General features: G+C 34.4%; 56 protein-coding genes and 1 riboswitch (1 of these 57 only partly in view). Of the genes, 17 read left to right on the forward strand and 39 right to left on the reverse strand.

Annotation, left to right across the window (positions count from 1 at the left end):
• Nucleotides 1-247 precede the first annotated feature (247 nt).
• Together AKG34_RS16385 and AKG34_RS16390 are read left to right on the forward strand one after the other, a co-directional pair.
• Complete coding sequence (locus tag AKG34_RS16385) at nt 248-1,228, forward strand: nuclease-related domain-containing protein (RefSeq protein ID WP_053347062.1); 981 nt, start codon at nt 248-250, stop codon at nt 1,226-1,228.
• A gap of 389 nt (nt 1,229-1,617) precedes the next feature.
• On the forward strand, nt 1,618-2,889 hold the full coding sequence (locus AKG34_RS16390) for a replication-associated recombination protein A (RefSeq protein WP_053347063.1): 1,272 nt from the start codon (nt 1,618-1,620) through the stop codon (nt 2,887-2,889).
• 29 nt (nt 2,890-2,918) lie between these two features.
• On the opposite strand, the gene AKG34_RS16395 is transcribed toward AKG34_RS16390, so the two are convergent.
• The 7 genes from AKG34_RS16395 to AKG34_RS16420 all read right to left on the reverse strand — a co-directional run bounded on the left by AKG34_RS16395 (nt 2,919) and on the right by AKG34_RS16420 (nt 8,295).
• The gene (locus AKG34_RS16395; protein WP_053347064.1) at nt 2,919-3,566 is read right to left on the reverse strand and encodes a YwrJ family protein; all 648 of its coding nucleotides are present in this window, start codon (nt 3,564-3,566) and stop codon (nt 2,919-2,921) included.
• Nucleotides 3,567-4,024: 458 nt separating this feature from the next.
• Complete coding sequence (locus AKG34_RS16400) at nt 4,025-4,633, reverse strand: hypothetical protein (protein WP_053347065.1); 609 nt, start codon at nt 4,631-4,633, stop codon at nt 4,025-4,027.
• On the reverse strand, nt 4,605-5,447 hold the full coding sequence (locus AKG34_RS16405) for a hypothetical protein (protein ID WP_053347066.1): 843 nt from the start codon (nt 5,445-5,447) through the stop codon (nt 4,605-4,607). Before AKG34_RS16405 ends, AKG34_RS16400 begins: the two co-directional genes overlap by 29 nt.
• A 190-nt stretch (nt 5,448-5,637) precedes the next feature.
• Nucleotides 5,638-5,808, reverse strand: coding sequence for a hypothetical protein (locus AKG34_RS28035; RefSeq protein WP_161804945.1), 171 nt, complete (start codon nt 5,806-5,808; stop codon nt 5,638-5,640).
• A 628-nt stretch (nt 5,809-6,436) separates the two neighbouring features.
• Nucleotides 6,437-7,129 carry an ABC transporter ATP-binding protein gene (locus AKG34_RS16410; RefSeq protein ID WP_082527675.1) on the reverse strand — a complete coding sequence of 231 codons (693 nt, stop codon included), beginning with the start codon at nt 7,127-7,129 and terminating at the stop codon, nt 6,437-6,439.
• Nucleotides 7,126-7,503, reverse strand: coding sequence for a GntR family transcriptional regulator (locus AKG34_RS16415; protein ID WP_053347067.1), 378 nt, complete (start codon nt 7,501-7,503; stop codon nt 7,126-7,128). Before AKG34_RS16415 ends, AKG34_RS16410 begins: the two co-directional genes overlap by 4 nt.
• 3 nt (nt 7,504-7,506) lie before the next feature.
• Nucleotides 7,507-8,295 carry a hypothetical protein gene (locus AKG34_RS16420; RefSeq protein WP_053347068.1) on the reverse strand — a complete coding sequence of 263 codons (789 nt, stop codon included), beginning with the start codon at nt 8,293-8,295 and terminating at the stop codon, nt 7,507-7,509.
• A gap of 154 nt (nt 8,296-8,449) precedes the next feature.
• Here AKG34_RS16420 and tagU point away from each other — a divergent pair, with 154 nt between their 5' ends.
• Complete coding sequence (gene tagU / locus AKG34_RS16425) at nt 8,450-9,379, forward strand: polyisoprenyl-teichoic acid--peptidoglycan teichoic acid transferase TagU (protein ID WP_053347069.1); 930 nt, start codon at nt 8,450-8,452, stop codon at nt 9,377-9,379.
• Nucleotides 9,380-9,834: 455 nt separating this feature from the next.
• Here the strand turns inward: tagU and AKG34_RS16430 are convergent, their stop codons facing one another.
• The 6 genes from AKG34_RS16430 to AKG34_RS27125 form a co-directional block, all read right to left on the reverse strand.
• The gene (locus AKG34_RS16430; RefSeq protein ID WP_053347070.1) at nt 9,835-10,293 is read right to left on the reverse strand and encodes a hypothetical protein; all 459 of its coding nucleotides are present in this window, start codon (nt 10,291-10,293) and stop codon (nt 9,835-9,837) included.
• 160 nt (nt 10,294-10,453) lie between these two features.
• Complete coding sequence (locus AKG34_RS16435) at nt 10,454-10,945, reverse strand: VanZ family protein (protein WP_053347071.1); 492 nt, start codon at nt 10,943-10,945, stop codon at nt 10,454-10,456.
• A complete protein-coding gene (locus tag AKG34_RS29330; RefSeq protein ID WP_269083743.1) occupies nt 10,942-11,073 on the reverse strand; it encodes a YwzD family small protein in 132 nt (43 codons plus the stop codon). Before AKG34_RS29330 ends, AKG34_RS16435 begins: the two co-directional genes overlap by 4 nt.
• A gap of 264 nt (nt 11,074-11,337) precedes the next feature.
• On the reverse strand, nt 11,338-11,724 hold the full coding sequence (gene gloA2, locus AKG34_RS16440) for an SMU1112c/YaeR family gloxylase I-like metalloprotein (RefSeq protein WP_053347072.1): 387 nt from the start codon (nt 11,722-11,724) through the stop codon (nt 11,338-11,340).
• Nucleotides 11,725-12,129: 405 nt separating this feature from the next.
• A complete protein-coding gene (locus AKG34_RS28040; protein ID WP_157444530.1) occupies nt 12,130-12,267 on the reverse strand; it encodes a hypothetical protein in 138 nt (45 codons plus the stop codon).
• A 1,037-nt stretch (nt 12,268-13,304) separates the two neighbouring features.
• Nucleotides 13,305-13,421: an anti-repressor SinI family protein gene (locus AKG34_RS27125; RefSeq protein WP_083450819.1), complete on the reverse strand. Its 117-nt coding sequence runs from the start codon at nt 13,419-13,421 to the stop codon at nt 13,305-13,307.
• Nucleotides 13,422-13,441: 20 nt separating this feature from the next.
• Nucleotides 13,442-13,523, reverse strand: a riboswitch (cyclic di-GMP riboswitch).
• Between the two features lie 786 nt (nt 13,524-14,309).
• On the opposite strand from AKG34_RS27125, the gene AKG34_RS16445 reads away from it, so the two are divergent.
• The 10 genes from AKG34_RS16445 (at nt 14,310) to AKG34_RS16490 (ending at nt 24,781) form a co-directional block, all read left to right on the forward strand.
• The gene (locus AKG34_RS16445; protein ID WP_053347073.1) at nt 14,310-15,491 is read left to right on the forward strand and encodes an acyltransferase family protein; all 1,182 of its coding nucleotides are present in this window, start codon (nt 14,310-14,312) and stop codon (nt 15,489-15,491) included.
• A gap of 115 nt (nt 15,492-15,606) precedes the next feature.
• The gene (locus tag AKG34_RS16450) at nt 15,607-16,350 is read left to right on the forward strand and encodes a YveK family protein (RefSeq protein WP_053347074.1); all 744 of its coding nucleotides are present in this window, start codon (nt 15,607-15,609) and stop codon (nt 16,348-16,350) included.
• Complete coding sequence (locus tag AKG34_RS16455; RefSeq protein ID WP_236694962.1) at nt 16,337-16,966, forward strand: CpsD/CapB family tyrosine-protein kinase; 630 nt, start codon at nt 16,337-16,339, stop codon at nt 16,964-16,966. Before AKG34_RS16450 ends, AKG34_RS16455 begins: the two co-directional genes overlap by 14 nt.
• A gap of 17 nt (nt 16,967-16,983) precedes the next feature.
• On the forward strand, nt 16,984-17,622 hold the full coding sequence (locus tag AKG34_RS16460; RefSeq protein ID WP_053347075.1) for a sugar transferase: 639 nt from the start codon (nt 16,984-16,986) through the stop codon (nt 17,620-17,622).
• Between the two features lie 23 nt (nt 17,623-17,645).
• On the forward strand, nt 17,646-18,632 hold the full coding sequence (locus AKG34_RS16465; protein WP_053347076.1) for an SDR family NAD(P)-dependent oxidoreductase: 987 nt from the start codon (nt 17,646-17,648) through the stop codon (nt 18,630-18,632).
• A gap of 17 nt (nt 18,633-18,649) precedes the next feature.
• Nucleotides 18,650-20,101: a lipopolysaccharide biosynthesis protein gene (locus tag AKG34_RS16470; RefSeq protein WP_053347077.1), complete on the forward strand. Its 1,452-nt coding sequence runs from the start codon at nt 18,650-18,652 to the stop codon at nt 20,099-20,101.
• The gene (locus tag AKG34_RS16475; protein ID WP_053348142.1) at nt 20,091-21,302 is read left to right on the forward strand and encodes an O-antigen ligase family protein; all 1,212 of its coding nucleotides are present in this window, start codon (nt 20,091-20,093) and stop codon (nt 21,300-21,302) included. The genes AKG34_RS16470 and AKG34_RS16475 overlap by 11 nt, the downstream gene beginning before the upstream one ends.
• Nucleotides 21,280-22,083, forward strand: a complete 804-nt coding sequence (locus AKG34_RS16480) for a glycosyltransferase family 2 protein (RefSeq protein WP_152952299.1) — start codon at nt 21,280-21,282, stop codon at nt 22,081-22,083. Before AKG34_RS16475 ends, AKG34_RS16480 begins: the two co-directional genes overlap by 23 nt.
• Before the next feature lie 4 nt (nt 22,084-22,087).
• Nucleotides 22,088-23,134, forward strand: coding sequence for a glycosyltransferase family 4 protein (locus AKG34_RS16485; protein ID WP_053347079.1), 1,047 nt, complete (start codon nt 22,088-22,090; stop codon nt 23,132-23,134).
• 105 nt (nt 23,135-23,239) lie between these two features.
• On the forward strand, nt 23,240-24,781 hold the full coding sequence (locus AKG34_RS16490; RefSeq protein ID WP_053347080.1) for a glycoside hydrolase family protein: 1,542 nt from the start codon (nt 23,240-23,242) through the stop codon (nt 24,779-24,781).
• Nucleotides 24,782-24,971: 190 nt separating this feature from the next.
• Here AKG34_RS16490 and AKG34_RS16495 read toward each other — a convergent pair whose 3' ends face one another.
• The 19 genes from AKG34_RS16495 to AKG34_RS16585 form a co-directional block, all read right to left on the reverse strand.
• Nucleotides 24,972-25,895 carry a hypothetical protein gene (locus AKG34_RS16495; RefSeq protein WP_053347081.1) on the reverse strand — a complete coding sequence of 308 codons (924 nt, stop codon included), beginning with the start codon at nt 25,893-25,895 and terminating at the stop codon, nt 24,972-24,974.
• A 1,192-nt stretch (nt 25,896-27,087) separates the two neighbouring features.
• Complete coding sequence (locus AKG34_RS16500) at nt 27,088-28,428, reverse strand: UDP-glucose dehydrogenase family protein (RefSeq protein ID WP_053347082.1); 1,341 nt, start codon at nt 28,426-28,428, stop codon at nt 27,088-27,090.
• A 201-nt stretch (nt 28,429-28,629) separates the two neighbouring features.
• Nucleotides 28,630-29,649 carry a dTDP-glucose 4,6-dehydratase gene (rfbB, locus tag AKG34_RS16505; RefSeq protein ID WP_053347083.1) on the reverse strand — a complete coding sequence of 340 codons (1,020 nt, stop codon included), beginning with the start codon at nt 29,647-29,649 and terminating at the stop codon, nt 28,630-28,632.
• A 54-nt stretch (nt 29,650-29,703) separates the two neighbouring features.
• Nucleotides 29,704-30,597, reverse strand: coding sequence for a glucose-1-phosphate thymidylyltransferase RfbA (gene rfbA, locus AKG34_RS16510; protein WP_053347084.1), 894 nt, complete (start codon nt 30,595-30,597; stop codon nt 29,704-29,706).
• On the reverse strand, nt 30,594-31,766 hold the full coding sequence (locus tag AKG34_RS16515; protein ID WP_053347085.1) for a DegT/DnrJ/EryC1/StrS family aminotransferase: 1,173 nt from the start codon (nt 31,764-31,766) through the stop codon (nt 30,594-30,596). The genes rfbA and AKG34_RS16515 overlap by 4 nt, the downstream gene beginning before the upstream one ends.
• Nucleotides 31,767-31,830: 64 nt before the next feature.
• Nucleotides 31,831-32,487 carry an acetyltransferase gene (locus AKG34_RS16520; RefSeq protein WP_053347086.1) on the reverse strand — a complete coding sequence of 219 codons (657 nt, stop codon included), beginning with the start codon at nt 32,485-32,487 and terminating at the stop codon, nt 31,831-31,833.
• Between the two features lie 106 nt (nt 32,488-32,593).
• A complete protein-coding gene (locus tag AKG34_RS16525; RefSeq protein WP_053347087.1) occupies nt 32,594-34,060 on the reverse strand; it encodes an MOP flippase family protein in 1,467 nt (488 codons plus the stop codon).
• 10 nt (nt 34,061-34,070) lie between these two features.
• A complete protein-coding gene (locus tag AKG34_RS16530; protein ID WP_053347088.1) occupies nt 34,071-35,141 on the reverse strand; it encodes a TDP-N-acetylfucosamine:lipid II N-acetylfucosaminyltransferase family protein in 1,071 nt (356 codons plus the stop codon).
• 46 nt (nt 35,142-35,187) lie between these two features.
• Nucleotides 35,188-36,492 carry an O-antigen ligase family protein gene (locus tag AKG34_RS16535; protein ID WP_053347089.1) on the reverse strand — a complete coding sequence of 435 codons (1,305 nt, stop codon included), beginning with the start codon at nt 36,490-36,492 and terminating at the stop codon, nt 35,188-35,190.
• A 247-nt stretch (nt 36,493-36,739) separates the two neighbouring features.
• Nucleotides 36,740-37,660, reverse strand: a complete 921-nt coding sequence (locus AKG34_RS16540) for a glycosyltransferase family 2 protein (protein ID WP_053347090.1) — start codon at nt 37,658-37,660, stop codon at nt 36,740-36,742.
• A 124-nt stretch (nt 37,661-37,784) separates the two neighbouring features.
• Entirely contained in the window at nt 37,785-39,554 is a 1,770-nt protein-coding gene (locus tag AKG34_RS16545; protein WP_083450822.1) for an asparagine synthetase B family protein, read from the reverse strand.
• Nucleotides 39,555-39,595: 41 nt separating this feature from the next.
• Complete coding sequence (locus AKG34_RS16550; protein WP_053347092.1) at nt 39,596-40,654, reverse strand: glycosyltransferase family 4 protein; 1,059 nt, start codon at nt 40,652-40,654, stop codon at nt 39,596-39,598.
• Nucleotides 40,655-40,713: 59 nt separating this feature from the next.
• The gene (gene pssE, locus AKG34_RS16555) at nt 40,714-41,193 is read right to left on the reverse strand and encodes a PssE/Cps14G family polysaccharide biosynthesis glycosyltransferase (protein WP_053347093.1); all 480 of its coding nucleotides are present in this window, start codon (nt 41,191-41,193) and stop codon (nt 40,714-40,716) included.
• The gene (gene pssD, locus AKG34_RS16560; RefSeq protein ID WP_053347094.1) at nt 41,190-41,645 is read right to left on the reverse strand and encodes a PssD/Cps14F family polysaccharide biosynthesis glycosyltransferase; all 456 of its coding nucleotides are present in this window, start codon (nt 41,643-41,645) and stop codon (nt 41,190-41,192) included. Before pssD ends, pssE begins: the two co-directional genes overlap by 4 nt.
• 154 nt (nt 41,646-41,799) lie before the next feature.
• Complete coding sequence (locus AKG34_RS16565) at nt 41,800-42,480, reverse strand: sugar transferase (RefSeq protein ID WP_053347095.1); 681 nt, start codon at nt 42,478-42,480, stop codon at nt 41,800-41,802.
• A gap of 28 nt (nt 42,481-42,508) precedes the next feature.
• Complete coding sequence (gene galU / locus AKG34_RS16570) at nt 42,509-43,384, reverse strand: UTP--glucose-1-phosphate uridylyltransferase GalU (RefSeq protein ID WP_053347096.1); 876 nt, start codon at nt 43,382-43,384, stop codon at nt 42,509-42,511.
• Between the two features lie 109 nt (nt 43,385-43,493).
• Nucleotides 43,494-44,264 carry a tyrosine-protein phosphatase gene (locus tag AKG34_RS16575; protein ID WP_407946263.1) on the reverse strand — a complete coding sequence of 257 codons (771 nt, stop codon included), beginning with the start codon at nt 44,262-44,264 and terminating at the stop codon, nt 43,494-43,496.
• A 140-nt stretch (nt 44,265-44,404) separates the two neighbouring features.
• Entirely contained in the window at nt 44,405-45,079 is a 675-nt protein-coding gene (locus tag AKG34_RS16580) for a CpsD/CapB family tyrosine-protein kinase (RefSeq protein ID WP_330219152.1), read from the reverse strand.
• A gap of 38 nt (nt 45,080-45,117) precedes the next feature.
• The gene (locus AKG34_RS16585; protein ID WP_053347099.1) at nt 45,118-45,798 is read right to left on the reverse strand and encodes a YveK family protein; all 681 of its coding nucleotides are present in this window, start codon (nt 45,796-45,798) and stop codon (nt 45,118-45,120) included.
• 546 nt (nt 45,799-46,344) lie between these two features.
• On the opposite strand from AKG34_RS16585, the gene AKG34_RS16590 reads away from it, so the two are divergent.
• Nucleotides 46,345-46,656, forward strand: coding sequence for a helix-turn-helix domain-containing protein (locus tag AKG34_RS16590; RefSeq protein WP_053347100.1), 312 nt, complete (start codon nt 46,345-46,347; stop codon nt 46,654-46,656).
• A 235-nt stretch (nt 46,657-46,891) separates the two neighbouring features.
• Here AKG34_RS16590 and AKG34_RS16595 read toward each other — a convergent pair whose 3' ends face one another.
• Together AKG34_RS16595 and AKG34_RS16600 are read right to left on the reverse strand one after the other, a co-directional pair.
• The gene (locus AKG34_RS16595) at nt 46,892-47,731 is read right to left on the reverse strand and encodes an SGNH/GDSL hydrolase family protein (RefSeq protein WP_053347101.1); all 840 of its coding nucleotides are present in this window, start codon (nt 47,729-47,731) and stop codon (nt 46,892-46,894) included.
• Between the two features lie 280 nt (nt 47,732-48,011).
• Complete coding sequence (locus AKG34_RS16600; protein WP_053347102.1) at nt 48,012-48,236, reverse strand: hypothetical protein; 225 nt, start codon at nt 48,234-48,236, stop codon at nt 48,012-48,014.
• 653 nt (nt 48,237-48,889) lie between these two features.
• Between AKG34_RS16600 and AKG34_RS16605 the strand changes: the two genes are divergently transcribed.
• The 3 genes from AKG34_RS16605 (at nt 48,890) to AKG34_RS16620 (ending at nt 52,477) form a co-directional block, all read left to right on the forward strand.
• Nucleotides 48,890-50,065 carry an MFS transporter gene (locus AKG34_RS16605; protein ID WP_053347103.1) on the forward strand — a complete coding sequence of 392 codons (1,176 nt, stop codon included), beginning with the start codon at nt 48,890-48,892 and terminating at the stop codon, nt 50,063-50,065.
• A gap of 480 nt (nt 50,066-50,545) precedes the next feature.
• Nucleotides 50,546-50,737 carry a hypothetical protein gene (locus AKG34_RS16610; protein WP_053347104.1) on the forward strand — a complete coding sequence of 64 codons (192 nt, stop codon included), beginning with the start codon at nt 50,546-50,548 and terminating at the stop codon, nt 50,735-50,737.
• 1,029 nt (nt 50,738-51,766) lie between these two features.
• Nucleotides 51,767-52,477 carry a polysaccharide deacetylase family protein gene (locus AKG34_RS16620; protein ID WP_152952300.1) on the forward strand — a complete coding sequence of 237 codons (711 nt, stop codon included), beginning with the start codon at nt 51,767-51,769 and terminating at the stop codon, nt 52,475-52,477.
• Nucleotides 52,478-52,810: 333 nt separating this feature from the next.
• Here AKG34_RS16620 and AKG34_RS16625 read toward each other — a convergent pair whose 3' ends face one another.
• From AKG34_RS16625 to AKG34_RS16645, 5 genes are all read right to left on the reverse strand, one after another.
• The gene (locus AKG34_RS16625) at nt 52,811-54,685 is read right to left on the reverse strand and encodes a S8 family peptidase (RefSeq protein WP_053347106.1); all 1,875 of its coding nucleotides are present in this window, start codon (nt 54,683-54,685) and stop codon (nt 52,811-52,813) included.
• A 171-nt stretch (nt 54,686-54,856) separates the two neighbouring features.
• On the reverse strand, nt 54,857-55,564 hold the full coding sequence (locus tag AKG34_RS16630; protein WP_053347107.1) for an ABC transporter ATP-binding protein: 708 nt from the start codon (nt 55,562-55,564) through the stop codon (nt 54,857-54,859).
• Nucleotides 55,564-56,343 (reverse strand): ABC transporter ATP-binding protein, encoded by a 780-nt coding sequence (locus AKG34_RS16635; protein ID WP_053347108.1) that lies wholly within the window; start codon nt 56,341-56,343, stop codon nt 55,564-55,566. The genes AKG34_RS16630 and AKG34_RS16635 overlap by 1 nt, the downstream gene beginning before the upstream one ends.
• Nucleotides 56,318-57,280 (reverse strand): branched-chain amino acid ABC transporter permease, encoded by a 963-nt coding sequence (locus AKG34_RS16640; RefSeq protein ID WP_053347109.1) that lies wholly within the window; start codon nt 57,278-57,280, stop codon nt 56,318-56,320. The genes AKG34_RS16635 and AKG34_RS16640 overlap by 26 nt, the downstream gene beginning before the upstream one ends.
• A 13-nt stretch (nt 57,281-57,293) precedes the next feature.
• Nucleotides 57,294-57,671, reverse strand: partial view of a branched-chain amino acid ABC transporter permease gene (locus tag AKG34_RS16645; protein WP_053347110.1) — the 3' portion only. The gene runs 501 nt beyond the window's last position; 378 of the gene's 879 nt are visible here — the last part of the coding sequence; its start codon lies beyond the right edge, outside the window — the gene reads right to left on this strand; its stop codon occupies nt 57,294-57,296.

Raw genomic sequence — 57,671 nt, forward strand, 5'->3', positions numbered from 1 at the left:
GGACGATTGTGCCGCTGACGGACGAATTATCTTCTCTCAAGGACGAATTATTCCGCTGACGGACGAATTATCTTCTCTCAAGGACGAATTATCCCACATGTAAGACGAATTATCTTCTTTGTTAAACCAACGTACATTTTTTAAAACGAAAGTTCTGTTCTTTGACACATTTATTTTTACTAAAAATACAGGAAACCTATCATTAATAGAGAATATTTCTATTAAAATATCGATAAGGAGTGGTTACATGATTATAAAAGAATGCGAGAGACCTTTAAAAGTACATATGATAGAAGCTCTAATGAGGCGCTTACCACCTGATCATGCTAGGCAACCGATATTAAACTTAGATATCAAAAAAATCAAAGTTGGATATAGTGGAGAATATAGAGTCTTATCTACTCTAAATGCCCTTCCTGAAAAAGAGTATCTTCTCTTTCATGACCTCCGTTTAATCGGATCACCCTTCCCCTTCCAAATGGACATCCTTATTCTTACTTCTTATTTTCTATTAATTATTGAAGTGAAAAACATGGCTGGTGAAATCTATTTCGACAACACATTCAATCAACTTATCCGCACAAATACAGATGGAAAAACGGAAGCTTTTGATGATCCAATTCTGCAAGTGAACCGGCAGCGCCAACAGCTGTTAGAATGGTTAAAATCAAAAAAAATCATCAACATTCCAGTAGAAACATTAGTCGTCAGTGCCAATTCGTCAACTATAATACGAGCTGAGAATAGAGATATTAATAGAAAAGTGATACGTAAAGATAGTATTCTTATAAAAATTGGAGAATTCAAAGAAAAATATAAAAAGAAAATCCTTTCAACTAGAGATATGAAGAGAATATCTACTTTATTGCTCGACGAACATACACCTTATATTCCAAAGCTTTTAGAAAGTTATGGAATTCCTATTAACGCCCTTCAAACAGGAGTGTACTGCCATAAATGCTATGCATTTTCTATGGAGAGGCGATTAAGAAAGTGGATTTGCCGCATATGTTTGCATTCTTCCCATGATGCCCACATCTCTGCTCTTCAGGATTATGTATGCCTCGTTAAACCTACCATTACCAACAGTGAATTCCGGCAATTCCTCCAACTCAAATCTCCATCCAGCGCAAAAAAGTTATTAACTTCATTAAAGTTAAATCATTCTGGCCACACCAAAGGAAGAGTTTACTCTTTACGTTCGATTTTTGAGGATAGGACGAAATAATTGGTGTGAAGGACGGATTATTTTCTTGAAGGACGAATTAACTTCCTGAAGGTCGAATTAATTTGCTCACGGTCGAATTAACTTCCTGAAGGTCGAATTAGTTTGACCCACGGACGAATTCATTCACTGAAGGTCGATTTATTTGACCCACGGACGAATTGATTCACTGAAGGTCGATTTATTCCGACCCACGGACGAATTCATTCACTGAAGGTCGATTTATTCCGACCCACGGACGAATTCATTCACTGAAGGTCGATTTATTCCGATCCACGGACGAATTTTTTCCCTTAAGGTCGAATTTAAAACTAATTCAACTGCATTCACAGCATAATCAGAGCATTTTACCCTTTATTTGTGATACCTTATATAAAAAGGAGAGGTGCGCAATGAATATTAAACCGCTTGCTTTCCGGATGCGGCCTCGGTCGATTGATGAAATCATTGGGCAGGAGCATCTGGTCGGTGAAGGAAAGATTATCGCAAGGATGGTCAAAGCCAAGCAGTTATCTTCAATGATTCTGTATGGTCCGCCTGGAATTGGTAAGACATCGATTGCTAGTGCGATTGCCGGAAGCACGAAGTTTGCGTTCCGGACGCTGAACGCGGTAACCAATAACAAGAAAGATATGGAGATTGTCGCTGCTGAAGCGAAGATGTCTGGTAAAGTGATTTTGCTGCTTGACGAGGTCCATCGCCTTGATAAAGCGAAACAGGATTTCCTATTGCCTTATCTCGAAAACGGGATGATTACCTTAATTGGCGCGACGACTAGTAATCCTTATCATGCAATCAATCCGGCAATCCGCAGCCGGTGTCAGATTTTCGAGCTCAAATCATTGGAAATCAGCGATATCACAAAAGCCCTGGAACGTGCACTTCATGATGAAGAGCGCGGACTTGGTCAATATAAAACAGAGGTCGGCTTTGATGCCCTTACGCATTTTGCGACCGCTTCGAACGGAGATGTCCGCAGCGCTCTGAACGCCCTAGAGCTCGCTGTTATTTCCACCGAACCTGACGAGTCTGAAACGATTATTATAGATTTACAAATTGCCGAGGAATGCATGCAGAAAAAAAGCTTTTCACATGACAAGGATGGAGATGCTCACTATGACGTCCTGTCCGCCTTCCAAAAATCAATCCGTGGCAGCGATGTGAATGCTGCCCTTCATTATTTAGGGCGCTTGGTGGAAGCCGGCGACCTTGTCAGCATTGCCCGCCGTTTGGTCGTCATTGCTTACGAGGACATTGGTCTTGCTAATCCGCAGGCTGGCCCGCGAGCCCTAGCTGCAGTTGAAGCTGCTGAACGGCTTGGTTTTCCAGAAGCCCGGATTCCACTGGCCAACTCAGTTGTCGAGCTGTGCTTATCACCGAAATCAAACACAGCCTATATCGCGATTGACGCAGCCTTATCTGATATTCGCAGCGGCCATAGCGGTGACGTGCCTGACCATCTTAAGGATGCCCATTACAAAGGGGCAAAAGATCTCGGCCGAGGCATCGACTATCTATATCCGCATGACTACGAAAATGGCTGGGTGAAGCAGCAATACTTACCGAACAAACTGCGCAACAAAAAATATTATAAACCGAAAAAGAGCGGGAAATTTGAACAAGCCCTTGCCTCGGTCTATGAAAATATTGAGAAAAAGAAATAACTCCGGATCACACCAGACCCGGAGTTTTTTCATTGTGGAAAATGAAAGCTTTTCACATGTCTCATATTGACAAAAACCGTATCACCTTGAGCATTCACCATCTCAATGATGCTGTCTTGCAGATGATTGATTTTCCCAATATCCATCGGATGCCTACCTAAATTGAGCACGACCAGTTTATTAGTTAACTTTTTTAACTGTTCCTCTAATGTCCGTGCCCAGCTTAAAGTAGAAACCTGAAGAAGTTGTTCACTTTTGTTCAAGCCGTACGGCCCTTTTTCTTCATCACAAACTGTAAGCCACTTCAAATGATCCATCGAGATGAACATCGTTTTAAAAACAGGTGAATAAAAGACGAAGTAGTTATTCATAATGCCCACGATATAGCCATAGACCGGATTTGTTTTAGCAAGTAAAATTTCAACAAGCATGCCCTTCGCGTTCATCAACAATTTGCGGAACGACGTCTCACTGATTTCTGGATCTACCCCCTTCTCAATCTCCTCATCCGTTATTGGAAAGGAAAAATTTTCAATGTGCCTTAATGGAATGTAGCGGTACACTTTTCCCGTATACAGGACAATAATGTCCGAACTTGCTTCTATTAAAATCCCAACTACTTGAATATTTCCAGAGAGTTCTAGTTCAATATACTGACCAATATTTTTAGATAACAAGTTGTGACCACCTTTCTATTTTATTGTTTAAAAAACTCAAATCCCACCAATAAGCCATTTTGTCCAAATCATCCACAGGCAGGATGTAAAACTGTCAGTTAAACGCTAAGACTAAGCCTTTCTTATTTTGTAACCGGAACACTTAGCTAATTTACATTTGAATCGCCTTGCTTGGCCAATTTTTCCCGGAAATTAGTCCACACGATGTTAGGGTTTCATCAGTGAGAAACAACATTTCAATCTCTCAATTCTATCTCGATAACTTTTACATCATTTAAATTTAGACCATTGTGGACTGCTATCGACGCGCTTTAAGCCGCAGTAAAATCACTCCTCGTATCCAGTAAAAGGATTACACTTATAAGAGTAATAGAATACATTTTCCATTACGAGCACTAGCGGCATGTCCACTTTCAAAAGAAGGCACAACAACTTTGTTGGTTGCTGTACCTGTATGGTCAATCTTCTTCTTTATAGATACCCTTCGATGCTTTAATCATATTTTCAAGCCACATTTGCTTAAATATATTTACACGACGACGACGACCCTCAGGTCTGACATCCTCTTCACCCTCAGGATCGACACTCTCTTCACCCTCAGCTGGATTTTCATTTAAATTATTTTCTTCTGTGGAGAATTCAATTGTACCAAATCCCTCGATAAGGCATTCAGTTGAATTGCCTTCTTCTGATGAGCTTTCTGTTGAACTACTTTCATCTGATGAGCTTTCTGTTGAACTACTTTCATCCGATGAGCTTTCTGTTGTATTGCCTTCTTCCGATGAGCTTTCTGTTGAACTACTTTCATCTGATGAGCTTTCTGTTGTATTGCCTTCTTCTGATGAGCTTTCTGTTGTATTGACTTCTTCTGATGAGCTTTCTGTTGTACTGCCTTCTTCTGATGAGCTTTCTGTTGTACCACTTTCGTATGATGAGCTTTCAGCTGAACCACTTTCGTATGATGAGCTTTCAGCTGTACCACTTTCGTATGATGAGCTCTCTGTTGTATCACTTTCGTATGATGAGCTTTCAGTTGTATCACTTTGATGAGCTTTCAGCTGTACCACTTTCGTATGATGAGCTCTCTGTTGAATTATTGTTTTCTGATGAGCCCTTATTTGAATTACTGTCTTCTGATGAGCCCTTATTTGAATTATTGTTTTCTGATGAGTTCTGATTTGAATTACTGTTTTCTGATGATCCTGTATTTGAACTATTTTCATCCTCATCCTTTGCTAAGGACAAAACTTTGATTTGTTCGGTGGTAACATAAAATATTTCTTCATTTTTGACAACAATGACGTGCTCGTCAGCCACTTCAACCAGTACTCCCCCTACCTTTTCAGGTCCGCCGGTATTAATCGAAACCCAGTTGTGGATAAGCAAGGATAGGACGTCATTAAGTGTAATTGCACCCGAAAAGGTAACCTCAGATGAATCATCATTAGATTGGCTTTCCAAGATGGTTACATTTTTAACGTTTGAAAACGGGAATACGACAAGCCCGTCCTTCTCGGTGGATAACACTAAAAACTCCTCTTTTGCATCTAAAACCCGGCCAATTTTTGATTCCGGCCCTCCACCATTCACTTTAATGGAGCTAGCGACAAGTGTTTCCAATAATCCCAAATAAGTATTTGGAAAAACACGCGCTTCATCTACCGGTAATACATCAACACTGGCTTTTTTCGCTTGCCCGATTACCATTTTCAAATACTGACTGGCATAATAAACTAATTGATTATCTTCTGTTTGAAGAACAATATAATCGTCCTTCACTTCTAATAGCTTGCCTTCTCTAGAATCCGGCCCGCCTTTAAACACCTTCACAAATTTACCTTTCAAAGCTTCAAGGTACGGTAAATTAACAGTCTCTGCCATTTTTCCTTTAGCCTCCAATAGTTATTTATACTTTAATGATATCCGTACTGCATATATATGCGCCTTCTTTCTAATAGGGACTTTGCTAATCACCCATTTTAAAGTAAATCCTCGTTCCCCCATAAAAGATTCAAGGGCTTTTCTCCATGCAATCAAAAAAAACCTCGGAAACTTTTCCGAAGCTACATTATTATTTTTCCTTCATATATGAAATTAGCACACGGGCACTTTCCTTTTGCCCGGATTTTGTAACTGTCACATAGACCTTTCCTGATTTTTTACCGACTTGCTTAATGGAAGATGTCACTCTTTTCCCCTTTACCGTTAATTTAGCAAACACACTCCCTTTTGAGTTGTTCACCTTAACTACTCACTTTCACGGTATCGGTCTTTCCTTTATTATTCGATGCATTCTCTTGGTTTTTTTAAAGATGCTGATGTTTCCCCTTTATAGTAACCAATACGTTTTTTCACAATAAAAAAAACTCCAAATACTAATTTGGAGTCATACAATTTACCTATGATGTCCCTTCAGTCATCCGACCACCGATTTCCCACTACTTTCGCGGAGGTCCTCGACATTTTCCTTGGCGACGATCTGGCCATCCTTAATCAGAATGACTTCATCTAGAATTTTCTCGAGATCTCCTTAATCGGATGAGCTTTCAGTCGAACTACTCTCGTTTGATGAGCTTTCAGTCGAACTACTCTCGTTTGATGAGCTTTCAGTCGAACTACTCTCGTTTAATGTGTTTTCAGTTGAATTACTTTCATTTGAAATTGTCATTTTTCCTATAGCCTCCAATAGTTATTTATACTTTAATGATATCCGTACTGCATATATATGCGCCTTCTTTCTAATAGGGACTTTGTTTAACCGCCCATTTTAAAGTAATCTATTTTAATTAGATTCAAAGGCCTTCTCCTTGCAAACAAAAAAATAACCTCGGAAACTTTTCCGAAGCTACATTATTATTTTCCCTTCATATTTACCTATGATGTCCCTTCAGCCACCCGACCACCGATTTCCCACTACTTTCGCGGAGGTCCTCGACATTTTCCTTGGCCATGATCTGGCCATCCTTAATCAGAATGACTTCATCTAGAATTTTCTCGATTTCCTCAATTTCATGAGTCGTGATGATAACCGTTTGCTTTTCAAAATCGATATAAGACAGCAAACTACGTACAATCGACTCGCGGACCATAACATCCAACCCTGAAAATGGTTCATCTAATAACACGACCGGAGCATCCCGTGACAGAGCGAGCACTAATTTAAGCCGCCCCCGATTACCTTTCGACAGCGAGCGTACCTTCTTCCGGACATCCAACTTCATGAATGCCAGCATTTCGATTGCCTTATCCCGATTAAAATCAGCAAACTGCGATGCATGAAAATCAATATACTGACCCACCGTAAAATTAGGATAGAAAAAATCAATCTCAGTTAAATAAGAGACTGCCGAGGCAATCCTCCTGCTCACCGCCACTCCTTCGACCGTCACAACACCATGATCCGGTTTCGCCAGACCAGCAATCAGCTTGAGCAAGGTCGACTTACCGCTTCCATTCGCTCCTAACACCCCGTAAATCTTCCCCACTTCAAACGTGAGCGAAATATTATCCAGGGCAACGACGCTTCCATACTTTTTCGTTATTTCACGCAGTTCAATTATCATTCTGCTTCCCCCTGCTTCATCAAAAATTGCTGTACTGCTGCCAACATTTCTGTTCTGGACAAGCCGATTTCTTTCATGTTTTCAACGAACGTTTCAATAACTTCTGTTTGAATCCGGGTACGCAGTGAAGCAATCAACGCCGGATCATTTTTAACGAATGTACCTTGCCCCCTTCTCGTCTCCACAATTCCATCCCTCTCAATCTCTGCGTAGGTACGCTGAATCGTATTCGGATTGACCCCCATCTCAACAGCCATTTCGCGAACAGATGGCAGTTTTTCACCGCTCTTTATCTCTCCACGCACAATCGAATAACAAATTCGATCGGCTACTTGTAAATAAATTGGTTTTGATGCATGAAAATCCTCTGACATCAATCACACCTCAATCTTTCGGTCTAGCAACCAACATGCCGCGAGAAACAATAGCACTAATCCAATAACATCCAACCCGCTTGTTAAAAGTGAAATATTCCCCCCGCCTTCTAGATAAAGCTCCAACTTGAATTCAGACATATTCATTGAAGAACCACTCATCGCAGGTATTAACCATATTTCATCTAGCTTCTGATAAAATGCCGTATTTACAATCTCATTCCGGAGAATAATCATCCCTAAACATAGAACAGAAACAAACAGCCAACGAAGATGTTTAATAGAATGAACCCGGGCGAGTGCATGATACACCACCCATAAAAACAGTAAAAAAACGGCAATTAAAATACTAACCATTAACATAAACGCGTCTATCTTAAGCAAGCCCATTATTCCCAACTTATTTTCCACCTGAAAGTCTGCCTGAAAATAACTCACCGGTATCGTCGATGCCACAAAAATAAGACAGGAGGAAAAAATAATCGAAACCATTTGAAACAGAACACTCATCAATAATTTACTTCCAAGCAAAATCGCCGACGACTGAGGATTGTAAATCCATAACTGTGTCTTCCCGTCAGAATTCAAACATCCAAAAATCAGAGAGACCATAATAAACGGTTGCATAATCATGATCAACCATGTGCACATATAAAAAAGACCTGCAACTTCAAAATACCTGGATGCAAAAAAAGAAATGAACACTAAACCCCCTTGTACAACCAACAGCCAGAGCAGAGCATTTTTCCCAATCAGCCACTCCTTTTTCATCAATCCTTTAAACGAATTCAACTTCTCAACCCCTTCACCACTGTGTTAGTTACATAGTACACAATAACACCAAAAATTGTCAAAGGTATTATAAAATAACAAAATAAACTATTCTTTTAAACTGAAATTAAATATAATAGACTAAGTGATTACAAAACGAGGAAGGAAGTAAGATATGAGAAACGAAAAAAAGAAGAAAAAGAAACGGACATGGCTGAAAGTAGTCGGAATTGTCGTCCTTCTTATTATATTAGGCGGTGGAGCCTTTGCCTTCTCCGTATGGAATTCCCTAACAAAAACTGTAGACACGATGCATACGCCCATAGACCGTAACACGGATAAACGAACTAAGGACCTTGCCCTATCAGATCAGGAGCCCTTTTCTATACTCATGCTCGGTGTCGATGAACGAGATGGCGACAAAGGCCGTTCAGATACAATGATCGTCTTAACCGTTAATCCACAAAAGAAATCGGTTAAAATGCTGAGCATCCCGCGTGATACACGCACCGAGATTGTCGGACACGGTACACAGGATAAAATCAACCACGCGTTTGCATTTGGCGGCGCGGCAATGTCAATGGATACTGTCGAGAACTTCCTCGATATTCCGATTGACTACTATATGAAGATCAATATGGAAGGCTTTAAGGATATCGTTGACGCAGTCGGCGGTGTGACTGTGCAAAATAATTTGGACTTTACCTATGAAGGTGTCCATTTTGCCAAAGGAAGTATTAATTTAAATGGAGAAGAGGCGCTTAAATATTCACGGATGAGATACGATGATCCAAATGGAGATTATGGACGCCAATCCAGACAACGTTCCATCATCGAAGCTGTTATCACGGAAGGCGCAAGCATTTCATCGTTGACGAAATACGATAAAGTTTTCGATGCACTAAGTAGAAATATTCAGACAAATTTGACGTTTGATGACATGATGGACATCCAAAAGAACTACCGGGACGCAAGCAAAGACATTTCTCAATCAACTATTCAGGGCAATGGAAAGAAAATCGACGGAATCTACTACAATATTGTGTCGGAAGAAGAACAAGAAAAAGTTCAAACCGAATTAAAAGAACATTTATCCATAAAATAATAAAAAATGAAAAAGCTGTCTGGACCCGCATCCAGACAGCTTTTTCATTTTCTTCGTCCAATATTCTGACAAAAACCGGACATCAATTGTAGAGATTTGTTGGAATCTTTGTTGTTTATTAGGCGCAAAAAGACGGTATAATCTAGTATGAGTTGAATATTCCTTTCTTCCACTTGAGCCATTTTTATAACTAGACACTTTTATTCTTTGGACACGAAATTATGCTAAATATCCTTCATAATCTATAACATAAAAGGAGTGAATTGTATGAAAATCAAGGCAGGTAGTTGGACAATGCTAAGCAAACAGGACAAAATGTTTATTCTGAAAGCTATCAGTGATCGCTCTAAAATGAAATATGTTTCATGAGAAGGAAAACTGTTGATTTCCTAGGTATATACCCTCTCCATTTTCAATAATTAAAGGAATCTTAAACCTCGAAAAAGGAGAGGAATCTATTCAAAACGATAATCCCATAACAAACGCCATTCGCCTTTTTCCTTTACCACATAGCAATCCTGTTCTATTGTAAACACGCCAAAGCGAGAATCGAAGACCTGTGTTACAGGAATCATATAGGCAGTTTTATGCACTTTTCCATCCTTAGCCAGGCTCCAGTTCTTCACTTTCTTAGATCGCCCTACATCATACTGAAAGGTTTCCACTTCCATATGCGACATAAAAACATGGGCCCGATTTTGCACATAATCGCCTCGATTCGGAAACCGTAGCTTCATTTCAGAACTTAATAAATCCCATGACTTCCCGAACTCCGCCCCACTCTCATACTCATAAAAATCCTCCACCAAGCGTACAGGGCCACTCGGCCAAAGAAAAAAGATACAACCTCCTACAGCTAAAACTAGGAGCATACTTGCCAATATTCCTTTTGGACTCTTATTTTGTCTTTTCATCTTTCATCACCTTCACAAAGGTCATTGCTATAATATATATATGGAAAGAACGATAAAAAAGAAGCATGTCGTTAGACATACTTCTTAAGGTATAGTATCGGTACGGTTTCATGGGTGATTTCTTATTTATAAGGAGTAAAAGATAAGAGGGCAAATGGGTTCAATGGCGCTTTCGCCGTCGATTTATCATTAGAAAGCATAGAATGCCTAACAATCCACCAAATGTATCAAGCAAAATATCCTGCCACAAGGGGGTACGTCCACCTGTGAATTTTTGATGTAGTTCGTCCGCACTAGCATAAAAAAGGACACACAAAAGAGCGCCTGAAATCGTAATAATGCTTTTCTTTACAAAAGTACGCCAAACACAAATCGTCAAAAAACCGAATACAAAAAAGATAATAAGATGGGCACCCTTCCTAATAAAAAACTCTAGAAAGCCAGCTACTCCAGCTGTATGAACACTCACCTCAAGCCCACCATACATAAATGAAATACCACTGAGTTTTTCATACAAAAACGGCGTATTTAACTTTCCTAAAAATGGAGAAATCCTTTGCTCCTCATACGTCTGCGAGGAAAAAAAGAAGATTAACATAGCCCATAAAACGAACAAAACTGGGAATAACCACTTACAGAACTTACCGATCATATTCTATCATCTTCCTCAATGATACTGCTTAGTTTTTCCTTAAGATCTTCCACAAGTTCATTTACTGTAACACCCTGCTGAAACTCTCCTTTTGTATAAGTATCTATTAATATATCAATAAAAGTCATTAGAACATCCACTCCAATATGAATAGAGCCACTATGTTGCCTAAACCCATTTTTCTAAAATAAGGATTATAGCTCTTTTAATTGATAATTACAAATAAAATGGGTTCATTTTTATGTAAATGATTTTTGTAAATGAAAACCTTCTCCACAAATAAAAAGTATCTAAATGTAAATTTTCAGGGGAAGCCACTTAAATCAGAATTAATTTTATCAAAAGGATGTTGCTTGAAACAAATTTAATAACCAAGCTATTTTAGTTATATACTACTTTTCATATAGTTCTATAGGCAAATCATCTGGATCACTAAAAAAGGTAAACTTTTTCCTTGTTATGGTATCAATACGTATAGGCTCGACAGGAATATTTTTACCTTCTAATTCTTCCACAGCCTGATTAATATCTTCCACTTCAAAAGCAAGATGTCTAAGCCCTCTAGCTTCTGGATAACTTGGTCTGTAAGGGCTATCTGGAAATGAAAACAATTCTAGCTGATAGTTTCCTCCAACCATTAGATCTAATTTATAAGATTTTCTTTCTTCACGATATGTTTCCTGATTGATATCCAAACCTAAAATGTTTACATAGAAGTTTTTCGATTTTTCATAATCTGAACAGATTATAGCTACATGGTGTATTTTATTTAACTTCATTTTCTGCCTCCAACAAATACAAGTTAGTTTAAATTTAATTCTAACAGAGTCATAAAATAATAAAAATCAATACATGAGATAAAATCTTCACCTTTTCATCTTCCATATAAATGAAGATGGCATTTTCCTTCATCGGTGTATCTTAAAGTTCCGCGTTCTTTCTTCTTATTTTATGTAGTTTTTGGATTTCCTAACTACTTCCCTTCACCTACCCATTTCGCAAAAGGAGAATTCCCTGCATATTTTCTCATTCACTCTCTTAAAATAAAAAAAGAACAATTTAGAGTGTTTTCTTTAATAATTCACTTCAAGAAAATAGAAAGGAAGTAAATAATATAAGAAATATGAATAGCGACGAGCAATAAAAAAAGGACTGGTTTCTCAGCCCTATTAGATAAATGCCCGTTAAGATTGACCAAGAAAAAAAGTCAATAAAGAAATCAAGATTAAAATAATAGTAATATAAGACCCAATAAAAATTTTCTTGCTTCTTTCTTTCTTTTCATATGCTTCCTCGAACGTAATAAATTTGTTTTTTGTCATCAAATTCTCCTTGTATTTTGATGGCAGCTTGACATCGCCTTCGCGAAGCCCTTTTAGCTTTATCTTTATAGTATAGTATCGTCAAATACACAAAAATATTAACTGTTTTATTCACTATTTTTTTGTTGGGCATTTATATCTATTCGTCACTTTCTAGTCTACTATAAATCATACAAAATACATTAATTCAAAATATTCCAATATACCAATTACCCTATTAAACTGTCCAAGGTATCATTCACCCCTGCAAAGTTTTCTATCTCTATCTGTTGCTAAATAACTGTTTTTAGGGCTGCAATTTGTTTAAGCTAGAAACCTTTTACTGATGTTTGAATAGTGCATTTTTTATTCCGAGTCTTTAATTTCTTATCCTATAAAATTCATTATAATTTTGATCCAACCGAAAATTGACAACCACAACGGAAAGCTTAAAAACGTTCCCCACAATAGTCCCACAACAATATTGCTGGATTCATTCATAATAAAGCATCTCCCATTTATAGGATTTTTTCCAATTGTTTTTCTGTTGTTAAATTAAATACTATTCAACCATTATTTTAAAAATCAGGTATCACAATAAGAATTATCTTCTCTTTATTAATCAAAATAATGCAGCTTCTTTCTACTTACTATATTCTTCATATTAATCCAACAAGAAAACGCTTACAATAGTGCTATATACTGATAATCCTTACTTTTTATTAAATATTACTTTACTACTTATTGAAAATTTTTAGCGCCGGAACATTCTAGTCAGGAAATATATCTAATTCCGAATATTCTATAGAAATATTAGTACTTACAATTTCCGAACAATACTATAGGGAACTAACAATATATTGTTCTAATCTATAAGAAACTCTTAGGTATCAGCCCACGAAAATGAATAGTTTTGTTGATAAAAGATCGCATCATCCGCAAGCATTTGAGTTATAACAAATGAAAACAGTAGAATCCAGTTCATAAAAAAAAGGCTGAATAACAGCCCTCCAAAGTATATGTATCTTTTTGTTTTTCTAATTCCAATTCTTGTGTGGCTAATTATTCAAGTTCTGTTCATTCTTAATAAAATCTCGCACTTCTTGAATGGAAACCCCTAAACTTTTTGCTTCCAAAATTAAATGAACCCATTCTGCATCAGTTTTTTTCTGCATATCTTCTTTTTCACCCTATTTGTGGTAACAAAGCCGTCTTAGCATAGCCTTAGACCTGTAATTTTGCGTCCCTACTTTTCAATAGGTTTGCCCTTCTCAAGAGTATTGAATATTTTACAAGATCTTCGTACGATGGTGGTTAAAAACTTTAATGAAGACATTTCCACTTTCTGATTTAAAAAACTTAACCCCCATTAATTTTAATGGTGTCCAAATTTCTTTCATTTGAACTAAAGGTATAATTTTGCTTCATCCTTTTTGCAGTAACCCAGCTATCCTACCAAATGCCTTAGACCTGTGGTTATGCGCGCTTACTTTTAAATTACTATATTGAGATTAATTATACTTAATAAGTTAACAATTGTTAATAGATAACTATTAATTACTTTAATACATTTTTCGATAAAGTTTCAATTAGTAAGTAATTCAAATATCTTCTTAATAATCTTAAGGTCTATATTCTTTAGTCTAATGACAGGCTATAACTAATTCTCTTCCTTTATATACTAAACATAAAAAAACTACTATATATATAAACCTTTGACATAAACAGTTTTGTCCGTCCCCCATTTACTTGAAACTGACTTTGAATGAACAACTGTATATCCCTTATATAAAACCTCCCCTAAATGCCAACTGGCCTCTTCCTATCAAGTTTAATAATTCAAAATTTCAAGAAGAATGAAATGTACCAGCTTTCCGGAATTTACTTGTAGATTCAAATATAAACTTCCCCTAATAATTTGCCTATAGATTAGGATACCATGGTTCACCTTTTTACTTTTTTTGTCTATTTTTGTCTACCTTTGTCTGTTTTAGAGAACTAGCTATACTTTATAACGAACAAATGCTATATTATAAAAAAAACGGTTCTTATGGAGGGGGAATATGTCTAGTAGATATGAGGAATTAGACTCACTAAGAGGATTAGCTGCACTTATTGTATTAATTGGGCATTATATGATGATATACCCATCATATGCAAGTTATCGGTATGATTCAAGCAGTCCCTACATATTCTATTTATTCAAGGAAACTCCTCTAAGACTTTTTTTCAGTAGCGGCAATGAGTCTGTCATTCTATTCTTTGTATTAAGTGGTTTTGTTTTGTATTTATCTATTAATAATGCGAAATTCCATTATCCTACATACTTAATAAAACGAGTTTTTCGAATTTATTTACCATATCTAGTAGCAATAATTATAGCTATATTGGCTAAAATGCTTTTAAGCCATAATGATATGCCGTTTATTAGTAACTGGTTTAGCAAATCCTGGACCGTTTCAGACACACCGGCTCTATTATTACAACATCTTTTGTTTATTGGGAGTTACAATACTGACGCCTATAACAATGTAATATGGTCTCTTGTCCACGAAATGAGGATTTCAATCATTTTTCCATTTTTGATACTTTTATTTATTCGCAAAGAGCTTAAATACTCCTTATTTTGGTTTATGATTTTAAGTTTTTCATCAACTATGGTTTTATATTTGTTTGGTTCCAATTTGAACATAACTAGCAGTCTTTTGAGTTTCCACTACATAACTATTTTTTTATTGGGAGCAATATTAGCGAAGTATCGCCATGACCTATTTAACTATACTTCCAAAATGAAAAAAACTGTAAAAATTATAGTACTGATGATCGCATTTATTTGTTTTATGTACGAAGGAATAATTGGTGAAGTAGATTTATTAAACAATTATATTTTCAGGGACTATGTTGTATCGTGTGGTGTTTGTATCTTTATGATTATTAGCATATCTTCCTTAAAACTTTCATCATTATTACGGTCTAAAGCACTTACTTTTCTCGGTAAAATTTCTTATAGTCTGTATTTGTATCATCTCATCTCGTTATTCTCATTCATGTACCTATTTTATGATAAGTTGCCTACCGGCTTGATATTAATGTTTTCCTTCTTCTTTTCCTTTTTACTATCTTCATTGGCGTATGTATTCGTTGAAAAGCCATGCATGAACCTTGGATCGTATATTACGAGAAGAAAAGAACCAGTAACAGAAATATCCTTGAACCCTAAACCTGTAAAACGAAAAATAGGGTAAAAGCTTACCTATAAAGAGGGATTTTTCAAACAGATAGTGCGAAATGAAAGGTAAATATTTTTTGAATATGAATCTCAACAAATTTTTTACGATTCCTAAAAAAGTGGTGAAATAGATGAATGAAAAAGTAAAAATCAAAGATTTTATACGTATCTTAAAAAAGCGAATAGTAATCATTATACTTTCTACACTTTGTATTACTGGTTTCGTTATTTTTTCGTCCATGTACATTATGAAACCAACTTATCAGTACTCTACTCAAGTTCTGGCAGGATCTTTAAGTATGGGAGAAAAGGAAACTTCCATAAATAAAGTGCAAGAAAACAGACAGTTGGCTCTTTCGTACATGGATATCATTAAAAGCCCACAAATTATGACAGGAGTTAAAGATTCGTTAAACCTAAAGACTTCAAGTTATGAGTTACTCAAGCAAGTTTCCATTACCAATAGAGATAATTCGCAGATTATTATTATTACCGTCAAAGATTCTAATCCTGAATCAGCTAAAGCCATTGCACAGGCTGTCGCAATACAGTCCATAACTAAATTTAAAGAGTTTGCAAATGTAAAACAGATTAATATTCTTAATGATAACGAAATGGAACAAGCAGAACTTCTTTTTCCAAAACCAAAGTTTATTATAGCCATTTCCATCGTAATAGGCTTTTTTGCTGGAATAGGTTTAGCACTTCTTCGAGAACACTTTGATGATGCGGCTTACAGCGATCGTGAGCTTGAGCGTCTTGGACTTCCATTGTTAGGAAGAGTGAACTTAAATACAAAAATGAAAAACAAAAAACAGAAAACACCTTATCAGACATTATCCTCTACGGAACGAGGTGAACATGGTGGCTATTAAATTCACAAGGAAACAATCCTTTTATCTAAATGATGTCAACAATAAAGAACAATTTTATTCGATATGTAACAATATCGAATCCAATCTCAAAAAAGAAGATTCACTATTAATGGTTACATCACTTACACATTCACAAAATATAGCTAATGCAACCGCGTTCTTAGCCCTTGCCTTTTCTGAACAGCGTAAACGAGTGCTGGTAGTGGATGCTAATCTTCGCCAACCTTCTCTACATCATGTGTTTAATATCGATAATTCATTTGGCTTGACCAACTTGCTCTTAGGTGAGCACCCCAAAAATAGGGATCATGCTATACATATAAAGGATAGTCTTTTCTGTTTACCCACAAGTGAAGTCCTGTATGAGCCAACGACATTATTAACTTTAGAGACCCTTCCCTCCTTAATTGAGGAGTGGAAAGAGCATTTTGATATTATTCTATTTCATACTTCAGATAGTATAAACAAACCTGATGCACAAATCATAGCGAAACATTGTGATGGCATTATTGTAGCGATACAAGAAGGAAGAGATAAGTTAGAAAAGATTGTGAATGTGAAAACACAATTTGAAAGGGGCAAACATGAAATAACCGGTACAATGATCATTTCATGAATAAAGGAGGGTAACCATTGGATTCAAAGATTAGAGTTGATGGACAGGAAGAAATACTGATAAAACCAATACCGACATCATCATATTTTACTTTAAAGCGTTCAATAGATTTTATCATTTCATTTTTTATGTTACTTCTTTTAACACCGATTTTAGTTTTATTCTGTATTCTTATCCCTATTGACTCAACTGGTTCCCCTTTTTTTTGTCAACAACGACTGGGATTAAATGGGATATCTTTCAATATGATTAAATTACGTTCCATGAGTTTAGATGCTGAAAAAAATGGGCCACAATGGGCAAGTGAAAAAGATTCTAGAGTTACAAGAATAGGAGCATTTATACGAAAAACCCGCATTGATGAAATTCCTCAACTTATTAATGTTTTAAAAGGAGATATGTCACTCATTGGTCCAAGGCCTGAAAGAGAGTTTTTCTATAATGAATTTGATAAGTTTTTGCCTGGCTTTAAAAATCGTTTATTTGTTAAACCAGGCATAACTGGATGGGCCCAAGTAAATGGGGGTTATGATTTAACACCAAAAGAGAAGTTGAATTTCGACCTATATTATATTCAACACCGCTCACTTGCTATGGAAATCAAGATTTTGTTTCGAACAGTGGCCATTGTATTTACTGGTAATGGAGCTAGATAATCGATTAAAAGGGGTTTTGAAAAATGGATAAAGTGCTAGTAACCGGAGGATTTGGTTTTATTGGGTCTCATATTGTGGATACATTAATTCGTAATAATTATGAAGTGGCTGTTTATGATAACTTATCTACCGGATCTACCGAGAATGTCCATTCAAAAGTCATTCCCTTCTTTGGAGATGTAGAAGATGAAGGCTCACTTGAAAAGGCGATGGAAACATTTAGGCCTGACTATGTCGTTCATCAAGCCGCGCAAGTTAGTGTACAACAATCAATTTCAGATATTACGAATGATGCACAGATCAATATCATGGGAACCATAAATATTGCTAAGCTTTCTCACAAGTATGCCGTTAAAAAGATTGTATTTGCCTCATCAGCGGCTGTATATGGAAACTCTAATGTTATGCCAATTACCTTATCGCATGATACTCATCCCTTATCACCTTATGGTGCCTCAAAAAAAACGGCTGAAGATTATCTAGAGCTTGCAAAAGAATTATATGATTTAGACTATGTGAACCTCCGTTACAGTAATGTGTATGGTCCAAGACAAACAGCAAGTGGTGAAGGCGGTGTTATATCAATCTTCACAAATCTTGTCATTAACAATAAGCGGCCTGTTATTTATGGTGATGGTTACCAAACAAGGGATTTTGTTTATGTAAAAGATGTAGCAAATGCCAATCTAAAAGCGTTAGAATTTGATGGAAGTGGAACATTTAATGTTTCATCAACTACTAGTACAAGTATCAATCAATTATTCTCGATTATTCAATCATTTGGCACACATGATTTATCCCCTATTTATCAACCAGCCAAAAATGGAGACATCAAAGATAGTTTACTATGTAACAAAGTGAGTATCCAAAAATTGGGTTGGCATCCCGTTTATTCGCTTGAAAAGGGACTTGCGAATACATATGACTATTACCTTAAACAAAATCAGTCTACTATAACTACAGTTAAATCACCTGTACCACAACTCAATCCAACTACTATATCGTCATAAAATGGGGATAGAAACAAGTGAATAAGAAGAAAAATTCTATTTTCAAAAACATTATCCATTTATTTTACAGTACGATTCTATCTAATGTTTTAAACGCAATTACACTTATATTATTGGCCAATTATTTTAACTCAAAGTACTATGGAATTTTTAGTGTCGCTCTAGCTCTAGCTATGATTATGAACTTTTTTACAGACCTCGGAGTAAGTAACACTTTCCTACGAGAAGGATCGAAGAAAGGAAGCTTAAGTACTACATTTTCTTCTTATATTAAGGTCCGGGTTGTATGTTTGCTTTTAACGTTTATTGTATTTTCTGTCGGCATCCATGTCCTTTATCAAGAACAACAAATTCTTTATATGATATATAGCTTAATGATTCCCATGGTCATTGGTTTGGCGATACAAAGTATAGGAATTACCTATTTTCAATTAACTGAAAGGATGCAGTTTATCGCGTCCATTAAAATCTTCTCAGCCATTGCATTAATCATTTCAACCACGGTGAGTATGGGCTTAAAAGTGGATGTCCATCTAGCAGCGTTTTTATATGGATTTTCTTATTTAGTAGGCGGCCTTTACAGCCTATATTTACTTCTCAGTAAAGCGGAATTAAAATGGAAATCTCCTTTTGAAAAACAATTATTAATAAACCTTAGTCCGTTTTTAATCAGTGGGTTATTTATTATGTTAACCCCTCAATTAGGTCCCTTAGTGTTAGAAAAAACACTGCCTTTAACGCTTGTTGGTCTATTTGCGGTAGCTTATCGGATTCCTTCTGCTCTATATCAAATACCAGGAGTCATTGCAGGCGCATTTTTCCCCCTCTTATTTAAGCGATACAACCGAGGCGAGTTGGAGGAACATACTAGATTAAATATTCTACAAATGAAAATTATGTCTTATACCGGTCTGTGTATGACCCTATCCCTATTCTATTCGGCTGAATATCTCGTCACTATTTTATTCGGAGACGAATGGGGAGCAGCGGTGCTACCTTTAAAAATATTGTCCTTTATTATAGTCCTACAAGGCTTTAACATTGCTATTGCGGACGGTCTAACGACAAGAGGGTTACAGAACCGGCGTACTATCATACAGTTTATAACCATCGCTATTGGTTTGTTGTCCTTCTATTATCTTAGCGTTAGCTATGCAGTGGCTGGTTCAGCTTTTGCCGTTTTAATTATGGAGGTCGTATCATTCATTGGTTATGTCGCGGTTAATCCAGTAAAAAGAACGGTATTAGCAAAGGTTATTATTCCATATGGGTTCTTCTTTTCTATAAGTTTTATCCTTATACACTACTCATTATCACAATACCCTTTTATAGCCATGTTATCTACCATCATTTTAGTTTCTACTTTAATTTTACTATTAGATAAGCCAATCAAGGGCTTAATAGTAGGTTTGATAAAAAAGAAAAATCAAGATGGGAGACAAAAAGAGAATGGAAAGATTGCAAATTAATAAAAACACCTCTATGTGGCCAGTCTTTCTCTTGTTATTTTTTATTACACTTAGTAAATACAATTTGTCCATCGGTTTTTCATTAAAAATTTACATGATTTTTCTAGCCATTTTCTTGTGCATGTATTTTCGAGATTTTTACTTTCATACCCTATATCATTATGAAATTTTATTGCTGTTATTTTATTTTACCTATTGTCTGAGTGGCGCTTTTTCACAGTACCCGGAATCCAGCATTCGGGTCATTCTAGGTGTAATACTCGTACTTGGCTGTTATTTCATCATGAGATATATACTGGAGCTAACCTCGATAGGTGCCATTGAAAAATCCATTGCAAATGTCGGGATCATATTTAACATCATTAGCCTGTTATTGTACGTCATCGGCATAAAGGCGACGGGTAGATTCCCAACAGGTGTTGAGGTTACATCTTATGGATTATTATTAGACCGAGATTATCCGAGATTAATTGGATTGCTTGATGACCCAAACATCTTTATTTTTTTTAATACATTGTTTTTTTCCTTTTATTTAACAAATTTAAAAGGATTCAAGCATTCAATTGGATTCATCTTATGTGTGATCACCTCTCTTCTTACTTTTTCAAGAGGTGGAATTCTAGCTCTCATACTGGTGGTCATTTTGTACATGCTGTTAGCGAATTTTTCAAAAAAAATAAAAATGATGACTGTTTCTCTGTTATGTCTAGTTGGGATCTATGCTGCAGGTTCTTTCATTCAAATAGATTTCAATGAGATTATTGCTAGCCGTATTACCGACTTTTCTACTGATGGTGGTAGTGGCCGGTTTGAATTATGGAGTCAGGCGATTAACTATTTTATGTCAAATCCCCTTTTGGGTATTGGTGCCTTTAACTTTTCCGATTACTACGCATTTGAGCATAATGAAAAGCTATATGTTCACAATACGTATCTAGAAGTCCTAGTAGAGTCAGGAATCATTGGTTTTCTTTTTTACATTTCCTTTTTATTGATGCTCGTTATCACCTTATTCAAGGCTAAATTACATAAGGAAAAACCCTTCATTGTGCTTACACTCTTTGCTTTTTTAATACAGATGATGTCCCTTTCCCTCATGATTAATGAAGCATTTTTTTCCTTTTTAGCACTTACTTTAAGATATATTACCGTATATGAAAGAAAAGAGGTAGATGTTTATGATAAACAACAAAAAGGATAGCAGACCTTTAGTTTCCGTTATAACTCCCTCATATAACAGCTCGTCTTTTATTAAAGAGACTATTAAATCTGTCCAAGATCAATCCTATTCTAACTGGGAAATGATTATTGTTGATGACCAATCAAAGGATGACTCGATTCATGTCATTAAATCATATACAGAAAGCGATCCACGGATTAAACTTATAGCTTTAACTCAAAATGTTGGTGCTGCTAGAGCTCGAAATGTCGCTATAAAAGAAGCCAAAGGAAATTATATTGCGTTTCTTGATAGCGATGATCTATGGATGCCTACTAAATTGGAAGAACAAGTCACCTTTATGCAAAAGGGAAACCTTGTTTTTTCTTTTACCTCCTATTCTTTAATGGACGAAGAAGGAAATCCTCTAGATATTGAAGTAAAGGCACCAAAAACGGTAGATTATTATAATCTGATTGGAAATACTACGATTGGCTGTTTAACTGTGATGTTAGATAGGCTACAAATTAAGCAAATTGAAATGCCCGATATTCAGCCTGAGGATTCGGCATTATGGTTGTTACTGTTAAGACAGGGGTATCAAGCACATGGCTTACAAAGGGTTTTATCCAAGTATCGTATTGTTAGTAACTCTACTTCTAGGAATAAATTAAAGGCTGCTTACCGATATTGGAAACTGTTACGGAGCCAAGAAAAATTAAACTTTGTAAAAGCTAACTATTATTTTAGCAAATATGCCTATCATGCATACAATAAAAACAGAGGTTCGCGGCCTACCTCTATACAAAATGGGGGTAAATAAGGAAATGAACAATGTCCTACTACTAACCGATAAACTCATAACAGGCGGCGCTGAGATGTATTTTTGTAAATTAGAAAACCATCTTAAGGATGAAAACATGACGTTTTACTCAGCAGCTGCTACTGGTGAGTTGTACAATCAAATTCATAATAAACATCAATTTATTCCATTAAGCTTAAAAAATCACTTCGCTAATCTCAAGACACTGAGTAAAGAAGTTAACCAAAAAGAAATTGATGTTATCCATGCAAATAGTTTAAGAATGTTACTATATTCCATCGCAATAAAGAAAATCACGAAAAGAAAAATCAAGCTGGTGTATACCAAACATAATGTAACCATACTTGAAAAAAAGACACCCTTACTATTTAAAAAGGTGCTAAATCAGCATGTGGATCAAATTATTGCGGTTAGTAATTTCGAAAAGGAGAACTTACTTCAGTTTGGTGTAAGGAAGGAACTTATTCGGACCATTTACAACGGAGTGGATGTGGAACACTTTTCTTTTCAACAGCTACAACCTAAAGAAACGTTCAATGTCGGAATTCTAGCACGGTTATCAAAAGAAAAAAACCATGAACTCTTTTTAAAAATTGCTAATGAGTTAAAAGATGTACCGAACGTGATGTTTTATATTGCTGGAGATGGACCTGAGCGGGAATTTGTTAAAAAAATGATTAAGGACTTAAAGTTACACCATAAGGTGAAGCTTTTAGGTAATGCATCCAATCCATATGAATTTATTTGCAATATGGACTTGCTGCTCCTTACATCCTTAAGAGAGGTTTTTCCAATGGTAGTCCTTGAAGCAATGGCAACAGGTACACCAATTGTTTCTGTAGATGTAGGCGGCATTAAAGAAGCCGTTGTGGATCATGAAACAGGGGTTCTCATTTCCCATCATTCGGAAAAAGAATTTGCTGAAAAAATTAGAATACTTCACGATGATAAGGGTTTAAGACAACGCTTGGGTAGCAAAGCAAGACAAAAAGTAGAAAAATCATTTTCCCTTACAAATATGATTCATTTTACGCTGGAAACCTATCATTGATTTAAAACAAACGATGACTCGTTTGTTTTTTGTTTTTTATACCTATACTTTTTTTTTGGACAAACATATGCTGTATAACATCACTTTATAAGGAGTGTTATACAATTGACAGACTCACTAAACTTGTCTGAAGATTGCCAGAACAGAGATGTTCTTAATATTGATTGTTTTGGCGCTAATCCTAATTTGGTAGACAATTCCCCAGCCATTCAAGATACGATTAATTATTGTGTTGCCAATAATCACTCTAAAGTTGTCATCACAGGAAAGAAACAATATACCCTATCCTCCCCCATTGTCATTAAATCAAATGTACATCTTGAAATTGATCCTACTGTAACATTAATCATCAAAGGGAATTTCCGAGTTTTTGAACTTCAGAAGGATGCTTCCATCTCAGGTGGCACGATTGAAATCGTGGATAATAGCTTTAATTCATCCGTCATTTTTCTTTCTGGTGCCCAACAAATAGAAATTCATAATCATACAACTATATCCAATATTAATATTATAAACCGTACAACAACGTACCAGGGTATAGCCATTCATTTGTACTGTGAAAAAGCATGGGATTTCATCAGTTTCTTTAAGGCAAGCTCCCTCCAAATCACAAACTTCCATACGGCTATCTATTTAAAAACAGAAAAGCTTCTAAATATAAATACCCCGTGTTGGATTAATGCGAACTCCTTCCATTCTATTTTTATAGATGGCTGTCAGTATGGTATTGAGATTGTAGGAAACGGTGATTTACCATTCGAAATTTCAGGGAATATGTTTACCGGAATCCAAGTTCAATGCCGGAGCCAAACAAAGAAAGTCATCCGTTGTTCGGGTGCCTATAATATTTTTGAAGGAGTGATATGGGATACCTACCGTATGGATGCTCCTCCTCTGGTCATCGAATTCTCTTCTACTTCTCATCACAACTACCTCTTTTCGAACCAAGTAGCTACATCAATTCTAGACCGTGGCCAATACAATCGGTGCACATCGCCACATGAAGAATCCCTTCAAGTATATCCTCCTCTTGCCTTAAGTAAAGCCCATCTGGTTGGGAATCAAGACGATATCTTAGTGAACGCAAACGTCCGCTACGCCGTACGTCAGCTTTCTGGGAAAGCACCATATGGAGGAAATATTAATAATTGCTTTAACTTACTCGATGAACAAAGTGTGAATTACCTTGATGTTCCAAGTTCTCAACCTATTGTAATTGAATTAGATTTTTCTAACCAACCTATCAAAATGCTGAATTGCTTGGGTATATATTTTGGATGGAATGAAAGCCCAAGTCGTATTTTGATAGAATATCAACAGAGCTTAAATGGACCCTGGACAGTTGCAAAAAATGTTCCTTTTAATGCAGGAAACACTGTTATTTCAGAAGCAAGAGCCGATACGTTGTACAAAATTAAACTGACTCTAAGTGGATATACACAAGAGCACAAACGATTTCGGATTAATCGCATATTTGCAAGATCATCTTTACAGCATGGGTCCTCTTGGTTATCGACCACAGGTGGGACATTATATGGAGATTTAGAACTTCAAAAAGGGAAAGTTGTGACAATGGTTTCTCCAAACGGAACAAAGTGGAAAGTAAGTATCAATGATCAAGGACAAATTATCACATCGAAACTATGAAAATCTTAACCTTAAATGGTTAAAGCTCAAAAAAGCAGCTTTTTCTTATTTAAATAAATGAAGCCGCTTTTTTTCTTATAAATAATAACTTTTTAGTTATTATACTTTCCCTTTGCTCCATATTTTTAATGAGATTTGGCTATGAATACTACTATCTCAACTATAAATAATAGTGAAGGACTCCTACTTCTCATTGATTTACTATATTTGCTTGACCGGTGTCGGAAATTCTGCCCATAGGCAAAGAAGGAATGTCAATGGTGGTACCCATGCTCTTATCCGTAAGTTCAATAACAGCGTTTTGAAGAGTGATTTGGTCCAAATCCCAGAACATCCCCTCAAACTTATTATATTGCCCACTTACCTTCAAAATGCTCTTTGTTTTACTTGAAGGTTGTATCTGTAAGTTAGTAAATTGATTACCACTAGTCTCATTCGGTATGGTTAAAGAACTATCCATGTAAATCATGTTTACGCAATCCTCTAGAGATACATTCATAAACCGATTAGCATTGATCCAGGCCTTTCCAGAAGACGGCTTTTCAGCTATTAACTTTACTCCAGTCTCCATTCCTACCACCTTAACATTTTCAAAATTCACGAAAGAAATCTCATGTTCTTTACCGCCAGCATATAAAGATATTCCTGTACCCTTATTATTTTCAGACCAGTTTACAATATTTACATCCTTTACTTGTGTTTTGTTCCAGGTGTTATAATATTTATATTTACCATCTAAGTAAATGACCTCTGAATTAAATTTAGTATCATTAATTGCTACATATGCACCTTCAATGGAAGCATTCTGCTCAAGTTCAAGTACCCTAAAGTTACCCTCAACAATGAACTGCGTTCCGTATCCGAATAGCAACTTAACACCTTTCCTAACTATGATAGGGGATGTAATCGTATACTCCCTATCATCCAGCATTACCGTCTTTAACTTATTGGCCTTTGCATGATCAATGGCAGCTTGAATCTTCGCAGAATCATTAGCACCTTTAAAATCTTCAACGAATATCTTTTCTTTATGGGTAGATAGAGAATGTTTCTGCTGAAAAATGAAGAAAACAATCAGCAAAAAACATATGAAAAAACCAATCATTTTTTTCATGAAATTCCATCCCTTTTTCACTATTTTGGACTTATGCTCTATTTCTATCTGAAGGTATTATAAAGGCTTCAATTATTGACCCATATGTGTATGGCGAAAGTTAACGATTCAATATTTATTTTCATGTATCGACTGCACTTATTGACACCAATTGATTTGCAGCAATTTATTAAAATATCAGGAATAACTTTAGGATTATATAATTACAGTTTCCATCTTTTCCCTACTATAAAAAGTGTTAGATTGTATCAATAAATTACATAATTTTCTATCATGGGAACATTTTTTCAAGAAAGATTTAATATGATATTTTTAAAGGTAAAATTGATATTTAATAAGTTTGTTATATTGTATGTCATAGATAATATTATCATATACATATATTCAAATAGTTTCTAAATTTTCATTAAAATCAAAACAGAAGACTGCTGGTTGGAGCTCATTTTTAGTGTCGATGCTTTTTTCTCAAGGAGGAAGACGAAAAAGTTCTTTTTGATAATCCAACGGTATTCAACTTATTATTCATACTCTATATTAACTGGTTATGAGAGAATAGGAGTATTTTAAGATTCTAAAGGTGGCAGTTTGGCAGGGAAGGACAGTGGTGGCAGAATTTTATCAAATTGAAAGTACAAATGAGAATTAATTTAACAAAAGATACTAAAAAAGAAAGGTTCCATAACTTTACATTAATCAATTCAATTATTATAAAATGTCGTTAACTTATACCATAACTGATTTTTTTATTTCACTAAGTAAAGTTCTTACATTGATCTAAAGCATTTCCTTTTACACTAAAGTAAAACTTTATTTTCGGCTGTGCTCTCGAAGGACAGAGGACTTAATAGCATCTTTATCACGCATAAAGTCTCCAATTAATAAGTAACCATAACTTTTTCATAGCCAAATAGAAAGCTATTTTTATCCGTTTGCTCAAATTTATAAACCTTTCGCCAATCTATCTTGCCCTGCATATAATTAGAATCATGATATCTCCCTTTATTCGATATTTTAGAATCATTTAAATTTATACAGCATTATTTAACATATCCCCCCCCAACTTCACTCATCAAGAACATTTAATAGTCAAAACCCTGAAACTTATACCCCAAACAACATCTTTCATAAAAAGGTATAGGGAAATCAATCACTAATTATCGTGGTTGACCTCCCTATACATAAGAACTTTTATTTATTTTAAAGTGATCATTTTGAATCTGTCTAAAGAATCTATTTTACTTACTTTTTTTCTACCAATAGAATCATAAATAATTCCTGATTCTTCTGCATCTAATAGATTGTAACAATTCCTTCCATCAATAACTATCGGATGATTCATTAGTTCAAAATATTTTTTGATATCAAATTGTTTAACCTCAGGCCATTCTGTAAAGATTAAACATAAATCTGCGTTCATTATCGCTTCTTCTATTGTTTGACAATAGTTTACTTCATTTAGGAACTCTTTCTGGAAGTTTTCACTTCCGACAGGATCCCATACTCTAACGTTTGCCCCATCTTCTAATAAAATAGGAATATTTACAAGGGAGGGTGCTTCTCTTAAATCATCCGTTCCAGGTTTAAATGTCAGACCTAGCACCGCTACTTCAAGACCCTGAAAACTCTCATAATACTTTCTAGCTTTCTTAATTAGTTTGATTTTTTGGTTTTCATTTACTTCAATTGTGGCTTTAATTGTTTTTATTTCATAATCATTAAAATTGGCAAGCCAGTGAAGTGCTTTTGTATCCTTCGGGAAACATGATCCCCCATAACCAACACCTGCATTTAAAAAACGGTCTCCTATTCGTGGATCCATGCCCATTCCCTTGGTTACATCTTCAATATTCGCATCTACAATTTCGCATAAATTTGCGATTTCATTGATGTATGAAATCTTCAAGGCCAAGAAATCATTTGAAGCATATTTAATCATTTCAGCACTTCTTCTATCTGTTATTACATACGGTATATTAAAATTATCATATACCTCTTTCATTTTTTGCACAGCATATTCTGATTCTACACCTAGGATTATTCTTTGTGCATACAGTGTATCTTTAATTGCCGTTCCTTGAGCTAGAAATTCAGGATTAGAGACTACATCAACTCTTACATTATGTGATAAGTTTTCCCTAATTAGTTTTTCTATCTTATCATTTGTTCCAACTGGTACAGTGGATTTTATGACAATTACACAATCATTTTCAATTGTTTTTGCAATTTGTACTGCAACTTCATTTACATATCTTAAACTAGCGGAACCATCTTTTTTCTCCGGTGTCCCCACCCCGATAATAATAACATCTGCACTTTGATATGCCTCTCTATAGTCAGTCGTATAGACAAGTTTCCTTTTATTTTTAATCATAAGTTCTTCTAAATCCTGTTCATAAATAGGAGGTACCCCTTGTTTCATTAGATCAATTTTCACTTGATTTATATCAACACATGTCACCATGTGGCTTTTTTCTGCAAGACATACAGCAGTAACTAAACCTACATAACCAGTACCGGCTACAGCAATTTTCATTAGATGTCACATCCTAAGTAATATTTTTTAACCTTTAATAATCAGGATTTAAGAATTCACCTATAACAGTTTTCAAAATGCCACATTTGAATTTTTCGATTCAAATGTGGCAAGAGTATCTATTTAGAGTAGTGTTGAATAATCTCTCAAATTAAATAGAACTAGTATATCAAGCCTAATTTCTCTTAAATCCTACTATTTTTATAAACCATACTGTTGTTCAAAATATTTTTTATAATCTCCACTTATTATTTCTTCCCACCATTGTTCATTATTTAGGTACCATTGAACGGTTTGAAATATTCCTGTCTCAAACGTGTAAGTAGGTTTCCAACCTAATTTTTCTAGTTTTGTAGGATCGATGGCATAGCGTTTATCATGTCCTAGTCGATCTGTAACAAAGTCTATTAAATCCTCAGATTTCCCTAATAGATGAATAATCGTCTTAACAACCTCTATGTTAGTCCGTTCATTATGCCCTCCTACATTATATACTTCACCATTTAAACCTTCATGAAATACTAAATCAATTGCTGCACAATGATCGAACACATGTAACCAATCACGAATATTCTTACCATTACCGTAAACTGGTATCTTTTGATTGCTTAAAGCACGAGAGATTGTTAACGGAATCAGTTTTTCAGGAAAATGATATGGTCCGTAGTTATTTGAACAGCGAGTAATATTCACTGGCAATCCAAATGTTTCATGATAAGCTCGAACTAACAAGTCTGACGAAGCTTTACTTGCACTATAAGGACTATTTGGTTGTAATGGAGTTTTCTCTGTAAAGAATGTTGTTAAATCAAAGTCTAATTCTCCATATACCTCATCTGTCGAAACATGAACAAATTTTGTAATATTAATTTGTTTTGCTGCATCTAATAAAATTTGAGTGCCCAATACATTTGTTTTAACGAAAATTCCCGGTTCGGAAATTGAGCGGTCTACATGGCTTTCTGCTGCAAAATGAACAACATAATCAAATTTCTCTCTTTCAAAAAGAGCATTAATTTCAGCACGATCTGCAATATCTGCTTTGATAAAAAAGTAATTATTCTTTGCTTCAATATCTCGATGTTTGGTTAAGTCACCAGCATAAGTCAATAAATCTAAATTATAAATATCATACTCGGGATATTTATTAACAAAATATTGAACAAAATTCCCTCCAATAAAACCTGCACCACCAGTAACAAGTACTTTCTTACGTATCAACAAATTCACCCCAATATTTAAATCATTATTATCTAAATTAAGTATGTTTCATTTTTACAAGGTAGTTATTAATATATTTTCTGTCGAATTTGAAACTTCCACCAAATAACGACCATACGCTGTCTTCAGCAAAGGTTGAGCAAGCTCTAATAACTCGTTTTTTGTAATATAGCCCATTCTAAAAGCAATTTCTTCAATGCATGCAATGTATAATCCTTGACGCTTCTGAATAGCTTCAACAAAATTTGATGCTTCAAGTAGTGATTCATGTGTACCTGTATCTAGCCAAGCTAATCCACGACCAGTTAGTTCTACTTTTAACTCGTCTTTTAATAGGTAATGCTCAATAACTGAAGTAATTTCCACTTCTCCCCGCTCAGAAGGTTTTACTTTTTTTGCAATTCCAACAACTTTATTATCAAAGAAATATAATCCAGGGACCGCATAGGATGATTTCGGTTGATCCGGTTTTTCTTCAATTGAAATTGCATTCATATTTTCATCGACTTCTACTACACCATAAGCTCTCGGATCATTAACATAACAACCAAATATGATACCTCCACTAGTCAAAGATGCAGCTCTTTTTAATCGATTTCCAAAATCAGAACCATAGAAAATATTGTCTCCTAGAACTAGTGCAACAGTTGAATTACCAATAAACTCTTCACCAATTATAAAAGCATCTGCAAGACCATTAGGATTTTCTTGAACTGCATATTGAATATTCAAACCAAGTTTTACACCATCCCCCAATAGTTCTTTAAATCCTTCAACATCCCTTGGTGTAGAAATGATTAAGATTTCTCTTATTCCTGCAAGTAATAATACAGATAAGGGATAATAAATCATTGGTTTATCATAAACTGGTAGCATCTGCTTTGAGATTGCTTTAGTCAAAGGATATAGTCGAGTACCCGACCCACCTGCTAATATGATTCCTTTCATAAAATATCACCACCTAGTTGATATTCTGTCTCTTCTAGAAACCCTACATGAATTTCCTTAAGAATTGCACAAATTTTTTCTGCTGACTCCAACTCCAGTTCACCATAAAATGGAATTGAAAGAACTTGATTAACAGATTTTTGAGCTTTTGGCAGATTCTTGGGTTGGGCAGATTCAAGATGTTTATACCATTCAAAATCACTACATAATGGATAAAAATATTTTCTTGTAAACACATTGTATTTATTAAGCTCTTCGTGTACCCAATCTCTTGACCTACCATACTTTTCCCTATCAATTTCAATTACAAAGTACTGATAACTGCTACACTCGTTTTGCAAAGTTGTTAATACCCTAATACCAGGAATACCTGCTAGCTTTCTTTCATATGTTTGTTTAATCTTATCTCGCTTTAATCTTTCTTCGTCCACTAATTTTAATACTTCTAATCCTATACCCGCTTGAACTTCATTCATTTTCGCATTTAATCCAGATAATACTACATCCTCAGGACTCGCAAGACCAAAGTTCTTTAAGAGATTTAATTTTTGATGCAAATTTTTATCATTAACAGTAAGAGCCCCACCTTCTACTGTATTAAAAAGTTTGGTTGCATGGAAGCTGAACATGGTCATATCTCCAAAACTACCAATTGGTTTACCATCTACAGTTGTTCCAAAAACGTGTGCACCATCATAAATTACTTTCAAATTATATTTTTCAGCAATCTCATTTATTTTATAAACATCACACGGGTTTCCGAAAACATGCACTCCGAGAATAGCACTTGTATTTTCAGTAATCAGGGCCTCAATTTTATTAGCATCTATGTTTAGTGTATTCGAATCAATATCACAAAAAACAGGAGTTAATCCATTCCAGTCAAGAGCTTGAACTGTTGCTGGGAACGTAAAAGGAGTAGTAATAACTTCCCCCTTAAGATTTAATGCTTTCAAACCTAACAATAGTGCTAAAGTCCCATTATTAAAAAGTGAGATATGATCAACATTTAAATATTCCTGCAATTGTATTTCTAACTCTTTATGCTGTTGACCATTGTTAGTTACCCACTTACTTTTCCATATTTCATTAATCTTCTGATTAACTTTTTGAGCATCTGGTAAGAGTGGTCTAGTAACGTAAATAGGATCTTTAAAAGGGCTTAGCATATATTCTCCTCTTTTCAAATATTAATAATCTTTTTACCATACAAGTAGATATTTTTAAATTATACTAAAGATACTTTTCACCGATAGATCTTTTTCTAATTGTCTTTGCAGGTGTTCCATATGCTATTACAAAAGAGTCTATATCAGTAATTACAGTTGAACCTGCACCTACAACTGTATGATCTCCAATAATTCTTTTATGAGATACATTAGCACCTAATGATACAGTAGAGTAATTACCTACTTTAACAGTTCCCCCCATGGTCACTCCTGGTGCTATAGACGCAAAATCACCGATTTGACAATCATGATCTATAGAAGACTTTGTATTAATAATACAATGTTTGCCTATTGAACTCTCACTATTAATTACAGTCCCTGGCATAATAACAGTACCCACCCCTATTTTCACACCATTACCTATTACAGAGTTAGGGTGGATGGCAATAATAAAATTAAATTCAGGGCTTTTTTTAATGATTGCTGAAACGACTTCACTACGAACAAAATTATCACCAATAGCTACAATACCACCATGGATTTGATTTTCATACTCTATTAACTTTGATTCATCACCCAAGACCTTATACCCATGTACTATACTACCTTTTTTTCTATAACTGTCGATTAATCCAAGAATAGAATATTCATTAGACTTTTCAATTATATCAATTACCACTTTAGAGTGACCGCCAGATCCAAAAACAACAACTTTTTCCATATTAAAATTCCTTCTTTAATACTTTCTTATTAAAACTTCGTATTCTACTTTGTTATTTTTTCATAAGATTAGAATTGTAGTATTTCTTCTGTCTAAAATACGCTTTTTAGCTTTTTATTTTCTTAATTAAGGGTAACATTAAACCATATATAGTATTTAATTCTTTTATCTTGGCAAAACCACAAAGTAGAATATATATTCCAACTCCAATACAAATTTGAATTATTAATTTAGTAAGATTTCCTTCATTCATTTTCATTCCACAGAAGTATACAATTATTCCCATCACCATGGAAACTAGATATATAGGTAAAAGATCTTTCACTTGCTCTTTAGCGGAATAGGATATTTCTCTAGCAGAAAAATATGTGTTAATAAAAAGTGCTATATATGAATGTAAAACTGCTGCACTAATCAATCCGATAACCCCTAATTTTAACAAAATAGATATTACTATTAATACTGTTAAAATAAACTTCTTAATTATCTCTAACAGTAAAAATAAATCAGATCTTCCTTTTACTTGAAGAATATTTAAATTTATCGAATGAAGTGGATACAACATACCAGCAAAACAGAGTAACTGAAGATATATTACAGAACCCATCCACTTTTCTCCAAATAATATATTAATAAGGGACTCAGCCACTGCTGCTAAACCGACCATAATAGGAAAAATAATAAAAGATGATGTTTTAATAACTTTCCTGTATCCATTTTTTAGTCTATTTTCATCTTCCTGTATGTTACTTAGAATTGGATATGTAACACGCTGAACAGAAGTTGTAATAGACTGAGAAGCAATATCTCTCAATTTTATGGCGTTTGTATAATATCCTAATTGCGAAGCGGAAAAGAAACGCCCTATAATTACATAATAGATATTATTGTAAAAAGTATCAATTAGCCCTGAAACTAGTAGCTTAGAACCAAAGCCAAAATAACGTTTAAATGATTGGGGATTAAATACTAATGATGGTACCCATTTATTAAGTATCCATAACAATAAAGTTTGAATTATTTGCATAGATACTGTTTTAATAACAAGCGCCCAAACCCCAAAGCCGATTACGGCAAAAAAAACAGCTAAAATGCCAGATGTAATACCTGCAATCATATTGATTTTTGTTTGGGTTCTAAAATCAACATTTTTTATTAGGAACACTCTTTGAATAATTCCAAACGAGTTAATAATTAGTACTAAGGATAGCACCCTAAGTATTGTGATAAGTTGCGGTTCCCCAAAAAATATGCTAATTGGATCAGCAATAATAAATAGTATTCCGTACATTACCAAACCCATTACTAAATTAAAGTAAAAGACTGTAGAATAATCCTCTTGGCTAACATTTTTCTGTCGAATTAATGCTTGAGAAAATCCACTGTCAATAATAGAATTAGAAATAGCAATAAACACCAAAATCATACCGACCAGGCCGAAATGTTCAGGTAATAATAATCTAGCAAGGATAATTTGTATAATAAATTGAATACCTTGATTTGCTATCAAATCCGCAAAGCTCCAAATTAAACCAGATATTGTTTTTCGTTTTAGTGAACTTTGTTGTGTCATAGAACTTCTCCTAATTCAACGAGCGATTACTGGAGTTAAAAATATCATCCCAAATCTTCTTTATTGCATTATTATCAAATCTCGATTCAAGGCTTTTCCTATTTAATTCTTTTAACTCTCCATCCAACTTTATAAAATCATTAAATTTTTCAGTTTTTATATTATTTATATCAAATAATTTTAAATCGCCATTGAACTCCTGCCACATAGTTGTATTATTTCTCATATAAACTTTTTTACCTAAATATAAAAGAGGCAATATATTCCCAAGCGCCTGTTGTCTATCATTATTAAAAATTCCAATATCCACCTTTTCCATAATACTCATATATTCATTCATCTTCATAAAATGTTCTAATGGTATAAATTTTTTACCGAAGACCTTTTTACCAAAATCTATTACATCCTTAGCATATTCCATATCTCCATAAGAAAGGGGGCAATATATTTTTATGTTCTCATTATCATATTTTTTTAATAATTCAATGACTTCTTTATGATGGTTACTAGGATCTGCAGAATTTCCGATCTGAATTGAAATTGAACTTTTTGATTCGCATTTTCTATTATAAATCTGATCCATATATTCATTTTGCTCATTATTCATATATACTGCATTATAATATGTCGCGTTAGTGAGATACCATTTTTTCGCCAATTCGAAATCTCCCTTTACAAGGGTAGATATTTCACCAATATGTTTAATTACTATACTCCTTAAAAATTCATATAGTTTACTTTTTAAACTTCGCTTTCTCTTTTTATATGAATATAAATCTCCGCCCCACACTATCCAATTACTCTTTTTTAGTAGCCATGGTTGTATGAAAAGTAACAAAACTAGTTGTTTAATAAATATACTGTGCAATAAAATCTTTTCACTTTTATACATTTTCTTTATAAGAAAATATATACTTTTAATACTTCTATTTAGTTTAATGACATTTTCCCGGGGAGTAATTTTTTCATTTATTCCTCCAATAATCAAAAACAAATGATCATTGGGATTGTAATTTTTGTTTATAAATTCAATATAAGGCTCTGTGAATTTCTCATTCTGAAATAAGTGTAAATGTTTCATCTTTTTCTTCCTCAATTAGATTTTAATATTTATATAGGCAAGCAATTCAAACTACTTTTTTATTAATATTTTCAAAATACTTTTCTTTACAACAAATGAAATACAGAAATGCAAAGGTAATATATACTTGTTGTGAATGAAGTAGTTGAGATGTCATAAAGGTTGTTATAATTATAAAAGGAACATAAGCAATTAATATTATAAAAGTAAGCACATTTTTTTTAATTAACGCTTCTTTTATGTATTTAAATAACCCAATCATTACTATTAGAATGAAAAGACATAACCCAATTAATCCAAATTTAACTAAGATATATATAAATAAATTATCTATCCACGTGTCAATACTAATTAATTGAGAATTAGACCCTAAAAAATACATCTCCTTTCCCAATCCATCACCAATTATGTTATTTTCTATCATTCCAATATTATATTGGTTAGTATACATCCTTGAATCTAAAGAACCACCATTGGATTCAAACATTCTACTTTTCACACTATCAATTAATAAAGTATCTGTATTAAAAACAATGAAACCTATTATAAATGCAAATGGTATTGTAAAGCTCGCGATACTAAATATTAAATACGTTCTAGAATTGAGATTTGATAAAGCACTTTTAATGATAAATGATACAAAAAGTACGAGTAAAATAAGAAGATATAATATAATAATACTTCTTGTCTGTGAAATTAAAATTGATGTACTTCCTAGAATAATATTTACAAAATTTAGCACTATTCTTTTTTGGGTATAAATCATATAGATACTAAATAAGTTAATAATCAAAAGTACCGTTGTATTTTTAAAACCGACTCTTCCAGATGAATTCCAAATGTCGCCATAAAAACTACCATAAATATCATTTAATATATTTTGACCAAAAAAATAAAGTAGTATAGTGAAAATCGAATAGCACAAGGAACTTAGTACGAAACCATGAATTAGTATACTCATACCAATCTTAAATGTTTTTATCCATCCGATAAATGCACAAATTTTAATAATTAAAAGTGGATATAATTGAATTTCATAATTGAGAAATCTATTATCATTAACAATACCAATTGCAACTGATATTAAAAATATCAGGAATGCGACAGAATAAAATAATAGTTGGGGGATATTTATTGAAAAAAAATTTTTTTTATTCATTATAATAATTACTAACATAAAAATGGCCATAATATCTCTTACATCAAAATAGATATCCACTCCCATTTTATTTTCTATGTAGCTATTGCTCGGAATGGCTATAATGGAAATAATATATAATAAATAGACATAATCGTATTTTTTCCACATGCAAAATATAATAAATGACAGCATAGCTAATACAAAATACATTTGAAGACCTCACAATCAACTTATTATTTCCAGAGTCTTCATTAACGACATACTCTTTCCTAGGATAAAAACTGTTTACAGAATACGTTTAATTACCAATTAATTTATTAAAGCTACCATACTAATAATTTGATAATATATAGTTAATTTCCAACCCAAAGGGTTCCAGTTATTATTCTAATTTAAAACACGCAAGTTCCACAAAATTTCCTGATTAAGAATAAAAGATATAATAAAATTATAACAACTATATTTTTTTTAACAAAAGTTTGATTTTACCATGAATTTTATAAGGCAAAAATACTTTAGTTAATTTCTTTAATAATGTCATGAAACTAATACTTCGATGGAAAAATGCAGTGAAAATGATTTTCATTGCGGCTGTTCTTTCTCTTCTGTCAATAAGATAATCAACTATTATCATTTTAAAAGCCCACTGAGATTTCAAAGATAGCTCATTTTTTTTGCTATTTAACCAATCAAGTGATATTTCCTGTTTTTTATAACTATTACTTATTCTGTCATTTCTTTCTTTATCAACATTCCACACAGTTAAACATTCAGGTAAGTAAAAGAATGTAGCGTTATTATTCCTTAATCTTAAACAAAAATCCCAGTCCTGATGTTTTTTTAAACCAGGATCAAATAATGTTTTTTTCGCAATGGCATTTGATATCATAAATGTGCTTGTTTGTACCACATTATTTCCAACTAAAATATAATCCATTATATCTTCATTTTTATTTAAAGGTTTATTCTTCCTGTATATTTCCAATTTTTCATCTTTTATTATTACTCTGGTAAAACATATTATGTTAGTATTGATTTCCCCAAAACTTAAAATGAATTTAAGTTGTTTTTCAAGCTTAGTCGGAAGCCATTCATCATCAGAATCAAGAAAAGCAATATACTCTCCATTACTTACATTTATACCCACATTTCTTGGTTTTGTACCCTTAGTGTTTTCTTGTAATTTTATATATTTAATTCTTTTATCTTTTATACTTTTTACTATACTTTCTGTATTATCATTCGATGCGTCATCTATAATTATTATTTCAAAGTGGTCATATGTTTGCTGTAAAACCGAATTGATTGTTTTTTTTATAACATATCCCCTATTATAAGTAGGAATAATAACACTGATTAAAGGTTTTGAGTAAGTCACACAGATTCTTTCCTCTACATTTATTTTTTAAATATTTATTAAGTAAATTTCTTTCCTTATAAGATACTAGTGCCATCTATCTCTTTTAAATTCATATTTCAAAATTAAACTCTTTCTCATAATATTAAATAATATATTGTTTCATTAATTTTATAAAACCTAATAGTGTAATTACTTGATCTTTTTCAAGAGTACTACCATGGTTAAATAAGAATTCACAGTCATTCTTCAAATTAATGTCATCTACTAAATTTATATTTTGATTATAAAGACTTTCATAAAATTCTCTTAATTGACTATTATTTTGAAACCAATAATCCAATGGGTGCATATGATTTTTTGTACTTAATTTTAAACCTAATTTATTTTTTATCAATTTAACAGCTGCACTTGGAACACTAGTCCATGGCACCGGGACCCCTTTAATGGTAATCAATTTGCGGTTTATTTTCCCTTTAACCTTTTCGTATATGAAATCAGCCGCTTCTGGATAATATTGATTAATCCATTTAATATAAATATTATGGCCTCTACGAAATTCTAATGGCATAGTAAGGCAAAAGTCCATAAAATCAATATCTAAAAAAGGCGACATTGTTTCTGTATATTGATACATAGGCTTCAAACCGGTATTAACACCAGTAAAACCACGATTATAAAATTTAAATAACTCTTGATCTTCCTGATTGAAAGTTTTTTCTTGAGTGTACTCTACCTTATCTATTAATTTATTTGAATAAGCCCCATCCCCGCGTGTAAACCCCACACGTTTTCCATTATTATAAAATGTTCCTATAACTACATCACCAAGTTGACCAGTATGAACAAGACCATAGTGATTTAAATTAATATTACTTATCATACTCATAGTGTGAGCAATTGTGCTAGACTGGCTTCGCGCACCCGATATTTTTACGGAATCATAGAAATATTTATAGAGATAGGTTCCATTATCCAAAGCTTTAAACATCCATTCTGTTTTCAACTTACTAGTAATTTGTTTTGGAACCGTTTCATCTAAATAATCTGTTTGCGAAAAAGTATAATTCAGCATATTCGTGTAACCCATATCATACGCAATCCAGGCTGTCATTCGGGAATCTAAGCCACCGCTTAACGCAACCAAGTGCTTGTAACCATACTCTAAATCCTTATCAAATGCCCTTTTAATTGCTTGCCTAAAGAGGCTATCGATTTTCTTTAAAGCTTCTTCCTCTGTTATATTGACTGATTTATTATTTAAAATGTAATAGGTTTTTTTTTCACATCTATTAGTTGAAAAGTCAATATAATGCCCAGGAGTCAATCTATACACATCATTAAACAGAGTTTCGTTACATAGAACATGTGAATGGGTCAGCAAACAATTCGCAGCATTAGTATTAAGCTCAAACCTTTTACTTGTATGCATTTGTACCATCTTTATAAGAACTTCAAAATCGGTTGCAAAATATAGTTTATGATCCTTTGTAAAATGGTAAAAGACTTCTTTGTCTCCAATATGGTTTGTATATAAAACCATACCATCCTTATTTAAATAAAGTCCCGCAAAAGTTCCTCTAAACTCTTTATAGAATGTTTCAGGATTTATAGCTACCATTTTATTAAGCAAATCAGTAATATTATGCTCTTTCATTTCATATTTTTTGTACAATTCATGTTTGTTTAAAATTACCCCGTCTAGAATCAAATAGTTATCATTTTTACAAAAAAACACTTTATCACCTTGGAACTTGTTAACAGTATTCCTGAAAAATTTCCCATAAAAATTAGGTGTTGTTACAATTGTCTCTTCATTGATTAATGTATTTTTTTTCTCAATCAAATCATAAATATCTAATTCTTTTTCTAAGATATCTTTTTCCCTTGAAATATAGCCAAAAAAGCCTGGCATCAATATTCAGCTCCTTTTATTGGACGCTTTCTCCCCAATTTCTAGCCTTTTAACAGTTCTTTATACAACTCAACAATTTTTTCTACTGAAACATAAATATTATATTCTAACCTTATTTTTTCGCTATTATTTCTTTCAAACTTCTCAATACTAAATTGGTCATTTAATAGATTAATTAAGCAGTTGGTTAAGGTTTCTACATCACCAGGTTTAATGACAAAGCCATTCTCTTCTTTAACAACAGAAGAAATTGAACCAACATCTGTAGAAACTACCGGTAAACCATAGCTCATGGCTTCCAAAATCGACATGGGCATTCCTTCATTATAAGAAGGCAAAACATAAATGACACTCTTCCTATAGATTTCATCAATCACCTTTTGATCAGAAATCCAACCGGGTATGACAAACATATCTTCTACGTTTAATTCTTTTATTCTCTTTTTAACTTTATCAATTTCACCATCACCGGCAATTAAAAATTTATATTTAGAATTAATTTTTCCTTTTATTTGCGAAGCTGTCTCAATAAGATCGTAAGTTCCCTTTCTTTGAGAGAGAACGCCCATTGTTGTTATATAGATTTTTTCTTCAGAGCTTTTTAAAATTTCTTTAGGAAAAACAGCATTATCTAAAGAAACAACCTTGGTTTTACTAATTGATTGATAGTATTCCTTCCATTGCTCTCCCAGTGCAAGGATAAGAGAAACTTTATTGAGTGTATCCTTAATCTGTTTTTGCTGACCATTTGAACTTTCATTATAAAAGTCCTTAAATTGAGAACCATGCATATGTAGTACAATCGGTATGTTTTTGCTATTTAATAGATGAATAATATACCTTTTACGAACATAGCTTCCTCGATAGGACATATGAATATGTGCCACATCGTATTGTTTATTCAATAGATTTAAGTTAATGAAAAGTTTGAAATACTGAATAACAAAATAAAGTATATTAATAAAATGATTGCTTCCATAATAAGTAGGAAAGTATTCGAGATTTACCTTCTTTTGCATTCCGGATTCCAAGTAATTTTTCACAACTCTGGTAATTCCACCGTTCACACGTAGATGAGAGCCTATCATTATTACTTTCATTGATTCACCTTTTTCTTCTTCGTTGTAATCGATAAACTGGTCTTAATATTATTTAAAAGTTATTTTATTAAGAAGTTCTCTAATATTTTAATAACATTGTTTGTATTAGATTGGTATACTCTAAAGTCCATATTTTTTACTTGTTCTATTGCAAATTCAATTTCTTTAGTATCTGAAACCGCATAGATTATATTGGAATTAGCAAACTGTTCTATTATTTCGATCTGATGGTTATCAACATGCTCTCCAAACTCTTTCATTCTTGGAACGCCAATTACCTTCTTTTCCATTTTAACACCGTTAATTATTGAACCAGTTCCTCCATGTGTAATAATAATAGCGCTCTTCTCCATCACTTCTAAAAATTCCTCTTTATTTAAAAACTGCTTAAAAGAATATAGTTTGGGCTCATATGTTGAGTAACCAATTTGAGCATAAATTTCATCAGATTTAAGAAAATTTTTCCCTACTAAATGGTCTATTTCTTCTAATAATCTATTAAACTGAAATTTTTGAGAACCCACTGTAACAAATATCAATATATTCCGCCTCCGTAGATTGCATTAGGATAAAACTTTTTTAATTCTTCCCATTGAATTAAAAATAAATCTGCAATCCTATACATTATCCTTCCAGTAATTGTTGGAGAACTAATTTTTGAGAAGGATTCAATAAAAATTAGTTTTTTTCTAAACAACTTTGCTAATAAACAGATAGGTACTGTAGCTAAAGCACCAGTAGAAATTACAACATCGGGTTTTTCTTTAAAGAAAATAACAAATGATTCTATTATTAATATAAATAACTTAATGATAAACGTTTTTTCTCGTCTATTTATTTGAGTGACATCGTAAGCTTTTAAATTCTTTGAATTAAAGTTATATTGAGTTCTTTCTGTCAATATAAAACTGTCGTGTTTGTTCATTAATGGAAAAAGCATCATAAGTTGTTCTAAATGTCCACCCGAAGATGCTGCAAAACAGATTTTCAAAATTTATCCCTCTTTCACTTCTTCAATTAAACAAATTGTATAAATGGTACTCTTTTATTTAATTATTTCCATTGCTAAAGCTAAAAAACTTGAAAAAAATACCAAATTGATAATTTTGAAAAGTATAATTAATTTATACAAACACAAACTACTATTAAAAGGCAGCTTTAGATCCAAATAAAACAACAACTGTTTTTAGGACAATTTTTATATCAAAATAAATTGTTCTTTTTCGAATATACTGAATATCTAATTCGACCATTTCTTTAAATCCAACATTGTTTCTTGCAGTTACCTGCCATAAACCAGTACATCCAGGAGTAACTAGTAATCGTTGTTTATCGTATGATGAATATTCTTCCACTTCTCTTTCTAGAGGAGGCCGGGGGCCAACTAAGCTCATATCACCCTTTAATACGTTCCAAAGTTGTGGTAACTCATCAATACTTGTTTTACGAATAAATTTTCCGATTTTTGTAATCCGAGGGTCATTTTTTATTTTAAACATAGCCCCTGAGACTTCGTTTAAAGTTAGCAAATCTTTTAATCTCTCTTCTGCATCGGTGACCATTGATCTGAATTTATACATTTGAAATTCAGTTTCGTCTTTCCCGACTCGAACCTGCTTGAAAAAAACAGGTCCTTTTGGGTCTTCAATTTTTATTAAAATAGCTACAATCAAAAAAATGGGTAATAGAAGAATAAGTCCTAAAAGTGATCCTATAATATCTATTAATCTTTTCATTCTTAAATAACCCAAATTAGCATTTAATTGATCTGCTGTTAATAAGTGGTCAGATGATGCCGCTCTCTGCTCTACTGCTACAGCTTTCAAATTGGCTCCTCCCTTACTCTTATTATTCTTATATCTTTTGTTTTTCTAGTAGGTTCTCTATAAACTCTAAAACATCATCTTTTAGAGTTATATCATTCAAAGCAAACTCAATCGTCGTTTGGATAAAACCTAATTTCTCCCCTACATCGTATCGTTTACCTTCAAAGTCATAGGCAAAAACTCGTTGAATTTCATTTAATTTTTGTATAGCATCTGTCAGCTGAATTTCTCCACCTGCACCTTTTTCATGTTTTTCCAAAAACATAAATATTTCCGGAGTAAATATGTATCGGCCCATAATCGCTAAGTTGGAAGGTGCTGTTCCTTTTGCTGGCTTTTCGACGAAGTTATCTACTTCATAACGTCGACCGTTTTGGTTACTTGGATCGACAATTCCATAGCGGTGAGTTTCGCCTTCAGGAACTGTTTGTACACCGATGACAGAAGCTAAGGTTTTATCATATTCATTCATTAACTGTTTTAAGCAAGGTGTTTCTGCTTGGACGATATCATCACCTAACAATACAGCAAATGGTTCATTACCAATGAATTTTCTTGCACACCAAACTGCATGGCCTAATCCCTTTGGCTCTTTTTGTCTGATATAGTGAATATCCACTTTAGAAGGTGCTTGGACTTTCTCTAACAATTCAAATTTATTTTTCTCCATTAAATTATTTTCCAGTTCAAACGCGTTATCAAAGTGATCTTCAATTGCTCGTTTTCCTTTTCCAGTTACAATAATAATATCTTCAATCCCTGAAGCAACCGCTTCTTCAATAATGTATTGAATCGTAGGTTTATCCACTATAGGCAGCATTTCCTTTGGCATTGCTTTAGTCGCTGGCAAGAATCGTGTTCCTAAACCTGCTGCCGGTATAATCGCTTTACGTACTTTTTTCATTAAATATCAGACCCTCCAATTTTTTTTTGCCGAAAACCCCTGTAAAATAGTTTAATATAATCGAAATGTATAATATACTAATGTAAGCGTTTCCTGAATGGGGAAATTACTAAAAAAAGCTCAATAACTTCTTTTTAAATGGTACTGGTTTTACAATAGAGGGAACTTGCCCCTGAATAAGATGTTTAGCATTTTCTTTGAAATAAAATGTACGTTCGATTCCATATGTTTTTGTGATTGTTTCATAAGCCTCATGTAAAGTGAATCCCCTAGGGCCTATATTATGGGCATCAGTTGCAATAAATTGGGCTAAATTATGTTCTATAATTTTTTTTGAAAAAGACTTAACATTTTTCCCAAAGAGACCGATAATACTAGCAGAGGTAAGTTGTGTTAAGGCACCTTCTTGAACCAATTTAAATAATAGATTATGATTCTCTATCAATTCCTTGTTTCTTTCCGGATGTACAATTATGGGTGTTATCCCTTTTAACAACAGCTCATAGATCAGTTCTTGTGTGTATGTAGGCACATGTCCTGACGGGAGTTCTAGCAACAGATACTTACCGCTATTGTCAAGTGTTAGTACTTCTCCCTTTTCAAGTGAAACAAATAATTCTCTATGTATTCTCAATTCTTGTCCAGGATGAACAGCAAGAGGAATATTCTCTTGCTGCAAGCACTCATTTAACTCAAATACACGATCAATAATGTTATCCTTCACATTTACATATCTCTCATTTAAGTGATGTGGTGTGGCAAATAAATCGGTTATCCCTACTTCTACCGCTTTCTTTGCCATGGCCAAGCTTTCCTGCATATCCGGGGATCCATCATCAACTCCAGGGAGAATGTGGCAATGCAAGTCAATCAAATTCACACACTTCCTTTTTATAAATGGGATAATAGGCTTAATCACTTAGAATTCAGATAGGAATTAATACCCTGTTTAATGGTAGCATAAATAAATGCTATAAAATAGGGTATTAACTTGTCTTAATTTGTCGAAAAATATCTTATTTAGGATTGATAGTAATAATTGCTGGTATTTGATTCCATTCCATTCAAAACTACCCCAAGTAATGCCGTATTAGCCTTTTCTAAAAGTTCTTTTGCTTTTACTGCACTTTGTTTGTTTGTCTTGCCGCTTGCCACTACCATGATCACGCCATCACATTTATTAGCTACAATTTGAGAGTCAGTGACTAAAAGAACTGGCGGTGTATCAAAAATAATAAAATCATAGATATCTTTTAGTTCATTAATAGCTGTTTCCATCGCTTTGGAATTTAATAACTCTGAAGGATTAGGTGGTATCGGTCCACTTGTTAAAATATCTAAATTCGGAACATTTGAATTCAAGATATTTTTTCTTAAATCCATTTTCTTTGTCAATACGCTAGTAAGTCCATGTATATTACTAAGGTTAAACGCATAATGAATGGATGGTTTCCTTAAGTCCGCATCCACAAGTAATACTTTTTTCTCTTCTTGAGCTAAGACAATCGCTAAGTTGGCAGCTGTAGTCGATTTCCCATCATTAGGCTCCGCGGAAGTAACCACAATGGTTTTGATTTCTTTATCCACTGAAGAGAATTGTATGTTTGTCCTAATTATTCGATATTGTTCAGTAATAGGCGATTTAGGATTAGTTTGCGCAATTAAATTCACTTGTTTTTCATCTTTACTTCTCAAAAATCCCACTTCCTTTTCTTATGTTATTGAATGGTTCTTTATTTATGTTGCGATATTTTTTGAATGGATCCAAGTAATGGCAAATCAAGGAGTGTCTCAATATCCTTCTCGTCTCTAATCGTATTATCCATGTACTCTAGTAGGAATGCCAAGCCTATTCCAGCCATTAACCCAACTACCACCGCAATAGCGATATTCAATAATGGAGATGGTTTTACAGGTGTAGGATTTTCCTTTACTTCTGCCTTCGCAAATACGCTAACATTGTCGACATTCATTATATCTTTGATTTCCTTTTCGAATGTTCCAGACACTGCGTTTGCAATTTCGGCTGCTTTGGATGGATTACTATCTTGTACCGTTAAAGAAAAGACTTGAGAATTTTCTTGGCTGTTAATCGTAATTTTTTGACTAAGTTGATCCACGTTTTGTTCTAGTTCAAGATCATCAATGACCTTGTCTAAAATAGCAGGGCTTTTTATGATCACACTGTATGTATTGATTATGTCAATATTAGATCGTATTTGAGTAGAGTCAAGTTGGTTCTTCGATTGTTTCTGATTAACTAAAATCAGTGTGGATGATTCGTAAACAGGTGTTAATAAAAAATAAGATATTGCACCACTAATCAACGCGGCGATTAGTGTCAGTAGCGTTATTAACTTCCAACGTTTCTTTAATGTTTGAAAAATATCTTTAATACTAATAGTTTCTTCCATATTATCCTCCCAAAATGTTAAAAATGACCTATTGCATTATACCATGGTATTACCTATATTTATGTTTTTTCTAGAAAATTTACATGAAATTTACATTGAATGACTACTTTTTCAATAAAAAAATGCTTTCAATAATTATTAATAGTATTCCAAACGAAACATTTACAATTATTTGTGTCAATTTAGCATTTTCATATAAAACCCCGCCTAAAAACTCATTCAACGAATGGTTTTTTAGGCGGGCATTAAGTAAATATTAGTATACACTACAGCAACCTTGAGAACTAGTAATATTAGAAATAATTATGTAATATTAGTAATAATTATACAAAGCAAGAACTAACTAAATGCCTATAGAAACAAGAAAATCTGTTTATACATGTGATTGGGTCAATTATTTTAGTGCCTATTTATCATTAAAAATGAGGAAAAACTGTGTAAACTTAAAGTGGTGATAGTTAACAATATTGCTTAGTAACTATTAAAATATTCTTTTGAAAATATTAAATATTTAATAATACATATCAATGGTTAGGTGTGGTATATATGATAGGTTACCGTGTTAAAACGCTTAGAGAAGAAAAAAAGATGTCAATTAGTGAACTCTCAGCAAAATCTGGAGTGGCAAAATCTTATATAAGCTCACTGGAAAGAAACCTTCAAACAAACCCTACTATTTTAGTTTTGGAAAAAATCGCAAGTATCCTTTGTATAACTGTTGATGCCCTACTCTATGAACAAGTAGACCACAGCATGGATGATGAGTGGAAGGAAATCATGAAAGATATTATGGGTTCAGGAATTTCGAAAGAGGAAATGCGCGAATTTATCGAACATAGGAAATGTACTATTCGTTAAGCATGGAGAAATTATGCTAAGTTTTCTCTTTTTGTCTTTTTTGCTTATTAACATCGAAAAGCCCCACTAAGTATTCATGCTTCAAACTATTTCCAGAGAGGAAAAGTCGTTATATCCACTTTTCCCCTCATTATACCCTATTAGATAGACTACTAATGGAAGCATTCAACACAGAAGTAAAAACGTATAATCTGTATTTCTTATTTTTATAATTTAGATACAAATATTTGTGACATTACTTCAGCTTAAAATATTCATCCAACACCTCGAACCATATGTTATGCCCTTGATCATTGGGATGGACATTATCATTTGTTAATATATCAGCCAATCTCATATTCTCTTCTTTTAGTTTTTTTTCAATCCCTTCCATGCTATTCATATAAGTCCATTTATTTTTTTTAATAGCCCTCTCAGAAACTTTAATATAATCCACATAACTCAACTCTAAGCTATTCTCTGTTTTACTATTGGCCACTGGATTCGGTGAAATGATTAGAATCTTTGCATTCGGTAGCTCTTTTTGAAATTTTGACATGATGTTTTTTAAATCTTTTTCCGTCTGTTCCAAACTAATCGATTGATATTGATTGTTAATCAGGGGGTTTTCAAAAATAACCAGATCAGGATTATCATGAATGACCGCATCAATTTTTTTACCTTCTAACAAATCCTTTGTTGAATACCCCTCTTGGCCATGATTGATAAAACCTAATGTTTCTAATTCATCCCTATCAGAACGTAAACTCTTCTCTAAGCGTCCTGCCCAACTATTAGAAGAATTACTTGCACCGGTTCCTGAAGTACCATTACTGCCCATGAGGGATATAATAACCTTATCTTGTGTAAGCGACTTGTAATGCAGGTAATCTATTAGTGACTGCTGTTTATTTTTTTCTGGTTTTAAACTTTGTATCAAAGCTTCCCTATCTTCTTTTTCCTTTTCTATTATTTTTTCCTCAGCTTTTTTACCCTCTATCCCCGCTGCCTGACTCATGTTTTTCCAATGAAGATGACCATAAACCAATACTACTAAACAAATTCCAGCCATAAATAATAAACCATATTTCTTCATCTTTACCTCCAAATTTTTGAACGTTACGGACTGACATGGAAGTCTTAGCATTAGAATTCTTTCTATGAGCACTCTTAACAAGCAGTATTATTCTTTAGCGGCTTGTGATTTTCTATTTTTATCTGTTTTTCTCTTATTAATTATACCTATCATACTAACAGCAATAAAGGATGATTTTCCAAATAATTCCGACATCACTCGACTTTAATAATCAATAAATTATACCTATATTTTATATTAAAAAAAATCCAGCATTTCTGCTGGATACTCTAAAGTACAATCACTTAACCAAATTCAATACTTCTAGAACTCTACCATCTGAATTATAGTTAAAAGTGACCGTCTTATCATCATGAATGTGATAGGTTAAACCAAAAAACTCTCCGGTCTCTGGAAATCTTTGAATAAAATCATCAAGTTGTTCAGAATTTAGTCTAACTACCATAGGCTTCTTTCTACTATTTAGAGAATCTTCTTCCCTCTCCATTAATATCTCTGTACCCATAATTAACTCCTTTAATCTCTATCATTTTCCCATCATAATATACCTTATTAACTGGTAAATAAAAGGTCCTTAATTAAAATTTCACATTAATGATACGAACTCTTAACAACCACCCCGAATATCTGACAAAGTTACCATACTTTCCAAGGAGAATAATTGGTTTCCATTGGAGCTGCACGATAAAGATAACACTTTCAACATTTCATTTCTTATTTCCAAAGAGACCATTTCTATGAAGAGGCATGGCAATAATAATCTAAATTCCTTCTCAAACAGCGAGCTTCGCCATGGCTATGCTCTCGATTACGTGCTCTTGCTCCATCATCATCATCGAAGAAAAAGGTAAAATACGGTAGTGAATATCAATCATCATTTAAACCTCTTCTCCTCTTCGTAAGTCTATTCTCTTATTTATTTACCTAAATATAACACTTTTATTAATTTTTACAAATTTAATTAAGTATATTCTGAATATAAAGTGACCTCCATCCTAATTTTTTGTTTCTATAATAATTTTACGGACTAACTATTAGTCAATATTACTTAGATTCATAGTGATCACTTATTTTGTATTTCTAATTTTTATAGATTGTTCTCTATAACTTTAGTAAAATGAGAATGATAATTACTATCAATTAAGGAGAATAACTATTATGGGTGTACCCTTGTTAAAAGAAGAACTTCCGGTTTCTAATAAAATCTGGACGCGTGATTTTATTATGATTTTCTTAGCTAACTTCTTTGTTTTTTTATCCTTTCAAATGACTTCCCCGACCCTCCCGCTTTTTGTAAAAGAGCTTGGTGGAAATGAACGGTATATTGGGTTGGTTGCTGGGATGTTTCTATTTTCTGCTCTGATTGTCCGCCCCTTTGCTGGACAGGACTTGGAAACAAAAGGAAGACGTTTTGTTTTCCTGTTCGGTCTAGCCTTTTTGGCTGTAGCGATTGGGTCGTTTGGATTTATGATAAGTATTTTCCTGCTTTGTGCAATGAGGGTTGTCCAAGGGATTGGCTGGGGATATACGACCACCGCATCAGGTACAATTGCTACCGATCTTATTCCAGCAAAGCGCCGTGGTGAGGGAATGGGATACTTCACTTTATCGGGAAATTTGGCGATGGCTTTTGGACCTTCATTTGGACTTTTCTTAGCGGATGTGTTAACGTTTCAACAGTTGTTTCTGTTTTGCGGTGCATTAAGTCTAGCCGCTTGGATCATGGCTTCGACTATTTCCTATAAGAAAGTAGAACACCCTTCTGTTCCCGCTAAAACTAAAAGGTTTGACATATATGAAAAAAGCGCTGTTGCGCCGTCCATTCTTGTTTTTTTCATTACGGTATCTTTTGGTGGGATTGCCACCTTCTTACCACTTTATACAATGGAAAAAGGCCTGACTGGTATTCAAGTTTACTTTTTTCTTTACGCATTAGCTCTTATTTTCACACGAATGTTCGCTGGTAAAATCTATGATCGAAAAGGACATCAAGCCGTCTTCATTCCAGCTACCCTTTTTATCGTAGCGGCAATGCTACTTCTTGCCTGGATGCCAAGTAACATGATTCTGTATATTGCAGCCATTTTTTACGGCATTGGATTTGGTGCTGTCCAACCAGCTCTTCAAGCTTGGTCTCTTGAACAAGCAGCTCGTAATCGAAAAGGAATGGCTAATGCCACTTTCTATTCCTTCTTTGATCTTGGAATCGGTTTCGGTGCCATCCTCTTTGGACAAATCGGCTATCTGTTTGGCTATAAAAGTATTTACATAATGGCAGCAATCTCAGTTCTGATCTCCATTTTGGCTTACCTAGTGATTTTGAAAAAAAAATGAAGTAATTCTATGGATCATTTCTAAAATCTAAAAATCTTTCCACATTAACCGATAATATTTGTAGGGTACAATTTGGGGGGAATTCACATGAAAAAGTTTTGGCATACATTTAATATACGCTATTATGAAATCCTTTTTAGGGATTGTTTAAATGATAAAATGAAATGTGAATTTCAAAGAAAAATAGCTTATCATAAATATAAACTGGGTGAATTAAATTATGAATGCAGAAAAACATCCTGATAGATTAAGGAAGTTTAGGCCGTTCCATTTGGGCGGCTTTTTTCATGCAATGAAGAGATAGTGCATCTACCCCTACCTACTTCCTAATACACTAGGCCATGAATTCTTATCAGGTAAAGTTTTTTTTGATTCTATGTAAAGTTTGTAATGAATCTATGTGTATTTCGTAATTTTGTCGGAATCCTTGTTCGTTTCGTGGCTTTTAGTAGTATGATTGAAAAAAAGGGGGTTCTTGGGATGAATTTTTCGAAGTATATTGTCAAATTATTTTCAATTATACAAAAGGAAATACCAGTAACTCATAATAAATGTCACGTCTGTGACGGAACAGGTGCCTATGATATATATACGGACTGTCTTACGTGTAATGGAAAAGGGCTAATAAGTAAAATGGAGTATCATAGGATGATTGAGGAAGGTGAAATTTAATGGTTTCGTATAGGAAGAAACTTCGCGACAACTCTAATTCACCGACAGCTATCAATCTCAGTTATACTAACGAAATATGTGATATATGGAAGAACAATCCTTATTACTTAGTTTATTGTGAAGATCCATTCGGTAATATTATAGAACTTTATAGTCGAAGTACTGAAATGATGTATACAAATAAAGAGTAATGGTATATAAAAGTATTGGCATTTTTTAAGCTACCGAATTAGTTCTCGGAGGCTTTTTATTTATGTTTCGACTTTCCTTAACACCATCACAACTAATATGGTTGCAAATAATAAAGAAACAACTTCATCATTCTACCTCTCCACTTTCATCCCGCTCCCAAAGTTTACTTCAATAGAACACTCCCAGCTACTTAAAAAAATCGGCATAGATCTACAAGTTTTTTCCGGCTTTTTGCTTAGGAATTTTGACTGTGAATTTGCCTTTACTCGTTGATTTGGTAGAGCCTATGACATCAACTATTGGATCACGGATTTCAAATTCTGCTATGCAGTACAGTCATTATTAACCTTCTTATTGAATGTAGAGATCCCTTCCTTATCATCAACCATAATTATGACAACAAGACTATACATCCTTTTGGTTAAGCAATTCATTGTTCGTATTCCTTGCTAATCTTTCTAACTACCAAAGTATCCCCAGTTTGGAGATTCTCAAGAAGTTTATTAAACTCCCCCCTATTATTTTTCTGCCACTTGCTCTTAACACTAAATTGGATTATACTATATGGTAATATTTAACTATAATGTTATTTTATTAAATTTAGAGGAGATAAAATAGTTTCAAATTTACATTTAATAAAGTGCAACTTATTTATTATTAACATAGAGAATTTATCTTTATTATTTGACTTTATTCCTGTAGACATATTGAATTTCATTTGTATGTAACAGGGTGAAAAGGATCAATAAATTTTATATTTTTTAAGACGCACATTTACAACCTTGAGTAATATTATGGGCTAATATACTAGGAGTTTTTTAGGGGGGGATGATGTGAGTGTTAAAAAAAGTTAGCCTATTATTTCTTTTACTCGTACTTGTATGTAGTATTGGGGTTTTTTCTTCTGCATCTGCAGCAGAAGATAAAACAAGTAAGGTTGTCTATTTAACGTTTGACGATGGTCCGAATCAGTACACGCCAACAGTTTTAGATATCTTAAAAAAGAAAAAAGCAAAAGCGACCTTTTTTATGATTGAAGGAAATATTAAACGTAATCCAAAAACCGTAAATCGAATGATTAAAGAGGGAAATTATCCTGGGTTACATAGTGTTTCCCATGATAAAAAAAAATTATATAGAGGGAGTTCAAGTAATGTCGCAATCGAAATGGAGAAGACAAGACAAACGTTATTAAAGGTTTCAAAGTTTGACAGTAAGCTGACTAGAGTTCCATACGGTAGCAAACCCTATATGACAAAACCGTTTCGAGATACCTTAGCCAAAAAGGGGTTCAAAATGTGGGATTGGAATATTGATACACTAGATTGGAAGTATAATAAAACAAACCCTAGCAAGATAACGTCTAACGTTAAAGCAGGTTTGAAAGGAAAAAAAGGTCCAATCGTCATTCTTTTCCACGATTCAAAAGGAACCGCACAACAGCTTCCGGAGATTATTGACTATCTAAGATCACAAGGGTATAAGGTAGAGGTTTACAATCCAAAAAACCATATTGTCATGAATTTTTGGGAAGATAAAAGATTCTAGGATACCAAAAAAATCGAACACTAACATACATTGATGTTATATGAGAGTGCTAACCAAAGGTATCTAACGACCTAGGGTAGCAGATTTCTGAATTTCAAAGAAAAATAGCTTACCATAAATGTAAACTGGTTGATTTAAATAATTCACAAACTTCCTGATAGATTAAGGAAGTTAGACCGCTCCATTTGGGCGGCTTTTTTCATGCAATGAAGAGGTAGTTCCTATACCCCTACTTCCACACCCCTCTCAAAGTATAATTCACTAGAAAACTACCGGCTACATAAAAAAAAGCCTCCGATAATCGCTCAGAGGCTTTTTTCATTCATGTTCTGATCACTTTTTAACAGTAACTTTCCTTGACGCACTTACGTTTTTCGCTTTATCTTTGGCATAGATATATAGGTTTTTCCCTGCTTTTTGCTTAGGGATTTTGACCGAGTATGTGCCTTTACTCGTTGCTTTGGCAGAGCCGATGACTTTTTTAGATGCTTTTACGTATACAGTGGAGTTGGCTTCTGCTTTGCCGGTTACTTTTGTCGTTTTTGTTGTTACTGTATTGACTGACGGTATACTGGGTGCTGTTTTGTCTGCGACGGTGACTTGTTTGACCGAGCTCGTATTTCCTGCCTTGTCGGTTGCTGTTACGGATAGAACTTTACCGGCCTTTTGTTTTTTTGTCATCGTAACGGTGAACTTCCCTGAGCTATTGGACTTTGCTTTTCCAAGCGCAGTGCTGCCCATTTTGACAGTAACGGTAGAGCCTGCTTCCGCTTTGCCAGTTACTTTTGTCGTATTGTCACCGACACTATTTACAGTCGGTTTCGTAGGTGCTGTTTTATCTTCTACCTTAACTGAAACAGGAACACTTTTATTTCCCGCATTATCGACAACTCTAGTATAGATAGTCGTGCCAGCTGTCTGTTTAGCGATTGTCGCTGAAAACGTCTTTTCCCCGTTAATCTTCACTGTGGCGAGTGTTTTTTCATTGGTATAAATGGAAAGGGTGCCTGTTTTGAAATCACTTGGAATTTTCCCTTTGATCAACGTATCCTTATCAGAAATCGGCGTCACAGTTGGCCTGGTCAGCGTCTTCATTTCAAGCGCTTTTTTGGCATTCACCCGTCCATTTCCATAGTATATGTCTTTCCCTTTTGTACCTAGGTCAATAGCTGAATCATAGAGACGGTATTCCACCTCATATTTAGTGAGTTTTGGCTCATTGGACCAAATCAGTGCTGCTACACCGGCCACCATAGGCGTAGCCATTGATGTTCCACTCATCCAGCCATATCTATCACCAGGTAAAGTAGAAAGAATATAGTCGCCAGGGGCGGCAATATCGACTGTTGAATGATAGTTGGAATAACTAGTACGCTTATCTTTTGAATCGGTAGCGGCCACAGAAATGACATGACTGAATGCAGCTGGATACACGCGCTGTACACTTTTCCCCATATCTCCTTCATTTCCGGCAGCTGCGACAATCAATAAGCCTTTACTATAAGCCTCTTGGACAGCCTTGTTTAATGCTTCCGAATAACGGGTGTCGCCTAGACTCATATTAATAATGTCTGCCCCTTGCTGAACGGCATAATGAATAGCCTCGATGATATCAGCCGTATCGGCATATTCGCCTTTAAAAACGTTAATCGGCATAATTTTAATGTTTGGTGCAACACCTGTTCCACCTAAGTCATTGTTGGCAGAACCTGCGATGATTCCTGCAATATGTGTTCCATGTTCCCCTACTGGTACAATATTCTTCCGATTGCGTACCGCATCATAGGGATGGTCGATTTTCCCTTTTAAATCTTCGTGATTACGATCAATTCCATCATCAATGATGGCCACGACCATTTCTTTTGAGCCCATGGATTTTGTCCATGCAGCTTGTGTACCAAGTGTTTTGTGATGCCACTGGTCTATGTAGGCTGGATCGTTCGGGCTTTCCATCTTCTTAAAAAGATAGTTAGGCTCTGCATATTCTACATTCTTCTGATCTTCTAGTTCCTCGATAAGATTGTCGGTTGTTTCCCCTTTAGGAACGTCGACCGTCTCTATTAAATCTCTGATTGGCTCATTGTTCGTCTCTTTATATTTGACAAGAACACCGTCAGTTTGTGGACTCTCTGCAGCTTCTGGCTGGTAGCTTGGTAGAATCATAAGTATTAATATAACTGAAAGGCTCAACTGAATGAATTTGTGCATAAAATCACTCCAAAAGTATGATTAAGAATAGATATGGATGAGGTTTGATACTTGAACCAACTCTACTATTATTCCTAATTAGATTGTATACCTAGTGATTTAGATTTACTAACCTTTTCATCTAGTTAAAATAGCTCATTTCTAGCAAAACAAAAAACCGCTATATGCGGTTTAATGTCCTCCTAAATATGCATTCTTGATTTCTTCGCTTGCGGTTAGTTCCTCGGATTTACCGGATAGAACGATTCGGCCTGTTTCGACGACATAGGCTCTGTCCGCGATGGATAGGGCCAAGTTGGCATTTTGTTCGACAAGCAAGATGGTTGTACCGGTTTTATTGATTTCTTCTATAATATTAAAGATTTGTTTTACTAGTAATGGTGCAAGTCCCATAGATGGCTCGTCCAATAACAGGAGGCGTGGCTTTGCCATAAGGGCTCGGCCCATCGCAAGCATTTGTTGTTCCCCTCCGGAAAGAGTTCCGGATTGCTGCTTCAGTCGTTCAAGCAAACGCGGGAATAATTCATAGACTTTCTCCATATCTTGCTTGATGCCTGCTTTATCTTTTCGTAAATAGGCACCGAGCTGAAGGTTTTCTTCCACCGTCATATTCGCGAAGACACGGCGGCCTTCTGGAACATGAGAGATTCCCATTTTCACAATTGATTGTGCGGCTTTTCCGCCGATAGATTGCCCTTCGTACATTATTTTTCCTTGTTTCGGTTTTAATAGGCCGGAAATTGTTTTCAGCATCGTACTTTTCCCTGCACCGTTAGCCCCGATTAAGGTTACGATTTCACCTTCGTTAATTGAAAGTGAGATACCCTTCAGCGCTTGAATGTTTCCGTAATATACGTTAATGTCCTCGATTTTTAACATTATGAAACCTCCTCGCCAAGATAGGCCTCGATGACTTTTGGATTGTTACGAATTTCTTCTGGCTTTCCTTGAGCGATTAGCTGTCCGTGATCAAGTACGTATATGCGTTCGCAAACACCCATGACAAGAGGCATATCATGTTCAATCAATAAAACGGTCAGATCAAATTTTTCACGAATGAGGGCAATCAAGTTCATTAGTTCATGCGTTTCCTGCGGGTTCATCCCGGCTGCCGGTTCATCTAGTAAAAGCAGTTTCGGATTTGCGGCAAGCGCACGGGCAATTTCCAAACGTCGCTGTTTACCATATGGCAGGTTTTTTGCCTTTTCATCCTTGTATTGATCCAGGTTAAAAATTTTCAAGAACTCAATGGCCTTATCATCCATCTCCTTTTCCCCTTTAAAATGGATAGGCAAACGGAAGATCGAACTCAAAATACTATGTTTCGAAAGAGAATGATAGGCAACTTTTACATTATCAATCACTGAAAGTTCACTGAACAAACGAATGTTTTGGAATGTCCGACTGATCCCTTTTTGCGTGATTTTATATGGGGGCAGTTTTCTTAAGTTCTCACCTTCTAAAGAAATCGTGCCCTCTGTCGGGACGTAAACTCCTGTCAGCAAGTTAAAGAAAGTTGTTTTTCCAGCGCCGTTCGGCCCAATCAAGCCAATTAGTTCTCCTGGATATAACTCGACGTTAACATCAGAAACGGCTTTAAGCCCTCCGAACTGGATGCCGACCGAATCGACTTTAAGCAGCGGTGTTTTTGTTTTCATGGCTGCTGCCTCCTTTACGTTTGAACATAGATGTTATTTCTTTTGTACCCATTAAACCTTGTGGACGATAGATCATCATCACGATAAGCACAAGGCTGTAGATGATCATTCGTGTTTCCGGGTAATCTTGCAGGAAAGTCGTAACAACCGTTAGTAATATTGCGGCCAATACGGCACCGGAAAGACTTCCAAGACCACCAAGTACTACTAAAATCAAAATATCAAATGATTTCAAGAATCCGAAGTTCGATGGCTGGATAATATAGAAGTTATGCGCGTATAACCCTCCAGCAATCCCTGCAAAAAAAGCACCAATCGCAAACGCGACAACTTTGTAATACGTCGTATTAATTCCCATCGAATCTGCAGCCGTTTCGTCCTCGCGGATCGATATGCAGGCTCTTCCGTGGGTCGAGCTTGTAAAGTTACGGATGACGATGATCGTAACGAGAACGGCAGCAAACACCCATGGCCAAGTAGTTAAATGGGAAACCTGCATGCCGCTCGCCCCTCCAACATAATCAATATTCAAAAGAATAATCCGGACGATTTCCCCAAAACCGAGGGTCGCAATCGCCAAGTAGTCTCCTTTAAGACGTAAACTTGGGATTCCGATGATCAAACCGGCCAACGCTGCCACCAAACCGCCAACTATCAATGCCACAACAAACGGCATTTCTAACTTCATGGTCATTATTGCTGAAGCATAGGCACCAACTGCCAGGAATCCAGCATGTCCGATGGAAAACTGTCCGGTCACCCCGATGATTAAGTGTAAGCTTGCTGCTAGGATAATATTAATCCCGATGAACATGAGCGTATTTTGATAAAAAGGATTTAGCGATCCGCCGCCGATTAAAACTTGAATCACGGCGAAAAAGATCAGTGATAGCGAAATCGAGAGCCAAAAACCTTTTGCTCGCTTAAATGTAGTCATTGCTTTGTCTCCCCTATACTTTTTCTTTTTTGTTTTTACCGAATAAGCCTTGTGGCATGAAAATCAAGATAAGAATCAGTACGATAAAGGCTACAGCATCACGCCATAATGAGTAACCGGCGGCACTGACCAATGCCTCGATGACACCAAGCAGTAAACCTCCAACCATCGCGCCCGGTATAATCCCGATTCCTCCAAGTACGGCAGCAACAAATGCCTTCAAACCTGGCAGTACACCCATAAGCGGCTCAATTTTAATATAATAAATACCGAAAATAACACCTGCTGCTCCAGCTAAAGCGGAACCGATTGCAAATGTAGCCGAAATTGTGTTATTAACATTTATTCCCATCAACTTAGCCGCATCCGCGTCAAAAGAAACGGCACGCAT

The organism is Peribacillus butanolivorans (assembly GCF_001273755.1).
In the GTDB taxonomy this organism is placed as follows: Bacteria; Bacillota; Bacilli; order Bacillales; family DSM-1321; genus Peribacillus; species Peribacillus butanolivorans.

Bases quoted from the DNA above. Each gene is read 5' to 3' on its own strand.
- AKG34_RS29330 (WP_269083743.1), bottom strand. From the start codon at position 11,073: ATGACTTTTATTGATATATTAATAGATACTTATACAAAAGGAGAGTTT.
- AKG34_RS16405 (WP_053347066.1), bottom strand. From the start codon at position 5,447: ATGGCAGAGACTGTTAATTTACCGTACCTTGAAGCTTTGAAAGGTAAA.
- AKG34_RS16595 (WP_053347101.1), bottom strand. From the start codon at position 47,731: ATGAAGAAATATGGTTTATTATTTATGGCTGGAATTTGTTTAGTAGTA.
- AKG34_RS16445 (WP_053347073.1), top strand. From the start codon at position 14,310: ATGTCTAGTAGATATGAGGAATTAGACTCACTAAGAGGATTAGCTGCA.
- AKG34_RS16535 (WP_053347089.1), bottom strand. From the start codon at position 36,492: ATGTATTTTGTATTAGCTATGCTGTCATTTATTATATTTTGCATGTGG.
- AKG34_RS16450 (WP_053347074.1), top strand. From the start codon at position 15,607: ATGAATGAAAAAGTAAAAATCAAAGATTTTATACGTATCTTAAAAAAG.
- AKG34_RS16625 (WP_053347106.1), bottom strand. From the start codon at position 54,685: ATGCACAAATTCATTCAGTTGAGCCTTTCAGTTATATTAATACTTATG.
- AKG34_RS16610 (WP_053347104.1), top strand. From the start codon at position 50,546: ATGAATTTTTCGAAGTATATTGTCAAATTATTTTCAATTATACAAAAG.
- gloA2 (WP_053347072.1), bottom strand. From the start codon at position 11,724: ATGAAGTTAAATAAAATACACCATGTAGCTATAATCTGTTCAGATTAT.
- AKG34_RS27125 (WP_083450819.1), bottom strand. From the start codon at position 13,421: ATGCAGAAAAAAACTGATGCAGAATGGGTTCATTTAATTTTGGAAGCA.
- AKG34_RS16600 (WP_053347102.1), bottom strand. From the start codon at position 48,236: ATGGGTACAGAGATATTAATGGAGAGGGAAGAAGATTCTCTAAATAGT.
- AKG34_RS16430 (WP_053347070.1), bottom strand. From the start codon at position 10,293: ATGAAAAGACAAAATAAGAGTCCAAAAGGAATATTGGCAAGTATGCTC.
- AKG34_RS16500 (WP_053347082.1), bottom strand. From the start codon at position 28,428: ATGAAAATTGCTGTAGCCGGTACTGGTTATGTAGGTTTAGTTACTGCT.
- AKG34_RS16545 (WP_083450822.1), bottom strand. From the start codon at position 39,554: ATGCCAGGCTTTTTTGGCTATATTTCAAGGGAAAAAGATATCTTAGAA.
- AKG34_RS16415 (WP_053347067.1), bottom strand. From the start codon at position 7,503: ATGTCAGAGGATTTTCATGCATCAAAACCAATTTATTTACAAGTAGCC.
- AKG34_RS16385 (WP_053347062.1), top strand. From the start codon at position 248: ATGATTATAAAAGAATGCGAGAGACCTTTAAAAGTACATATGATAGAA.
- tagU (WP_053347069.1), top strand. From the start codon at position 8,450: ATGAGAAACGAAAAAAAGAAGAAAAAGAAACGGACATGGCTGAAAGTA.
- AKG34_RS16495 (WP_053347081.1), bottom strand. From the start codon at position 25,895: ATGAAAAAAATGATTGGTTTTTTCATATGTTTTTTGCTGATTGTTTTC.
- AKG34_RS16390 (WP_053347063.1), top strand. From the start codon at position 1,618: ATGAATATTAAACCGCTTGCTTTCCGGATGCGGCCTCGGTCGATTGAT.
- AKG34_RS16590 (WP_053347100.1), top strand. From the start codon at position 46,345: ATGATAGGTTACCGTGTTAAAACGCTTAGAGAAGAAAAAAAGATGTCA.
- AKG34_RS16485 (WP_053347079.1), top strand. From the start codon at position 22,088: ATGAACAATGTCCTACTACTAACCGATAAACTCATAACAGGCGGCGCT.
- AKG34_RS16640 (WP_053347109.1), bottom strand. From the start codon at position 57,280: ATGACTACATTTAAGCGAGCAAAAGGTTTTTGGCTCTCGATTTCGCTA.
- AKG34_RS16520 (WP_053347086.1), bottom strand. From the start codon at position 32,487: ATGGAAAAAGTTGTTGTTTTTGGATCTGGCGGTCACTCTAAAGTGGTA.
- AKG34_RS16605 (WP_053347103.1), top strand. From the start codon at position 48,890: ATGGGTGTACCCTTGTTAAAAGAAGAACTTCCGGTTTCTAATAAAATC.
- AKG34_RS16465 (WP_053347076.1), top strand. From the start codon at position 17,646: ATGGATAAAGTGCTAGTAACCGGAGGATTTGGTTTTATTGGGTCTCAT.
- AKG34_RS16455 (WP_236694962.1), top strand. From the start codon at position 16,337: ATGGTGGCTATTAAATTCACAAGGAAACAATCCTTTTATCTAAATGAT.
- AKG34_RS16435 (WP_053347071.1), bottom strand. From the start codon at position 10,945: ATGATCGGTAAGTTCTGTAAGTGGTTATTCCCAGTTTTGTTCGTTTTA.
- AKG34_RS16630 (WP_053347107.1), bottom strand. From the start codon at position 55,564: ATGTTAAAAATCGAGGACATTAACGTATATTACGGAAACATTCAAGCG.
- AKG34_RS16480 (WP_152952299.1), top strand. From the start codon at position 21,280: ATGATAAACAACAAAAAGGATAGCAGACCTTTAGTTTCCGTTATAACT.
- AKG34_RS28040 (WP_157444530.1), bottom strand. From the start codon at position 12,267: ATGACAAAAAACAAATTTATTACGTTCGAGGAAGCATATGAAAAGAAA.
- AKG34_RS16585 (WP_053347099.1), bottom strand. From the start codon at position 45,798: ATGGAAGAAACTATTAGTATTAAAGATATTTTTCAAACATTAAAGAAA.
- AKG34_RS16635 (WP_053347108.1), bottom strand. From the start codon at position 56,343: ATGAAAACAAAAACACCGCTGCTTAAAGTCGATTCGGTCGGCATCCAG.
- AKG34_RS16550 (WP_053347092.1), bottom strand. From the start codon at position 40,654: ATGAAAGTAATAATGATAGGCTCTCATCTACGTGTGAACGGTGGAATT.
- AKG34_RS16525 (WP_053347087.1), bottom strand. From the start codon at position 34,060: ATGACACAACAAAGTTCACTAAAACGAAAAACAATATCTGGTTTAATT.
- AKG34_RS16410 (WP_082527675.1), bottom strand. From the start codon at position 7,129: ATGATAATTGAACTGCGTGAAATAACGAAAAAGTATGGAAGCGTCGTT.
- AKG34_RS16515 (WP_053347085.1), bottom strand. From the start codon at position 31,766: ATGCTAAGCCCTTTTAAAGATCCTATTTACGTTACTAGACCACTCTTA.
- galU (WP_053347096.1), bottom strand. From the start codon at position 43,384: ATGAAAAAAGTACGTAAAGCGATTATACCGGCAGCAGGTTTAGGAACA.
- rfbA (WP_053347084.1), bottom strand. From the start codon at position 30,597: ATGAAAGGAATCATATTAGCAGGTGGGTCGGGTACTCGACTATATCCT.
- AKG34_RS16530 (WP_053347088.1), bottom strand. From the start codon at position 35,141: ATGAAACATTTACACTTATTTCAGAATGAGAAATTCACAGAGCCTTAT.